The organism is Nocardia canadensis (genome assembly GCF_032656385.1).
Taxonomy (GTDB): domain Bacteria; phylum Actinomycetota; class Actinomycetes; order Mycobacteriales; family Mycobacteriaceae; genus Nocardia; species Nocardia canadensis.
Map to the genome: position 1 here is coordinate 1 of NZ_JAVCWB010000010.1, position 57,083 is coordinate 57,083.

Annotated in this window: 56 protein-coding genes and 1 pseudogene (1 of these 57 running past the window's edge); 8 read left to right on the plus strand and 49 right to left on the minus strand. The window is 70.5% G+C overall.

The genetic code is table 11. The annotated features are described in order from the left end of the window. From Q7X29_RS23685 to Q7X29_RS23750, 14 genes are all read right to left on the minus strand, one after another. A partial coding sequence (locus tag Q7X29_RS23685) for a hypothetical protein (RefSeq protein WP_316575425.1) occupies positions 1–1,228 on the minus strand: 1,228 nt, incomplete at its 3' end. Positions 1,229–1,317: 89 nt separating this feature from the next. Continuing rightward, the gene (locus Q7X29_RS23690; RefSeq protein ID WP_316575426.1) at positions 1,318–2,133 is read right to left on the minus strand and encodes a hypothetical protein; all 816 of its coding nucleotides are present in this window, start codon (positions 2,131–2,133) and stop codon (positions 1,318–1,320) included. Continuing rightward, positions 2,130–2,726, minus strand: coding sequence for a hypothetical protein (locus Q7X29_RS23695; protein ID WP_218716424.1), 597 nt, complete (start codon positions 2,724–2,726; stop codon positions 2,130–2,132). The genes Q7X29_RS23690 and Q7X29_RS23695 overlap by 4 nt, the downstream gene beginning before the upstream one ends. Before the next feature lie 11 nt (positions 2,727–2,737). Next, a complete protein-coding gene (locus Q7X29_RS23700) occupies positions 2,738–2,992 on the minus strand; it encodes a hypothetical protein (protein WP_218716423.1) in 255 nt (84 codons plus the stop codon). Further along, positions 2,989–3,285, minus strand: a complete 297-nt coding sequence (locus tag Q7X29_RS23705; RefSeq protein ID WP_022566424.1) for a hypothetical protein — start codon at positions 3,283–3,285, stop codon at positions 2,989–2,991. The genes Q7X29_RS23700 and Q7X29_RS23705 overlap by 4 nt, the downstream gene beginning before the upstream one ends. A gap of 94 nt (positions 3,286–3,379) precedes the next feature. Continuing rightward, a complete protein-coding gene (locus Q7X29_RS23710; RefSeq protein ID WP_218716422.1) occupies positions 3,380–4,024 on the minus strand; it encodes a hypothetical protein in 645 nt (214 codons plus the stop codon). Next, positions 4,021–4,875: a MinD/ParA family ATP-binding protein gene (locus tag Q7X29_RS23715; RefSeq protein WP_218716421.1), complete on the minus strand. Its 855-nt coding sequence runs from the start codon at positions 4,873–4,875 to the stop codon at positions 4,021–4,023. Before Q7X29_RS23715 ends, Q7X29_RS23710 begins: the two co-directional genes overlap by 4 nt. Positions 4,876–4,887: 12 nt before the next feature. Next, entirely contained in the window at positions 4,888–5,943 is a 1,056-nt protein-coding gene (locus Q7X29_RS23720; RefSeq protein ID WP_255586869.1) for a hypothetical protein, read from the minus strand. A gap of 55 nt (positions 5,944–5,998) precedes the next feature. Continuing rightward, complete coding sequence (locus Q7X29_RS23725) at positions 5,999–7,579, minus strand: cutinase family protein (protein WP_316575427.1); 1,581 nt, start codon at positions 7,577–7,579, stop codon at positions 5,999–6,001. 278 nt (positions 7,580–7,857) lie between these two features. After that, positions 7,858–10,227 carry a RelA/SpoT family protein gene (locus Q7X29_RS23730; protein WP_218716420.1) on the minus strand — a complete coding sequence of 790 codons (2,370 nt, stop codon included), beginning with the start codon at positions 10,225–10,227 and terminating at the stop codon, positions 7,858–7,860. Positions 10,228–10,389: 162 nt separating this feature from the next. Next, on the minus strand, positions 10,390–11,400 hold the full coding sequence (locus tag Q7X29_RS23735; protein WP_316575428.1) for an alkaline phosphatase family protein: 1,011 nt from the start codon (positions 11,398–11,400) through the stop codon (positions 10,390–10,392). A gap of 128 nt (positions 11,401–11,528) precedes the next feature. Next, a complete protein-coding gene (locus Q7X29_RS23740; RefSeq protein WP_316575429.1) occupies positions 11,529–15,749 on the minus strand; it encodes a type I polyketide synthase in 4,221 nt (1,406 codons plus the stop codon). Beyond that, positions 15,746–16,012, minus strand: coding sequence for an acyl carrier protein (locus Q7X29_RS23745; protein ID WP_218716417.1), 267 nt, complete (start codon positions 16,010–16,012; stop codon positions 15,746–15,748). The genes Q7X29_RS23740 and Q7X29_RS23745 overlap by 4 nt, the downstream gene beginning before the upstream one ends. A gap of 28 nt (positions 16,013–16,040) precedes the next feature. Continuing rightward, positions 16,041–17,717: a fatty acyl-AMP ligase gene (locus Q7X29_RS23750; RefSeq protein WP_316575430.1), complete on the minus strand. Its 1,677-nt coding sequence runs from the start codon at positions 17,715–17,717 to the stop codon at positions 16,041–16,043. 174 nt (positions 17,718–17,891) lie between these two features. On the opposite strand from Q7X29_RS23750, the gene Q7X29_RS23755 reads away from it, so the two are divergent. Beyond that, the gene (locus Q7X29_RS23755) at positions 17,892–18,635 is read left to right on the plus strand and encodes a metallophosphoesterase family protein (RefSeq protein WP_316575431.1); all 744 of its coding nucleotides are present in this window, start codon (positions 17,892–17,894) and stop codon (positions 18,633–18,635) included. A 48-nt stretch (positions 18,636–18,683) separates the two neighbouring features. Here the strand turns inward: Q7X29_RS23755 and Q7X29_RS23760 are convergent, their stop codons facing one another. The 4 genes from Q7X29_RS23760 to Q7X29_RS23775 form a co-directional block, all read right to left on the minus strand. Then, on the minus strand, positions 18,684–19,310 hold the full coding sequence (locus tag Q7X29_RS23760) for an NUDIX domain-containing protein (protein ID WP_218716414.1): 627 nt from the start codon (positions 19,308–19,310) through the stop codon (positions 18,684–18,686). A gap of 116 nt (positions 19,311–19,426) precedes the next feature. Next, positions 19,427–20,731, minus strand: a complete 1,305-nt coding sequence (locus Q7X29_RS23765) for an adenylosuccinate synthetase (protein ID WP_316575432.1) — start codon at positions 20,729–20,731, stop codon at positions 19,427–19,429. Between the two features lie 26 nt (positions 20,732–20,757). Then, positions 20,758–21,705 (minus strand): hypothetical protein, encoded by a 948-nt coding sequence (locus tag Q7X29_RS23770; protein WP_316575433.1) that lies wholly within the window; start codon positions 21,703–21,705, stop codon positions 20,758–20,760. Between the two features lie 258 nt (positions 21,706–21,963). Then, a complete protein-coding gene (locus Q7X29_RS23775) occupies positions 21,964–23,541 on the minus strand; it encodes an ABC-F family ATP-binding cassette domain-containing protein (protein ID WP_316575434.1) in 1,578 nt (525 codons plus the stop codon). A gap of 251 nt (positions 23,542–23,792) precedes the next feature. Here Q7X29_RS23775 and Q7X29_RS23780 point away from each other — a divergent pair, with 251 nt between their 5' ends. After that, on the plus strand, positions 23,793–24,404 hold the full coding sequence (locus Q7X29_RS23780; RefSeq protein WP_218716411.1) for a GNAT family N-acetyltransferase: 612 nt from the start codon (positions 23,793–23,795) through the stop codon (positions 24,402–24,404). Here the strand turns inward: Q7X29_RS23780 and Q7X29_RS23785 are convergent. The 6 genes from Q7X29_RS23785 to Q7X29_RS23810 form a co-directional block, all read right to left on the minus strand. Continuing rightward, positions 24,394–24,966: an adenine phosphoribosyltransferase gene (locus tag Q7X29_RS23785; protein WP_218716410.1), complete on the minus strand. Its 573-nt coding sequence runs from the start codon at positions 24,964–24,966 to the stop codon at positions 24,394–24,396. The two genes, Q7X29_RS23780 and Q7X29_RS23785, sit on opposite strands and share 11 nt — an antisense overlap. 47 nt (positions 24,967–25,013) lie before the next feature. Further along, entirely contained in the window at positions 25,014–26,726 is a 1,713-nt protein-coding gene (locus Q7X29_RS23790) for an ABC transporter substrate-binding protein (protein ID WP_218716427.1), read from the minus strand. A 23-nt stretch (positions 26,727–26,749) separates the two neighbouring features. Further along, positions 26,750–27,931 (minus strand): protein translocase subunit SecF, encoded by a 1,182-nt coding sequence (secF, locus tag Q7X29_RS23795; RefSeq protein WP_316575435.1) that lies wholly within the window; start codon positions 27,929–27,931, stop codon positions 26,750–26,752. Continuing rightward, complete coding sequence (secD, locus tag Q7X29_RS23800) at positions 27,928–29,631, minus strand: protein translocase subunit SecD (protein WP_316575436.1); 1,704 nt, start codon at positions 29,629–29,631, stop codon at positions 27,928–27,930. Before secD ends, secF begins: the two co-directional genes overlap by 4 nt. A 105-nt stretch (positions 29,632–29,736) precedes the next feature. Beyond that, complete coding sequence (yajC, locus tag Q7X29_RS23805) at positions 29,737–30,078, minus strand: preprotein translocase subunit YajC (RefSeq protein WP_218721110.1); 342 nt, start codon at positions 30,076–30,078, stop codon at positions 29,737–29,739. A gap of 108 nt (positions 30,079–30,186) precedes the next feature. Beyond that, on the minus strand, positions 30,187–31,677 hold the full coding sequence (locus Q7X29_RS23810; protein ID WP_316575437.1) for a flavin-containing monooxygenase: 1,491 nt from the start codon (positions 31,675–31,677) through the stop codon (positions 30,187–30,189). Between the two features lie 77 nt (positions 31,678–31,754). On the opposite strand from Q7X29_RS23810, the gene Q7X29_RS23815 reads away from it, so the two are divergent. Both Q7X29_RS23815 and Q7X29_RS23820 read left to right on the plus strand, forming a co-directional pair. Then, positions 31,755–32,384, plus strand: coding sequence for a TetR/AcrR family transcriptional regulator (locus tag Q7X29_RS23815; protein ID WP_316575438.1), 630 nt, complete (start codon positions 31,755–31,757; stop codon positions 32,382–32,384). Positions 32,385–32,420: 36 nt separating this feature from the next. Further along, complete coding sequence (locus tag Q7X29_RS23820; RefSeq protein ID WP_218721113.1) at positions 32,421–32,999, plus strand: DivIVA domain-containing protein; 579 nt, start codon at positions 32,421–32,423, stop codon at positions 32,997–32,999. Positions 33,000–33,012: 13 nt separating this feature from the next. Here Q7X29_RS23820 and Q7X29_RS23825 read toward each other — a convergent pair whose 3' ends face one another. The 6 genes from Q7X29_RS23825 to Q7X29_RS23850 all read right to left on the minus strand — a co-directional run bounded on the left by Q7X29_RS23825 (position 33,013) and on the right by Q7X29_RS23850 (position 37,018). Then, complete coding sequence (locus Q7X29_RS23825; RefSeq protein ID WP_308248646.1) at positions 33,013–33,525, minus strand: GtrA family protein; 513 nt, start codon at positions 33,523–33,525, stop codon at positions 33,013–33,015. A gap of 43 nt (positions 33,526–33,568) precedes the next feature. After that, complete coding sequence (gene ruvB, locus Q7X29_RS23830) at positions 33,569–34,666, minus strand: Holliday junction branch migration DNA helicase RuvB (RefSeq protein WP_316575439.1); 1,098 nt, start codon at positions 34,664–34,666, stop codon at positions 33,569–33,571. 3 nt (positions 34,667–34,669) lie between these two features. Next, positions 34,670–35,269 carry a Holliday junction branch migration protein RuvA gene (gene ruvA, locus Q7X29_RS23835; protein WP_218721115.1) on the minus strand — a complete coding sequence of 200 codons (600 nt, stop codon included), beginning with the start codon at positions 35,267–35,269 and terminating at the stop codon, positions 34,670–34,672. Continuing rightward, positions 35,266–35,835, minus strand: a complete 570-nt coding sequence (gene ruvC, locus Q7X29_RS23840; RefSeq protein ID WP_189024891.1) for a crossover junction endodeoxyribonuclease RuvC — start codon at positions 35,833–35,835, stop codon at positions 35,266–35,268. The genes ruvA and ruvC overlap by 4 nt, the downstream gene beginning before the upstream one ends. Positions 35,836–35,945: 110 nt before the next feature. Beyond that, complete coding sequence (locus Q7X29_RS23845) at positions 35,946–36,458, minus strand: MmpS family transport accessory protein (RefSeq protein WP_316575440.1); 513 nt, start codon at positions 36,456–36,458, stop codon at positions 35,946–35,948. 50 nt (positions 36,459–36,508) lie between these two features. Then, the gene (locus Q7X29_RS23850) at positions 36,509–37,018 is read right to left on the minus strand and encodes an O-acetyl-ADP-ribose deacetylase (RefSeq protein ID WP_316575441.1); all 510 of its coding nucleotides are present in this window, start codon (positions 37,016–37,018) and stop codon (positions 36,509–36,511) included. Between the two features lie 105 nt (positions 37,019–37,123). On the opposite strand from Q7X29_RS23850, the gene Q7X29_RS23855 reads away from it, so the two are divergent. Continuing rightward, a complete protein-coding gene (locus Q7X29_RS23855; protein WP_218721118.1) occupies positions 37,124–37,624 on the plus strand; it encodes an SRPBCC domain-containing protein in 501 nt (166 codons plus the stop codon). Positions 37,625–37,688: 64 nt separating this feature from the next. Here the strand turns inward: Q7X29_RS23855 and Q7X29_RS23860 are convergent, their stop codons facing one another. Together Q7X29_RS23860 and pdxT are read right to left on the minus strand one after the other, a co-directional pair. After that, complete coding sequence (locus Q7X29_RS23860; RefSeq protein WP_218721119.1) at positions 37,689–38,444, minus strand: YebC/PmpR family DNA-binding transcriptional regulator; 756 nt, start codon at positions 38,442–38,444, stop codon at positions 37,689–37,691. Positions 38,445–38,536: 92 nt separating this feature from the next. Further along, complete coding sequence (pdxT, locus tag Q7X29_RS23865; protein WP_316575442.1) at positions 38,537–39,157, minus strand: pyridoxal 5'-phosphate synthase glutaminase subunit PdxT; 621 nt, start codon at positions 39,155–39,157, stop codon at positions 38,537–38,539. Positions 39,158–39,264: 107 nt separating this feature from the next. Here pdxT and Q7X29_RS23870 point away from each other — a divergent pair, with 107 nt between their 5' ends. After that, positions 39,265–41,064, plus strand: coding sequence for an APC family permease (locus Q7X29_RS23870; protein ID WP_449411951.1), 1,800 nt, complete (start codon positions 39,265–39,267; stop codon positions 41,062–41,064). A 9-nt stretch (positions 41,065–41,073) separates the two neighbouring features. Here Q7X29_RS23870 and Q7X29_RS23875 read toward each other — a convergent pair whose 3' ends face one another. Next, complete coding sequence (locus Q7X29_RS23875) at positions 41,074–41,895, minus strand: acyl-CoA thioesterase (RefSeq protein WP_218721121.1); 822 nt, start codon at positions 41,893–41,895, stop codon at positions 41,074–41,076. Positions 41,896–41,974: 79 nt separating this feature from the next. Between Q7X29_RS23875 and Q7X29_RS23880 the strand changes: the two genes are divergently transcribed. Then, positions 41,975–42,589 carry a nucleoside/nucleotide kinase family protein gene (locus Q7X29_RS23880; RefSeq protein WP_218721122.1) on the plus strand — a complete coding sequence of 205 codons (615 nt, stop codon included), beginning with the start codon at positions 41,975–41,977 and terminating at the stop codon, positions 42,587–42,589. A 79-nt stretch (positions 42,590–42,668) separates the two neighbouring features. Here the strand turns inward: Q7X29_RS23880 and Q7X29_RS23885 are convergent, their stop codons facing one another. The 6 genes and pseudogenes from Q7X29_RS23885 to Q7X29_RS23910 all read right to left on the minus strand — a co-directional run. Next, positions 42,669–43,166, minus strand: coding sequence for a hypothetical protein (locus Q7X29_RS23885; RefSeq protein WP_316575443.1), 498 nt, complete (start codon positions 43,164–43,166; stop codon positions 42,669–42,671). Between the two features lie 157 nt (positions 43,167–43,323). Next, the gene (locus Q7X29_RS23890; RefSeq protein ID WP_316575444.1) at positions 43,324–44,043 is read right to left on the minus strand and encodes an SDR family oxidoreductase; all 720 of its coding nucleotides are present in this window, start codon (positions 44,041–44,043) and stop codon (positions 43,324–43,326) included. A gap of 151 nt (positions 44,044–44,194) precedes the next feature. After that, positions 44,195–45,007 carry an inositol monophosphatase family protein gene (locus tag Q7X29_RS23895; RefSeq protein ID WP_308248647.1) on the minus strand — a complete coding sequence of 271 codons (813 nt, stop codon included), beginning with the start codon at positions 45,005–45,007 and terminating at the stop codon, positions 44,195–44,197. A 24-nt stretch (positions 45,008–45,031) separates the two neighbouring features. Then, positions 45,032–45,916, minus strand: a complete 885-nt coding sequence (locus Q7X29_RS23900) for a LysR family transcriptional regulator (RefSeq protein WP_218721124.1) — start codon at positions 45,914–45,916, stop codon at positions 45,032–45,034. 19 nt (positions 45,917–45,935) lie between these two features. Continuing rightward, a complete protein-coding gene (locus Q7X29_RS23905) occupies positions 45,936–46,670 on the minus strand; it encodes a sulfite exporter TauE/SafE family protein (protein ID WP_218721125.1) in 735 nt (244 codons plus the stop codon). Positions 46,671–46,730: 60 nt separating this feature from the next. After that, a pseudogene (locus Q7X29_RS23910) lies at positions 46,731–46,970 on the minus strand (TetR/AcrR family transcriptional regulator); the annotation flags it as partial. Between the two features lie 182 nt (positions 46,971–47,152). Between Q7X29_RS23910 and Q7X29_RS23915 the strand changes: the two are divergent. Continuing rightward, a complete protein-coding gene (locus Q7X29_RS23915; RefSeq protein WP_316575445.1) occupies positions 47,153–47,398 on the plus strand; it encodes a hypothetical protein in 246 nt (81 codons plus the stop codon). 69 nt (positions 47,399–47,467) lie between these two features. On the opposite strand, the gene pdxS is transcribed toward Q7X29_RS23915, so the two are convergent. The 10 genes from pdxS to Q7X29_RS23965 form a co-directional block, all read right to left on the minus strand. Beyond that, complete coding sequence (gene pdxS / locus Q7X29_RS23920) at positions 47,468–48,388, minus strand: pyridoxal 5'-phosphate synthase lyase subunit PdxS (RefSeq protein ID WP_218721129.1); 921 nt, start codon at positions 48,386–48,388, stop codon at positions 47,468–47,470. Positions 48,389–48,615: 227 nt separating this feature from the next. Next, entirely contained in the window at positions 48,616–49,821 is a 1,206-nt protein-coding gene (locus tag Q7X29_RS23925; protein WP_316575446.1) for a winged helix DNA-binding domain-containing protein, read from the minus strand. 46 nt (positions 49,822–49,867) lie between these two features. After that, positions 49,868–50,914 (minus strand): NUDIX hydrolase, encoded by a 1,047-nt coding sequence (locus Q7X29_RS23930; protein WP_316576331.1) that lies wholly within the window; start codon positions 50,912–50,914, stop codon positions 49,868–49,870. Then, positions 50,914–52,038: a glycosyltransferase family 4 protein gene (locus Q7X29_RS23935; RefSeq protein ID WP_316575447.1), complete on the minus strand. Its 1,125-nt coding sequence runs from the start codon at positions 52,036–52,038 to the stop codon at positions 50,914–50,916. The genes Q7X29_RS23930 and Q7X29_RS23935 overlap by 1 nt, the downstream gene beginning before the upstream one ends. After that, positions 52,035–52,958, minus strand: a complete 924-nt coding sequence (locus tag Q7X29_RS23940; RefSeq protein WP_218721132.1) for a phosphatidylinositol mannoside acyltransferase — start codon at positions 52,956–52,958, stop codon at positions 52,035–52,037. Before Q7X29_RS23940 ends, Q7X29_RS23935 begins: the two co-directional genes overlap by 4 nt. Then, complete coding sequence (pgsA, locus tag Q7X29_RS23945; protein ID WP_218721175.1) at positions 52,955–53,632, minus strand: phosphatidylinositol phosphate synthase; 678 nt, start codon at positions 53,630–53,632, stop codon at positions 52,955–52,957. The genes Q7X29_RS23940 and pgsA overlap by 4 nt, the downstream gene beginning before the upstream one ends. Before the next feature lie 5 nt (positions 53,633–53,637). Then, positions 53,638–54,192, minus strand: a complete 555-nt coding sequence (locus Q7X29_RS23950; RefSeq protein ID WP_316575448.1) for an HIT family protein — start codon at positions 54,190–54,192, stop codon at positions 53,638–53,640. After that, positions 54,189–56,255, minus strand: a complete 2,067-nt coding sequence (thrS, locus tag Q7X29_RS23955; protein WP_316575449.1) for a threonine--tRNA ligase — start codon at positions 56,253–56,255, stop codon at positions 54,189–54,191. Before thrS ends, Q7X29_RS23950 begins: the two co-directional genes overlap by 4 nt. Before the next feature lie 142 nt (positions 56,256–56,397). Beyond that, positions 56,398–57,033 carry a (2Fe-2S)-binding protein gene (locus Q7X29_RS23960; RefSeq protein ID WP_218721135.1) on the minus strand — a complete coding sequence of 212 codons (636 nt, stop codon included), beginning with the start codon at positions 57,031–57,033 and terminating at the stop codon, positions 56,398–56,400. Beyond that, positions 57,030–57,083, minus strand: the final stretch of a protein-coding gene (locus Q7X29_RS23965) for a TIGR02611 family protein (RefSeq protein WP_218721136.1). Its footprint extends 438 nt past the window's final position; only the last 54 of its 492 coding nucleotides appear in the window; the start codon falls outside the window, past its right edge; it ends in the stop codon at positions 57,030–57,032. Before Q7X29_RS23965 ends, Q7X29_RS23960 begins: the two co-directional genes overlap by 4 nt.

Genomic DNA, 57,083 nt, shown 5'->3' on the forward strand with positions numbered 1-57,083 from the left:
GTGGTGGCGGTGTCGGCGCGGGGCCGCGCGGGGCCCCGCCGCCGGGGCCCGCCCCGCCGGGCCGCGGACCCGAGCCCGCGCTGCCGAAGTAGCCCGCCGAGCCGGGGGCGGCGGCGGGCCGGGTGGCGACCGCCTTGGTGCCGATCGCGCCGAGCGCCATCGCGCCCACCGCGGTACCACCGGCCACCATCAGACCGGAACCACCGGTGCCGACCGTGGCGACGGCGGGCGCCACCAGGCGCATCAGCGCGGGCAGCACGAACGCGACGCTGCACAGCAGCACCAGCGCGACCAGCATCCGCTGGGCCTGTTCACCTTCCGGCAAACCGCCCGAGGTCGTGGTCTCGTCGACATGTCCCGCGGTGGTGAACGCGATCATGTACACGATCGCCGCCACCGGCTTGAACAGCATGAACGCGATGATCCAGCCGACCAGCTTCTGATACGACTGCTTGCCGGTCCCGGTCGCCGACGCCGCCGCGGCCAGCGGCAGCACGCCGGCGGCGACCACCAGCAGACCCTGCCGCACGATGGCCAGCACGATCTGGGCGAGCGCGCCGAGCAGGCCGACGATCGCGATGATCAGCACCAGACCTGGCGAGAACGCCTGCAACTTCGACGTCTTCACCATCAGCTCGGCCATGTTCTTGGCATTGCCGCCGGTGGCGTCCTGAATGATCCACTCCGAGAACTTGTCCGAGGCCCGGGTGCCCGCGACGATCACCGCGCCGAGCATCCACGAGCTGAACACGACCCGGGCGAACAACCGGAACGACTCGGCGGCCTCGCTCACGGCCGCCCCGCGTCTGGCCTCGGCCAATCGGCCGCCGGTGATGATCACCGACGCGATCAGCAAGAGCATCTGTATCTGATAGGTGTAGTCGTTGATCTTGGTGAACAGCGCGCCGGAGTCGCTCACCGCCTCGTTGGGCACCTTCATCCAGAAGGTCAGCGCCAGGATCAGCGCCTCACCGAGACCCTTCATCAGCGAGTCGACCACCTTGCCGAAGGTGGAGTCCCAGGCCTTGTCCTTGACCGCGGTCGCCGCGTCGCCCGGATGCGAGGCGGCGTTGCCCGCCTTGCACACCGCCGAGGCCGCGTCACCCAGGGAGATCCCGGGGATGGCGACACCGTCGAGCGTGTCGTGCAGTTCGTTACAGGCCTGGTCGAAGCCGTAGGTCTGGCCGTAGGCCACGGTCGGCGTCGCGATCATCACGGTGAAGATCACCGCGAAGATTGTGAGTATTCGCCTCAGCATTGTTGGCACCCCTCGATGGTCCGCAGGGAATCGATCCGGGCTGTGCTGTACACCGATGCTCACCATTTCGTCCACCCCGCCAGCGATTCCACGTATTCCGTCTGGGTGTTGGTCGTCGACGACGGCTTGAGCCGCCAGTCGCCCGCGTCCCACACCACGATCATCCGCATGGCGGCATACAACTGTTTCCCGTCGATCACCGGCCCGCGCGAGGCGAGCCGAACGATCGCCATGTCGTCGGCGTAGTCGTCGATCTTGAACGCGTCCGACGCCACGAAATAGCGGGTCACCTTCTCCGGCTGCTGTTTCGGCAGCCGGTCGCTCGACAGCGCCGAGTCGTAGGCGGCCAGCTGCGCGGTGCTGACCCGCACCTGTGTCACGTACAGCGAACGGTCGGCCGGCCTGGCGTTGAGCCGGTAGGTGATCTGCGCGGCGGCCAGCGCGGCGCCCTGCGGGGTGCGCGCGTAGCCGACGGCCAGACCGTCCTCGATCCGGGCCGGACCGTCGGAGGTGGAGAACGGCACCGACGCGCCGTAGACCCGTTGCCAGCCGTGCGGTTTCGTCGTGCCCTCGGGCGCGGCGGTCAGCCAGTCCGAATCCACCGGCGAACGTTGCGTCGAGGGGTCCTGCGCGAGCGGCTGGCCTGCCGGATTGTTCGGAACGTCGACCCGCCTGCCGAACAGATCGACCTCGGGATCGGCGAAACCCGTTCCGCCCGCGGCCTGCGCAGGCGGCGGTGCGACGTCGTCCTCGGTCCCGCCACTGCTGGTGAAGTACACGACCGCGCCGACGACCAGGATCAGGGCGAGCAGCGCACCCGAGGCGATCATGCCGAAAGAAGCGCGGTCGCGCGCGCCCGGCTCCTTCACGCTCACTTCGGTGCCTCCAATGTCACGATGTCGGTGGGTAGTTCGTCGATCGCGTCGACGGGTCGGTCGGTGGACTGCGGGTCGGGCAATTGCAGCCGCCAGTCTCCGCCGTACCAGCCGACCGTGGTGTGGTTCACGGCACGTGAGCTGTCCGAATATTCGGTGTAGACATCGACTCGGGACTGTTCGTCACGGTATTCGGTAATTTTGTAGCCCAACAATCTCGGCGCGTACTCCGGCGCGGCGGGTCCGGTGATCGACAACTGCACCCGGTTGATCGCCCACTCGTCGCGGGCCGGACCCGGCACCAGTTCCTGATTCACCACGGTGGCCCACTGGTTGTCGGGCGCCACCGACAACCGGATGGTGTGCGTCAGCGCCGCCAGTCCGGCGCCGCGCGGGGAATGCTCGAAACCCGTGGCGGCGCCCTGGGTCACCGAGCTCGGCCCCTGATCGGACAAGGGCAGGGCGATGCCCTGGTAGTCCTGCCAGCGCACCCCGGTCGGGGCGGCGGACAGATCGGGGCCGGTATCACCGCCGCGGCCGCAGCCCACCGCCGCGGTCAGCAGCGCGATACCGACCGCGACCGGCCGTGTCATGGTGCTCCCCCTCACGCCGGCAGGAACGCCAGCGCGATCGCGGAGGCGGTACTGGCGACCGCGGCACCGAGCAGGCTCATCAGGACACCGTGCGAGGCGTCGTTGACGGCCAGGTCGGAGCGGAACGCGATCCACAGCCGACCTGCCGACAGGATCATCCAGGCCAGGCACGAGAGCAGGACGAACCAGAGCAGCCAGTTGAGCAGCTGCATCATCGGCGCCAGCACGTCGGCCGGGATCTGCTTGTAGGCGAACACGGTGATCACGTACCGATGACCGCGTTCATGATGGTGCCCGCGCTGGTCGCGACGACACCGCCGATCATGGCGCCCGCCACCATCTTCGGCGACTCGAGGCCGCCGCCGGTCCAGCGCTCCCAGGCGAACTTGCCGCCGGCGTAGGTGATACCGCAGATGCCCGACAGCAGCACGAACCAGGTGAGATACCGCACCAGCTGCAGGATCTTCTCCGAGCCGGGAGGAGCTTCCGGTGTCGGATTACCCACCTGGGCCAGGACGGTGCCGTACGTGTCCTGCACGGCGAGGAGGATCATGCTCATCGGGTGCCTTTCTCCCACTGTAAAGGTGTTGTGCCACAAACACTTCGACGCCGACACACGTTTGTACACCACCGGCGGCCGGCTTGCCCGGCGATCATGATCGACGCTCCCCCGGTGTGGGATCGTCGATGCTCGCCCGGATCGCGGCGATCAGATCGGTCCCGAGCTCACCGATCTCGGCCGGTACCTCGTCGAGCGGATCGGCCCGGCGTTTCCTGGGCGCGATCTCGTCCCCGGGCGACCACACCGGCAGCGCCTCGGACTCGACGAGCGTCCATTCCTCGATCCACGGCACCTGCCAGACGTGCCCGGCCAGCGAGCCGACCACGTCGCGGTAGCGCCGGATCTCCGGCGGCACCCGGCCGGGGCGGGCCGCGACCGTGATCAGGCCGAGCACCAGCGCCGGACCGGCCAGCAACGCGTGGTGCTGGCGCAGCAGGTCGTGCGCGCGGGTGAGGCCGGAGATGGTCTCACGCGCGACGAGGACGACGTAGGGGGATTCGCGCTCGAACACACCGGGCCACTTGCCCCGGGCATCGGCGGCGGGCGCGAGCACATGCGCGAGCGTGGTGGCACCGGAGCCACCGTGGACGCCGAGCAGCCACACCAGTGGCGCGCGGCCGACCCCGGGTACCGGACGCTCCCAGATCGGCGCGCGCAGCGATTCGGGCGGTGCGACGACGCCGACGCCGGCGGGCGTCGGTTCACGACGACGACGAAGATTCATAGCGGCCGTCATGATGCCACCCCGGCGAGCAACCGCCCATATGCCGCACGCGTCGGCTCGGCCAGCTCGCTGTGCCGAACCAGCTCACCGCGGGCCAGATGCGGGTCGTACGGAATCTCGACGACCTCGCGTACCCAGCCGGACAGATGCTCGCGCAAATGCTCGGCTACGCGCGAGTCGTCGTGCGAATACTGGTGGGAGACAACGATGGTCGTGTCCGCCACGACTCCGGCGCCGTCGTCGCCGTAGTGGTCGTCGAGCCATTCCAGCGTCACCCGCAGGCGGTTGGCCGCGTCGACGCGGGCCGGAATGGTCAGGACCAGTGCGATATCGGCGTCGTCGAGCAGCGGGCGCAGTTGCCGACCGGCAATCGGGCTGCCGCCGTCGTAGACCGCGGTGTACCCGCCGGTGGTCAAAGCCCTGGCGACAGTGAGATATGTCGCGCGCCGGCGCAGCGGCGTCGCGTCGCGCCAGAGCAGCCCGAAGCCGGAGGTGGAGCGGGACAGGCAGTCCTCGATCGGGGCGGGTTCGTCGTCGCCGCGGCCGTACACCCACGACTGCAGATTCACCGGGTGCAGGTGCTTGTCGGCGCCGCGCAAGGCGAGATCGCTGCCCGCGGCGGTCGCGTCGACCGCCACCGTGGCCGCGCCCTCGGTGACCAGTTCGGCGGCCAGGCCGAGCGTGGTCGTGGTGGTGCCCGCGCCGCCGCAGCCGCCCACGACGAGGATCGGTCTGCGAGCGCCCTCGGAACGTTCGCCGGTCTTGCGCCGCAACCGCACCACCGGAGCCGGGTCACGCGCCGCGTCACCCGACGGCTCCCCCTCGGGGGCGTCGTCGAGCCATCGGCTCCAGTCGTCTGTCATCGCCTCTGCTCCTTACCCTGCCGCGATGCCCGTGATGAGCGTGCGATCGCCGACCAGCGCTGTGCGCACCGACTGCTTGGTGTAGGTGGCCGGTGCGCCCGCGGGCCGGAACTCGGTGACCTCCACCGTGTACCGGTCGGCGGCGACGGTGGTGATCCGCACACAGTGGGTGGTCCCCACCGGGATGGAGTCGATGCCGCGCTGGATCACGGCGGCCGGCGAGACATCGGCGTCCGGGGTCACGACCGCGCGGGCCTGCTCCCCCGATCGGTTGACGTAGTAGGCGTATTGGAAGGCCAGCACGGCGTCGGGGCCGGAGTCGGTGCCCCCGGCCTCGGCACTGCGCACCACGGCGCCGGTGCGTTCGGTCGGGCACGGACCCGGCGCCTCGGCGGTCAGGTTGCCCGCCGTGAAGTGCAGCGGCGGCGCGGCGTGCTTGGCGGTGTCGCCCCCGCGGCCGAACAGCAGGAAGAACACACCGGTGGCGGCGAGGACGAGCACCAGCACCGAGACGGCGAGCACGATCCAGGTGCGATTGCGGTTGCGGGCGCGCAGCGCGCCGGAGGGCTCGAGTACGCGCGCCTCGTCGTACTCGTCGTCGGCGGCGTCGGTCCAGGGGAACTGGACCAGTTCCGCGTCGTACTCGTCGTCGGGGCCCGGTGCGGGTTCGGCGACCCAGTCCGACCAGCCGCCGGTGAATTCGCTGCGCCGCGCGGCCAGTTCGGCGGGCGGTGCGGGCGCGGGCTCCGGTGCGACGTCGACCGGGTACGGCGGCGCCGGATGGACCGGGCGGTCGTAGTCTCCGGCGACACCGTAGTAGGCGTCGCGGTGTTCGTCCCCGGGTGTCCGGTTCGGCGCGTCCGCCGCCGTGGTGGCCGGCACGGGCCCGGTGGGCTCGGCTGCCGGTGCGGCGGACGGGGCGCGCTCGGGGCGCTGCGAATATCGGGCGGGACCGTCGTCCTCGCCCGCCGCCGGGTCGGCGGTGTCCTGGCGCGCAGGGTCGGCTGCCTCGGTCTCCGGTTCGAGCGCCGAGTACCAGCGCGACAGTTCGTTGTACGACTTCAACATTCCCCCCTTTCCGCGGCGCCGGGCACAAGGATTCGCATTGCAGACCTCTCGGTGATCAGTTCACAGAGAACGGACGGGTGGTGGGAGCGGTGGTTCCGGGTAACGCGGCAGGCGGAGTCGTCGCGCCGCCGGATGAGGCGCCATCGGCTCCTGTCCCGAACGGAAATTGTCCCCCACCGGAAGGTGTGGGTGTCGTAGACGCGCCGGTCGGGCTGGTGAAGATTCCGGCACTGCGTTTGTCCGATCCGCCGACCGGGATCGCACCCTGTCCCGAGGCGCTCGCCGCGTCCCGCGCGACGGCGGCGAACCAGTCCGCGACGTACTGGGTCGGGGTCGCGCCCTGCGCGCCGACGCCCATGCGCGAGTACGCGTCGTGGCGCTGGGTGGTGTCCCAGTAGCGCACCCAGGTGGTCACGTCGAGCAGCTCGGCGTTGTCGGTGATGTTCTGCTGGACGGCCGTATAAGCCTCGTTGACCAGCCGGATCCCGGTGGTCGGGGGCACGAGCTGGGGCACCGCGCCGACGAGCTTGGTGCCGAGCAGGGTGAGCCCGGCCAGCGGATTGGACAGTGTCGCGGTGGCCAATTCGGCGATGCTCGCCGGATTGAGCACGGTCTTCACCACGGTGACGACGGCGTTGAGCCCGATCATCCCGACCTTCAGCAGCGCCTGGTAGGCGGCGTTCACGTCGAGCTGACCGCGCGGGTCGGAGGCGTCGGCGATGCGCTGGGAGATCGTCTTCTTCGGCGAGAGCGAGACATCCGCGAGCGTGCTGCCGGAAATATCCTCGTCGACCACCGTCGAGGCCGTCTTGATGGAGGTGAAGGCCAGCGCCTGCGCGATCGAGACCAGCGAGCCGATCGGGTCGCCACCGGACAGTTTCACCTGGCTGACCAGATTGGCCACCGCCCGCAGCAGCGGGGCGCCCTGCGGCGCGTCGCAGGCGAGATCACCTGTCGCGCAGAAGCTCGCGACGCGCCCGGTGAGCTTACCGAAATCGGCGGGCTGGGTGTCGCTCGCGCCGAGCCCACCGCCGGGCGCGGGGGCCTGGCGTACGGCGGCCACGGCGTCGAGGGATTCCCCGGAGGTACCGGGTGCCGCGATCGGCGTCGCGCGGTCGGGCGCGCCGGGAAACACCGGGGCGTTCGCGCCGCGGGTCGGGTCGGCGAACAACGCGACCGCGGCGACCTTGTCGGCGGATATCTTCCCGGTGCCCGCGCCCACTTCCTGGGCGAACAACGAGGCCACGTGGGCGCCTTGCGAATACCCGACCACCGCGATGCGCGAGTCCGGGCAGCGCTGCACGACCTGGGCGGCCATCGATCGCAGCCGCTCGAGTCCACCGTCGACCGATTGCGTGTAGGGCACCGCCCCACCCGGTACCGCGCCGCCGAATCCGGCCTCGTACGGGACGTACGCGCGATCGACCAGCCCCGGCTCAGCAGCCTTGGCGAACATCGGCCGGAAGACCGTCGACAGCATGCCGGTGTCGGTACTCGGGGCGGCGTCCGGTGACGATTCTCCTGTGCCCTGAATCCCCAAGGCGTACAGTGCCGGACACGCCGAGATCGACACCTGGGTGGACGGAGCACCGGGCGCGGCCTCGTCCGCGGTGGCCGCGCCTGCCGATACCGTCACCGAAGCGACGGTGAACGCGATGATCGTCCCCGTGAGTCGTGTCGTGCACCGAGCCATATCGATCCGCATCACAGTCCGTTTCGGCTGACCAGTGGAGCGTTGAAACGCAGTAAACCGTAACAGATTCCGGGACCCCGAACCCCTGCCCAAAATGGCCCTTTCACTGCCCCCGGCAAACCCCGTTGTCCCAGCAATCTTCTGGCGATCTACCAGCTGTGTTCCCGCAGACAGCGGCCCGGGCACCCTCGCGAACGAGAGTGCCCGGGCCGGGGTTCGGGTCAGGCCGCGGAGGTCACCCGGTAGACGTCGTAGACCCCTTCGACATTGCGCACGACATTGAGCAGATGACCCAGGTGCTTCGGGTCGCCCATCTCGAAGGTGAACTTGCTGATCGCGACGCGGTCGCCGTGCGTGGCCACCGAGGCGGACAGGATGTTGACCTTCTCGTCGGCCAGCACCTTGGTGACGTCGGAGAGCAGCCGGGTGCGATCGAGCGCCTCGATCTGGATGGCGACGAGGAACACCGACGACGGCGACGGCGCCCACTCGACCTCGATGATGCGCTCCGACTGTTCCTGCAACGATCCGGCATTGGTGCAGTCGGTCCGGTGCACGCTCACCGCGCCACCGCGGGTCACGAAGCCCATGATCTCGTCGCCCGGCACCGGCGTGCAGCACTTGGCCAGCTTGGCCACCGTGCCCGGCGCGCCGGGGATGAGCACGCCGGCGTCTCCGGTGACCCGCTGACGGCTGGGCGTCGTCGACGGCGTCGACCGTTCGGCCAGCTCGTTCTCGACGTCACCGATGCCGCCGAGCTGGGCCATCAGCCGCTGCACGACGTGGTGCGCCGAGACCTGGTGCTCGCCGACGGCGGTGTAGAGCGCGGAGATGTCGGAGTAGTGCAGTTCGTGGGCGACCGCGGTCATCGCGTCCACGCTCATCAGCCGCTGCAGCGGCAGCCCGACCCGGCGGACCTCCTTGGAGATCTGTTCCTTGCCGCTGTCGAGGGCTTCCTCGCGACGTTCCTTGGCAAACCATTGGCGAATCTTGGCCTTCGCGCGTGGCGAGACGACGAAGTTCTGCCAGTCCCGGCTCGGGCCCGCGTTCTGCGCCTTGGAGGTGAACACCTCCACGACCTCACCGTTCTCGAGCTGGCGTTCCAGCGCGACGAGGCGCCCGTTGACCCTGGCGCCGATGCACTTGTGCCCGACCTCGGTGTGCACGGCGTAGGCGAAGTCGACCGGGGTCGACTTCTGCGGCAGCGTGATCACATCGCCCTTGGGGGTGAACACGAAGATCTCCGGCGACTTCAGGTCGAAGCGCAGGGATTCGAGGAACTCGGCGGGGTCGGCGGCCTCTCGCTGCCAGTCCAGCAGCTGGCGCATCCACGCCATGTCGTCGACCTCGGCGGCGTCACCGGAGTGCTTGCCCTTGGTCTCCTTGTAGCGCCAGTGCGCGGCGATGCCGAACTCGGCCGTGCGGTGCATGTCGTGGGTGCGGATCTGCACTTCCAGCGGCTTGCCGTCGGGGCCGACGACGGTGGTGTGCAGCGACTGGTAGACGCCGTAGCGCGGCTGGGCGATGTAGTCCTTGAACCGGCCCGCCATGGGCTGCCACAGCGAGTGCACCACGCCGACCGCGGCGTAGCAGTCACGGACCTCGTCGCACAGGATGCGCATGCCGACCAGGTCGTGGATGTCGTCGAAGTCCTTCCCCTTGACGATCATCTTCTGATAGATCGACCAGTAGTGCTTGGGGCGGCCTTCCACGACGGCGTTGATCCGCGACGCGGCCAGGGTGTTGATGATCTCGGCGCGTACCTTCTGCAGGTAGGTGTCGCGCGAGGGCGCGCGGTCGGCGACCAGGCGCACGATCTCGTCGTACTTCTTGGGGTGCAGGATCGCGAAAGCGAGGTCCTCGAGCTCCCATTTGACGGTGGCCATGCCGAGGCGGTGCGCCAGCGGCGCGATCACCTCGAGGGTCTCCTTGGCCTTCTTGGCCTGCTTCTCCGGCGGCAGGAAGCGCATGGTGCGCATGTTGTGCAGCCGGTCGGCGACCTTGATCACCAGCACGCGAGGGTCGCGGGCCATGGCGATGATCATCTTGCGGATGGTCTCGGCCTCGGCCGCCGCGCCCAGGTTGACCTTGTCGAGCTTGGTGACGCCGTCGACGAGGTGGGCGACCTCCTGCCCGAACTCCTCCTTGAGCTGCTCGAGCGAGTAGCCGGTGTCCTCGACGGTGTCGTGCAGCAGCGCCGCGACCAGCGTCGTGGTGTCCATGCCGAGTTCGGCGAGGATGTTGGCGACCGCCAGCGGGTGGGTGATGTAGGGATCACCGGACTTGCGGAACTGCTTGGCATGCCGCTCGTCGGCGACGTCGAAGGCGCGCTGCAGCAGCGCGAGGTTGGCCTTCGGGTACAGCTCCCGGTGGACGGTGGCCAGCGGTTCCAGCACCGGCTTGACCGCCGCGATGCCGCGCTGGCCGGTCATCCGGCGCGCGAGCCTGGCCCGCACCCGCCGTGAGGCCGAGCTGGGCACGGAGGCGGTCGGTGACTGTTTGGCCGGTTCGGGGGTCGCCGGGGCACCGTCGTTCCGCGGGGCGCCGGTGGACTCCTGCCCAACCTTCGCCTCGCCGAGTTGTCGAGTCATGCCACCGCCTCTCACGCTGCATTCGGACCTGTCGGCCGAGTGCTGCAACCGCCCGGACCACCAACTTTAGTCCCCACACCGACCTGGTGTTCGATTCCCTGCGGTCACAGGCGTGCGACGGTCGCGACTCGGCCCGAAAACCCGCCTCGACCTGCGGATCGTTCAGCGTTCGTCGACCGGGGGCCGCGGGGTCCGCACACTGCGGCCGTCGAGCCTGCCCGGCGGGGCGCCGAGCAGGTCGAGCACGGTCGGGGTGACGTCGACCAGGGTGTACGCGCTGGTCGCGGTGCCCGCGGCGAAGTCGGGGCCGCGCGCGATGACGAAGTTGGCGGTCTCGTCCGGGGTCTGGCCGCCGTGTCCACCGGCCGGGCGGTGCCCGTGATCGGTCGTCACCAGGACGGTCCACCGCTCGCGCGGGTGGCCGGCGGCGCGGCGGTCGACGGCGGCGACGATCTGCCCGATCAGGACGTCGACCCGCCGGATCGCCGCCAGATAGGCGCGGGAGGCGCCGCCGTGCCGATGGCCTGCCAGGTCGATCTGGTCGAGATGGGTGACGACCAGATCGGGCCCGGTGCGCTCGATCGTGTGCGCCGCCTCGGTGGCGGTGCCCGCGTCGGTGGCCGACTCGTCGACGTCGCGCGGATCGGGGGCGGTGGTCAGCGCGAGGTCGGCGCGCCGGTCGCCGCTGCGCGCGATGGTGGCGATCTGGTCCCAGGTGCCGATCGAGACGGTGTGCCGAGCGGGGTCGGCCCGTTCGATCCGGGTGAACACGCTGGGATGGGCCAGGAACGGGCCCGTGCCGAAGCCGTTGTCGGTGATGCCGTGCTCGGTGTCCCACACGCCGGTCAGCGCACTCGCCCACGACGGCCCGGAGACGGTGATGTGCCCGGCGATGCTGCCGCGCGAGAGCAGTCCCTGGGCGGCGAGGTGGCGCAGGCGTGGCGCCTGCACGTGGTCGGCCTTGTCGAACAGCAGCCCGTCGATCCCGATCACCACGACCTTCGCGACGGGTCCGCCGGGGCGCGGAACACCGAACGCGGCCGTCGCGTCGACGGCGGGGACGGGCCTGTCGAAGTCGGTGTCGGAGCCCGCGGCCGAGCACAGCACCGGAAGGGTCAGCAGGGCGGTGGCCAGCGCGACGAACACCCGCGCCGGCGCCGACATCTCGCGCATGTCCTCACGATGCGGCAGCGCGGACGGCCCGGCGAGGGCGGCACGGCGGTGTTCATCGACGTTTCACCGCCGCCGCGCGTCCCGGTCGCCCCGCTGAACGAGAGGCCAACAGTGCCTTGCCGCTTCACCTAGGCCGACGCGGCGAGCTCCTCGGTGAGCACGGCGACGGTCTCGCGGATCTGGTCCTCGGTATGACAGGCGGTGACGAAGAACCGCAGCCGCGCGAGGTCCTCGGGGACCGCCGGGTAGATGATCGGATTGACGTTGATCCCCCGGCGCAGCAGCGTGTTCGACAGCCGCAGCGTCCGGAGGGAATCGCCCACGATGCACGGGATGATAGGGGTGTCGGCGCTGTCACCGGTGTCGATCCCGGCCGCGCGGGCCAGCTCCAGGAACAGCCGCGCGTTGTGCCGCAACCGCGCCAGCGGGGCGGGGTCGGCGCGCAGTTGCCGGATCGCCTCGGCCGAGGCGGCGGCGTTCATCGGCGTCATGCCGACGCTGTAGACGAACCCGGGTGTCGTGTACTTGAGGAAGCGGATCAGCTCGGCGCTGCCCGCCACATATCCCCCGCATCCGGCGAGCGCCTTGGACATGGTCCCGGACCACAGTTCGACATCGCTCCGATCGACGCCGAAGTGTTCGCCGATGCCGCCGCCGTGCGCGCCGAGCACACCGATGCTGTGCGCCTCGTCGATCATCAGCAGCGCCCGGTGCCGCTTCTTGATCTCGATGATCGCGGGCAGGTCGGGGATGTCGCCGTCCTGGCTGTAGACGCCCTCGATCAGGATCAGCACCCGGCGGTAGCGGGGCCGCAGTTCGCCGAGCAGCCGGTCCAGGGCCGCGTGGTCGTTGTGCGGGAACGGCCGTCGCGTCGCGCCCGACAGCACGCACCCCTGCAGGATGCTGTCGTGGGCGAGGCTGTCGTGGATCACCAGGTCCTCGGGCCCGACCAGGTGCCCGATGATGGTGACATTGGTGGAGTGGCCGCCGACCAGCGCGATCGCGTCCTCGGTGCCGAGCAGCCCCGCGAGTTCGGCCTCCAGTTCCCGGTGCACCGGCTTCTCGCCGGAGAGCACCCGGCTGGCCGAGCAAGAGCTGCCGTACCGGGCGACGGCGTCCTGGACGGCCGCGACCACCGCCGGATGACCGGAGAGCCCGAGGTAGTTGTAGCTGGAGAAGTTGAGCACCGGGACACCGTCGATCACCGAGGTGTCGCGGGTGACACCGTCGTTGACCAGGAAATACGGATTGTCCAGGCCCAGCGCCGCCGCCCCGGTCATCCGGTCCTCGATCGCCCGCACCTCCGGGAAGTCCGCGATCCGGTACTCCGCGTCGACCGTCACCGGCGCCGGTTCAGGCAGCACCGGGGTGGGCGCGGGCCCACCGGCCACCTGACCGGTGACGTACCCGACCACATCACCGACGGTGGTGGCGGCGCTCGGCCACGACGGGTCCACCTGGAGCCCCGGCAGCTTGCGCATCAATCCACCGAACAGGTCCGACAGCATCATCGAGTCGAATCCGAGTTCGCCGGTGAGGGTTTCGCTGTCGCGCAGCCGGTCGACCGCGAATCCGCTGACCCGCCCGCACTCGGCCCGCACGACGTCGGCGACCGCGTTCGGATCGACCGCGGCCGCGCCGGGCCCCGCCGACGGCGGCGCGACGGTCGCCGTGGCGCCCGGCGCCATCCGCGCGAGCAGCGCGTTCTGTTCGCGGAAGAGCGCGATCATCTGGTCCATGGTGGTGTCCTCCGCCGACGGGGCAGGTGGGGTGAGGGTGGTCGGTTCGATCCAGAAGCGGTGCTCGGTGGAGAAGTCGTAGACCGGCAGCCGACGACGGACGCGCTGCGCGGGCTCGTAGAGGTGGTCCCAGTCGGGTTCGAGGCCGTCGCGATACAGCGCGGCGACGGTCTCGGCGAGTTCGCGCCCGGTCGCGCCGGGGCCGGGACTCGGCGCCAGGCACCGCGGCAGCAGGTCGGGCCGCGCCCGGCCGACCAGTGGACTCAGCATGCGGCGCGGGCCGATCTCGACGACGTGGGTGGGATCGGTGTCGAGCGCCGCCGTCAGCGCGTCGCCGAAAAGGACGGTGGCGCCGATGTGTTCGGTCCAGTAGTCGGCGTCCATCGTCTCGGTCGGCGCGAGCAGCCTGCCGCGCACGGTCGAATAGATCGGCAGGGTCGGCACCCGATAGGCGCAGTCGCGGGCGACGGCCGCGAACTCCGCGTACATCGGTGCCATGAGCGGACTGTGGAAGGCGTGCGACACGGTCAGCAGCTTGGCGACGATCCCCCGCTCGGCGAGGACGGCCCGGATCCGGCCCAGCGCGGTGGCGTCGCCGGAGAGCACCAGATCGCTGGGCCCGTTGACCGCGCCAACGGCGACCGCGGGTGCGGCCGCGAGCAGCTCGGCGACCTGCTCGCGCGTCGCCCGGACCGCGAGCATCGCACCGCCCTCGGGCAGTCGCTGCATCAGCCTGCCGCGCGCGACGACGAGCCGACAGGCGTCCTCGAGGTTCATCACCCCCGCTACCGCGGCGGCCGTGAACTCCCCGATGCTGTGTCCGAGCGCCCAGGCCGGGCGGACGCCGGCGTCGGCGAGTGCTTGCGCCAGTGCGTATTCCATGGCGAAGATGGCCGGTTGCGCGAGCTCGGTGCGATCGATGTCGACGGTGTCGTCGAGCAGCAGTTCCCGGACCGAGACGCCCAGGTGCGCGGCCATCGCGGCGTCGACGGTCCCCAGTGCCCGCCGCAGCGACGGGCTCGCCGCCGCGGCGGCCCTGGCCATTCCGGCGAATTGCGACCCCTGCCCGGTGAACAGCCAGCCGACCCGCACCGGTCCCGCGACCCCGGATTCCGCTCCGGCGCGCAGGCGGGCGATCGCTTCGGCCGGATCGTCCGCCACGATCGCGAGCCGGTGCCGCCCCGACGATTTCACGCGATTACTCGTCCAGCACACCTGCGCGAACCGGTCCGCGGGCACCGCCGCCAGCGCATCCGCCAGCCGAGACGCGTTGCGTTCCAGCCCTGTCGCGTTGTCCGCCGACACCGTGAGCACACCGCCGCCGCTCGCGGGCACGGACTCCTCGACCGGCGCACCGGCCAGCACGAGGTGGGCGTTGGTGCCACCGATGCCGAAGCCGCTGACCCCGGCCAGCGCCGGTCCGGTCAGCGGCATCGGTTCGGCGAGCAGGCGCAACCCGTGCCGTTCCAGCTGCAGTCGCGGATTCTCCTGCTCGGCGAACCGGGTCGGCGCGACGACACCGTGGTGCAGGCTCAGCGCGACCTTGATGAGCCCGGCGACTCCGGCCGCGCCCTCGGTATGGCCGAGATTGCCTTTGATGGACCCGATTCCGCAGGGCCGCGCGCGGTCGCGCCCGTGCAGCCCGCCCAGCGCCTTGACCTCGATCATGTCGCCGAGCACCGTCCCGGTGCCGTGCGCCTCGATGAAGTCGACCGCCCCGGCCTCGATCCCGGCCCGGCGGCAGGCCTCGGCGATCACGTGCTGCTGGGCCCACCGGTTCGGCGCGCTGATGCCGTTGCTGCGCCCGTCGGAGTTCACCGCGCTGCCCTTGATCACCGCGTAGATCGGCAGTCCCGCGGCCTGCGCGTCGGCGAGGCGGCGCAGCACGAGCACCGCGACGCCCTCGCCGCGGACGATCCCGTCGGCGTTGCCGCTGAACGGTTTACAGCGCGCGTCGGGTGCCGAGAGCCCCGCCTGGGTGTAGAACACCCCGACCGCCGGCGTGAGGACCAGGTTCACACCACCGGCGACGGCCTGCTCGCAGTCACCGGAAGTCAGTGCGGCACAGGCGAGATGAACCGCGACCAGTGAGGACGAGCACGCGGTGTCGACCGCCAGGCTCGGGCCGCGCAGGTCGAGCTGGTAGGACAGCCGGTTGGCGGTCATGAAGTAGCCGTTGCCCGAGCCGTGCTGCGGAGTGATCGCGGCGTAGTCCGACATCTGCAGATTGGCCCATTCGTTGGCCATCACCCCGATGTACACGCCCGTGCGCGACCCGGCCTGTTCCCGGGGATCGACGGTCGCGTCCTCGAAGGCGCGCCAGGTGGCCTGCAACAGCAGCCGCTGCTGCGGGTCCATCGTCTCCGCCTCGTGCGGGGTGATCCCGAAGAACTCGTGGTCGAAGGCGTCGGCGTCGTCGATGAATCCGCCGCTGTGGGTGTTGATGGTGCCGGGTCCGCCCGCCGGGTCGTGGAAGTCCTCGGCGTGCCAGCGATTCGCCGGGACCGCCGAGATGGCGTCGCGACCGTCGAGCAGCAGCTGCCACAGTGCCGCCGGATCAGCCGCCTGCGGAAAGCGGCAATCCAGCCCGACGATCGCGATGTCGCTCATGCCGCGTCAGCGAACTCGTCGGCGAGGTAGCCCGCGATCGCGGCGATGGTCGGGTAGTCGAAGACCAGCGTCGGATCGATCTCGAGGTTCCAGCGGTCCTCGATCTCCCCGCACAGCGAGACGGCGGAGACGGAGTCCATGCCGAGTTCGGCCAGCGGGATCGACGGATCCACCTGGTGCGTGGCGCGATCGGTGTAGTCGGCGACGCGCTCGACGAGCCAGTCCTGGATACCGGTCGACGGGTGGGCGGTGGTGGTGAACATGGTCGGCTCCTGGCTGTGGTCGGGTCGATCAGGCGGTCAGCGCGCGGTCGAGCGCCGGTTCGAGGTCCTCGTGCAGTACCCGTTCGAGGCGATCGGCGAGAAACGCCTCGCGCATCGAGCCGCGCTGGATCTTGCCGCTGGTGGTGCGATGCACCGACCGCGCGGAGCGGGCCGCGACGAGCACCACATTCGGCGCGGGCACCTCGAATCCGCGCGCCACCGCGATCTTCATCGCGGAGGTCAGCCCGGCCAGGGTGTCGTCACCGAGCAGTTCCGGCCGCACACCCTGGATCACCACCAGTCGTTCCCGGCCGAGGACATCGACCGAGACGACCGCCCCCGCGTTGCCCGCGAGCGCGGGGTGCAGCTGCTGCACGAGCTCCTCGACGTCGGCCGGGTGGACGTTGCGGCCGTTGACGATCAGCAGGTCCTTGAGCCGGCCCGCGACGAACAGGTCACCGTCGTGGAGCAAGCCCAGATCGCCGGTCCGCAGGAACGGTCCCTCGGTGCCGAGATGGGCGTCGAAGACCTCGCGGGTCTCGGCGGGCCGGTTCCAGTACCCGGCCGCGACGCTGTCGCCGCGCACCCAGATCTCCCCGGTGGCCCCGTCGGGCAGCTCCGTGCGGGTCGCGGGGTCGACGATGCGGATCTCGAGGCCGTCGGCCGCGCGACCGCAGCCGACCAGCGGGGCATCGCCCGGCCGGTCGTAGTACACCGGTGCCGCGTCCATCGCCGCGGCGCTGGCCAGCAGGGTCACCTCGGCCAGCCCGTAGGCGGGCAGGAACGCGGTGGGGCGCAGTCCGGCGGGCGCGAACCGTTCCAGCACCGCCTCGATGGTGCGGGCCCGCACCGGCTCGGCGCCGCTGAGGGCGGCACGGAGGCTGCTCAGGTCGAGCTCGGCGAGCTGTTCGTCGGTGACCCGGCGCAGGATCAGGTCGTAGGCGAAATTGGGGGCGGCGGTGTAGCTCGCCCGGTACCGGTCGATGGCCTGCAGCCAGCGCACCGGACGCTTGATGAACGTCGTCGGCGCCATGAACACCAGGTTCGAGCCCACGTAGGCGGCGCCGAGCAACATGCCGATCAGACCCATGTCGTGGAACTGCGGGATCCAGCTCACCCCGGTCGACCCCTCGGTCATCCCGCCCGCGACGATCGCGGCCTCGTTGTGCAGCAGATTGCGGTGGGTGACGACGACGCCCTTGGGCGTGCCCGTCGAGCCCGAGGTGTACTGCAGGAAGGCGATCGTGCCCAGGTCGATGTCGGGCAGCTGCCAGGCGTCGGCGTCGCCGAGCGGCTGGTCGGTCGCGACGACGGTCGCGGTGGTGGTGGACGCGACGAGCGCGGCGAAGTCGGCGGTGGTGAGCACGAGCTGGGCGCCGGAGTCGGCGACGACGCCGCGCACCCGCTGCGCGGCCCGGTCCTCGTGCGGCAGCGGCGCCGGGACGGCGACGACACCGGCGTACAGGCAGCCGAGGAACGCGCGCAGGAACGCCATCCCGTCGAGGTAGAGCAACACCACCGGCCGCGCCGACTCCGGCTGCTCGGACAACCACTGGGCAAACGCGCGGGCATCGCGGTCGAGCTCGCGGAAGGTCACGACCTCCTCGACCAGGTCCCGACCGGATTCCCGCAGGTAGATGTAGGAACGGGTGTCCGCGTACCGGGAGAACTGCTGCCTGACGTGGTGCACGTAGCTCGACTGCATGTCGTGGTTCCTTCGGGAGGGTCGGGGGCGTAGTTACTACTCTGCGCTCCTGCACCCGCGCACCGGAAGAGACCTCAGGGGCCACCCGCCGAACCCTCAGGGTGGGCACTCCCGCCCCCTTGGTGGACCGGGAATCGCGTTGACAGCCGCATCTCGCTGTGGCCTCCTTGGCGGGTGGGGAACATCGCGCCGATCCGTCTCGCCGCCACCGCCGACCTGCACCTGAGACCCGCCGTGGCCGGCAAGTTCCGGCCCGGCTTCCTCCGCCTCGACCGCCATGCCGACCTGTTGGTCCTGGGTGGTGATCTCACCGAGGGCGGCACCCGGGCGAATACCGCGTTGCTGTGCGCGGAACTGGCCGGTCTCCCGGTCCCGGTGGTCGCCGTCCTGGGCAATCACGACCACGACGAGAACCGTGGCGAGTTCATCGCGCGGCGGCTCACCGAGACCGGTGTGGTTGTCCTGGACGGTGATTCGACCACGCTGACGATCCGCGGGCAGCGGGTCGGGATCGCCGGGGTGATGGGCGGCTCCGGCGGCTTCCCCGGCCACCCTGGTGATCCCGGCTCCGGTTCGGCCGAGCATCGGGCCAGGATGCGCCGCGGACCCGTCGACGCCCAGCGCCTGCGCGAGGCGCTCGACGGCCTCGACTGTGCCCTCCGGATCGCCCTCACCCACTTCGCCCCCGTCGTCGACACGCTCGTCGGCGAACCCACGCCCATCTATCCCGGACTGGGGTGCCACGCCTTGGGCGAGGCGATCGATGCGGGCCGCGCCACCCTCGCTCTCCACGGCCATGCGCACGCCGGCACCGAATACGGGACGACCACGGGAGGCGTTCCCGTGCGCAATGTGTCCTACCCGGTGCTGCGCCGGACGTATGCGGTCTACGACCTACCGGTCGCCGCCACCGCATAGCCACGCGGCGTCACCACCCTCAGCACGCCGGTGCGCCTCGGCGACCTGCTACGCCGTCTCGCCGAAGGCCCACACGACCGCGGGCCGACCGGTGGCCTTCACCCGCCGCCGTTCGCCGGTGCGGTCCAGCCCCGGGATCGCGGCCAGCGTGCGATTGAGATTGGCCGGGTCGGGACGCGTGCCGTGCAGCGAGGTGCTGAGGTCGACCGCGCGGGTGGCGGGGAACTCCTCGCCCGCCAGCGCCCTGGTCAGGGTCGGGTCCTTCCACAGCAGGCCGGCCAGCAGAGTCCGGCTGGTCTCGACGATCCGATTGTGGTCGAAGGCCAGCGGCGGCACGGCGTCGAACTCGACCCACTCGGCCGGTCCCTCGTGCTCGGCGACGACGGCCCACATGGCGATCGACAGGGTGGGCCCGCGCGGATCGCGGTGCGGTTCGTCGAAAGTGACCAGCTGACCGACCGCGCCGATCGCCTCGACCGGAACACCCAGCTTGGTGTGCACCGCCCGCCGGGCGGCCTCGGCCAGCCGCTCGCCCCGGCCCAGCAGCACACCGGGCAGCGCGAGTTCGCCGGTGAACGGCTCGAACTCGCGAGCGGCGATCCCGATGCGCACCGCGCTGTCGGCCTCCCAGCACCGCAACGTGACGACATCGATCGATACGACGGATTGCTCCACGTCGTCCCATCCTGCCGCAAGCGCGCGCCGAATGGGAACCCGCGCCGCCCTCGCGTTCTCGCTGCGCGCGCCGCCGCCGAGCCCGCCGCGGGCACGGCCCCGCCGACCGGCTTCGTTCACGCCGACCGGGCCGCGGTCGCGGCGAGACGGGCCCCGACGCCCGCCGAATCCGCGCCGAGCACCGGTCGACGCAGGATGCGGTCGTGCCGATCCGGTCCGTGGCCGGTCAACACCACCGGCACCCCGAGGCGGTGGGCGAGCCAGTCCGCCGGGTCCCCGACGACAGGCTCGAGGACCGGTGTCGCCGCCGACAGCAGGTCGGTGAGCCGTCGCTGGTGCTCGAGATCACGCCATCGGCCGGGCACCAGCTCGGCGACCGGGCCCGCCGCGGTCTCGTATGCCGCTGCGGCGCAGGCGGTTCCGGTGACATCGAGATGATTGACCACCAGCCCGTCGATCCCGCCACAGATGTCGACGGCGTAGCGCAACAGGATCGGATCGAGGTGCCCCTGCCGGAACGCACCCTGATAGGGGCCGGTGCCGTTGTGCGGCTCCGGGTTTCCCAGCCGCGCTTCGGTCGGCAGCGGGCCCGCGCCGTGCCTGGTCATGTAGGTCCGGGTGACACCCAGCACGGTGGCGGTGCCGCCGATCCCGGCGATCATCGCGCGGGCGTGGCGCGGTTCCACCGTCGACCACGTGGTGTGCGGGTGCAGACCGCGCCATTCGTCGAGCAGCACCCCCTGCGCGCCTTCGAACACGAGCCTGCCGCGCGCCGCCGCCCGCGCGAGTTCGCCGTCGCCGGTGAGACGCACCGCCCCGGCGAAATCGCGGTACATCGCCACCAGCGCGTCGATCGATTCGTAGCCGTGCGCGCTGGGCCCGATCAACGCGTCGTAGTGCGCGGCCAGCCGGTCCAGCTTGCCCCGCAGGATCGCAGGCGTGCGGCAGTCGGCGACCGTCGGAGCCTCGTGTTCCAGTGCGTACCACGCCGTTTCACCGATGCCACGACCGCAGGAACCGTGCCGCGAGGAACCCCTCGCGTCCTCGCGTGCACGGTTGGCCGCGATGTGGATCGGCGTGGTGAGCAGGGCCCGGCCGTCGACGGCGAGCAGGCCCAGCGGATCGGGCACCCCCAGTGCCGCGAGCTGCTCGGACTCGGCGGCGAGCGCGATCGGTTCCACGAGCATGTGCCGCGAGAGCACGGTCGGCACCCCGTGGAAGGTTCCCGCACCGAACTGGGCGAAGGTGTGGTGACGGCCGTCGGCGACGACATTGTGCGCGGCCTGCGCACCGCCGTTGAACCGCACGACCGCCGCCACCCCGAGGCCGGCCTCCGGTGCGCACAGCCAGTCGACCGTCGCGCCCTTGCCCGCGTCACCGAAGCCCAGATCGACGACGACGAGATGTTCCGTACCGACCATGGCCGCGCTCCTTCCCTTCTCGCGTGTCACTTGCCGGGCGGCAGCGCGCGGATCCGCCTGGACGGTCTCGCCCCGAGGGCCCGGCCCACCGCGTCGGCCTCGTCCACCGACCCGACATCGCGCAGGTCGGCCAGCCCGGTGTCGACGTCGACCCGGTCCTCGCCCAGCCCGATGGTCAGCGCGATCAGTTCGCACACCGCGCCGGGATCGTCGAGCTTCAGGAAGTTCTGGCCGAGCAGGCCCCGCCAGTGGTCGGCGATCTCCGGATCCCGGTAGTAGGACGACTGATTCGGCAGGATGTAGTAGACGTGCCAGCGCTCGGCGAGTTCACGATAGATCGACTCCACCGACACGTCGCGGCGCACGTGATCGCCGATGACCGCCCTGATGTGGCGGGCGGCCAGGCGCGGCTTGTTCAGCTCGTCGCCGATGATGAACAGGTAGCCCCGCTTCCCGCGCTTGTCCCAGGCGTCGGTCGCGACGTGCTCGGCCAGGAAATAGGCTGCCAGCTCGTAGCTTTCGGACTTCTGCCCGCCACCGCCGCCCTCGAGCAGGATGGCCCGCAACTGCTCGTCCATCCGGTTGTCGGATTCGAACTGCCCGATCTGCAGCGGCACCCGGTCGGTGTCGGCGTCCCCGATCGCCCCGAACAGGATCTGCGGATCCTGCGCGTACCCCTTGCTCTTCAGCAGCCCGTGCAGCTTCCCGAGCTTGTCCTGCATGATCCGCGGCACCCGACCCATCGACCCGGTGACATCGAACAGCACCGCGACCGGCAGCGAATTCCCGTGCTCGGCCGAATCCCGGCACTCCCGCACACCCACGCCGAACGGATCGAGCAGCGGATGCGCGCACCAGGTGTCGTACGGCTGCTCCCGCATCTGCGCGGTGTAGCCGAAGTCGTCCTCCCCCGCGCGCGCCCGGAACGTCTTGCCCGCCCGGTACGCACTGTCATCCCAATGCCCATACCCCATCAGAACCACTCCCTCTCGGTATCGTTGTTTTAGTCTATGCAACCAAAACGGTGATCGTCAAGAGACCCGGGCGCATCCCCACTGCCGACGATGATCCATCGCGTGCTCGGCGACCTGCGCCGGACCGACACCGTCGGCTCGGACAACACCCGGATCCCGTTGGGCGAGGCCAGGTTCGGCCCGCTGTCGCGCTCCGGCTGGGACCACCATGTGCGGCGATCCCGGGGTCATCCGCCGGGCCGCCGCACGGTAGCCGCGCTACTCGACCAGTCCCTCGGGCGTGAGCTCGAGAGTGCGGGTCACCCCGATGTCGTCGAGGAACCGCGCGTCGTGGCTGACCACGATGAGCGCGCCCTCGAAACTCGCCAGTGCCTGGGTCAGATGCGCCAGGCTGGGCAGATCGAGGTTGTTGGTCGGCTCGTCGAGCATCAGCAGTTTCGGCGCCGGTTCGGCGAGCAGCAGGGTCGCCAGGGCGGCCCGCAGCCGTTCGCCGCCCGACAGCGCCGAGGCCGCGATATCGGCGTCGGCCCCGCGGAACAGGAAGCGCGCCAGCTGTCCCCGGATCTGCTCGGCGCTCGCGTGCGGCGCGGCGTCGGCGACGTTGTCGAACACGCTGCGGGTCTCGTCGAACACGTCGAGCCGCTGGGGCAGCAGCCGCCACGGCACCTTGGGCCGCTCGTCGACGATCCGGCGCAGCAGGGTGGACTTGCCCGCCCCGTTGCGCCCGGTCAGCGCGATCCGCTCCGGCCCGCTCACCCGCAGATCGACCACCGGGCCGTTGGCCAGGCGCGCCTGCTCGAGGGTGACGACATCCTGGCCCGGATACAACCGGGTACCGGGCAGGTCGATCCGGATCTCCCGGTCGGCCCGCACCAATTCCTCGGCCTGATCGAGGGTTTCGCGCGCGGAGTCGAGCTTCTCCAGATGCGAGGTACGCAACTTGCCCGCCGACACCTCGGCGGCGTTCTTGCGCAGCCCCGCCACGATCTTCGGCACCCGCTTGTTGTCCTGCATCTTCTGCGCGAACCGCTGTCTGCGGTCCAGTTTGGTCCGCGCCTCGACCAGTTCGCGGGCCTGCTTGCGGACATCGCTGCGGGCGTCGCGCACCGCCGCGCGCGCCGCCTCCTGTTCCTGCTCGACGATGCGTTCGTAATCGCTGAAATTGCCGCCGAAGGACCGGATCTCGCCTGCGCGCAGCTCGGCGATGCCGTCCATCCGGTCCAGCAGGTCCCGGTCGTGGCTGACCACCAGAACCGTGCCGGGGAACTGCCGGATCACCTCGTAGAGACGGGTGCGCGCGACCGCGTCGAGGTTGTTGGTCGGCTCGTCGAGCAGCAGCACGTCGGGCTCGCGCAGCAGTTCGGCGACCAGCCCGAGCAGCACGGTCTCACCGCCGGAGAGCGTGTCGAGGGTGCGGTCCAGGTCGTCGACCGACCCGGCGACGTAGTCCAGGCCCAGCTTGCCGAGCAGCGCGATCGCCTCGTCCTCGATCTGCCAGTGCACCCCGACGGTGTCGAAGTCCTCGGGTTCGCCCTCGCCGCGTTCGATGCGGTGCAATGCGGCCCTGACCTCGGCGATGCCCAGCACGGTCTCCACCCGCTGCCCGGTCTGCATCCCGAGGTCTTGGCGCAGGTAGCCGATCCGCCCCGGCGCCGTGATCGAGCCACGATTCGGGCGCAACGCGCCGGTGATCAGCCGCATCAGGGTGGACTTGCCCGCGCCGTTGCTGCCGACCAGCCCGATCTGGCCGGGGCCGACGACGGCGTCGAGCCCGTCGAACACGACGGTGCCGTCCGGCCAGTGGAAGGAGAGATCGGAAAAAGAAAGAGAGGTCATGCGGATCCCCTATGAGGTGCGACGGATACACGGTGCGCAGAATGCGGACCGTCCGGGAGCGCTACCTCAAGAAATCAACGCACGACTCCGATCGCCGGGAACAAGACCACTCATTGATAACACTCCGCCGCGCCCCCGCGCCACCCCTTTTTCCGGCACCGTGAGCTCGATCACCGGGTCCCACGGGACGCTAGCCTGGACGCCAGGGCGATCCTCAGCCACCGGAGGCTGGATCAGGGACCGGAGGACCGATGACGGAGCCGAGACGAGTACGCGCCGCCGCACCGGCGGACGTGCGAGCCGCCGCCGACGCGCTCGGCGCGGCGTTCCAGCACGACCCGGTCATGGGCTGGATCCTGCCCGACGAGCACCGGCGCGCCGTCGGCCTGCCGCGGTTCTTCGCCACCATGGCCCGCCACATCTTCTTCCCCGCCGACGCCTCCGACCTCGCGGTGCGCCCGGACGGTTCCGTCGCGGGCGCCGCGCTGTGGACGCCGCCGGACCGCCAGCCCGCCGCAAGCGCCGAACTGCGCGTGGTGCCCGGCCTGATCCACGCGTTCGGGCGCCGCGTCGGCGCCGGCAAAACGGTCGGCGACCTGCTCAAGCAGCACCATCCCTCGACTCCGCACTGGTACCTGGCGATGATCGGCACCCGCCCCGAGGATCGTGGGGCCGGATACGGCCACACGCTGCTGCGCTCGCGGCTGGACCGGATCGACGCCGAGGGCGCGGCCGCCTATCTCGAATCCAGCAACCCCGACAATGTGCCGTACTACGAACGCTTCGGCTTCACGGTGACCGACGAGATCCGCATCCCCGGCGGCCCGCCGCTGTGGCTGATGTGGCGCGCGGCTACAGCTTGACGATCGAGGTCACCGGGTAGTCGCCCTGGTGCTCGCGGCCCTGCAGGAACTCGAGTTCCAGGACCACGGCGGCGGCGACCACCTCGGCGCCGACCTCCCGGAACAGCGCGGCCGCGGCGGCGAGCGTGCCGCCGGTGGCGAGGACATCGTCGAGCAGCAGGATGCGCTTGCCCGCGAGCTCCACCCCGTCGGCCGGGATTTCCAGTGCGGCGGAACCGTATTCGAGCTGGTACTCGCGCGACACGACCGGCGGCGGCAGCTTGCCGCCCTTGCGGATGGCGAGCACGCCGGTGCCGAGGGTGGCCGCGACGCCTGCGCCGAGCAGGAAGCCACGCGCGTCCACGCCGGCGACGATGTCGGCGTCGGGGACCACGGCGGCGAAGCAGTCGATGACCGCGCGGAAGCCCTCGGCGTCGGCGAACACCGGGGTCAGATCGGCGAAACGCACACCCGGCGTGGGGAAGTCGTCGTGCCAGCGGGTCAGCCGCGACACCGCGTCGGCGGCCTTGCTGGTCCGCGCGCTGACCTGGTCGTCGGACTCGACCACCGCGTGCTTGCTCATCGACACCTCTCCCTCACGGTCACGCCCCGCGTGACTGTCACCACTGCTCATCGCTGCAACACCCAGCGATCCATGTTCCATCCGGTTCCGGCCTGGGTCGGCCCGGCGATCCCGTTCTGCATGCCGGTGCCGAAGGCGATCAGGCGCGGGGTCGCGAACAACGGGATGCTCGGCAGCTGCGCCCACAGCAGGTTCTCGGCCTCGGTCAGCAGATTCAGCGTCACGGTCGAGTTCGTCTCGCCCGCAAGCTGATCGGTGATCGCATCGTAGCGACCGTTGGCGAAACCACCGACATCGAGGCCGCTACCGGCCCGCAACGCCGCGAACGCGGCCACCCCGGTGGTCGAGCCTGCCGGACCGGGGACCGCAGCGGTGCCGCCGAGCACGGCGTCGACCGCACCCTCGGCCAGTCTGGCCGGTGTGAAATCCGGTGCGCCCGCGTCGACCACGGTGATGCCCGCGCCGCGGCACGACTCGGCGATCATGGCCACGGTCTTCGCCCGGCGCGCGTCCGGCGCCTGGTAGCCGATCCGGACAGTCGGCTGCGCGGCGCGCGCCGAGGCCAACGTCGCCGTCGCGGCGGGGATGTCGGCACCCTTGTAGCGGTCGGCCGCGCCGATCACGGCCGGGTAGTACAGCGAATCCTGCTGCACGACATGGGCGTTCAGCGGACCCGCGCCGAGTCCGCTCTTCGGCACCTCGCCCGCCTTGCCCAGCGTGTCGAACAGCGCCTGGCGCGGCACACACTGGGCGAATGCGCGGCGCACCTCGACGGGGCCGAACACCCCGCCGGTGGCGAGCACGAGCTGCTCGGCGCTGCGACTGGCGACCGTCTGCTCGTCGAAGCCGGCCAGCGCCAGGTCGGCGACCGACCCGGCGCCCAGGTCGACCACGCCGAACGCGTTCTCCTTCGCCTTGGCCGCGTAGTCGGTGCCCTTGGGCCACACCACGATCCGGCTGGTCGCCGGCGGGCTGCCCCACCACTTCTCGTTCGCGACCAGGACCAGACCGTCCTTCGCGGTGAAGGATTCGATCCGGTACGGCCCCGACGACGGGAACCTGGTCAGGTCGAGCGAGCCCGCCTTCATGGTCCAGCCCGCGTTCCAGAAGTCGGCGATCCGGCCGAGCACGGCCCCGTCCCCGGTCTGCAAGGCGCTCACCACGCTCGGCACGCCGACCGCCTGCGCCACCACGTGCGCGGGCATCAGCTCGGCGGCGGTGAACAGGGTCCGCCACGGCAGGTAGTGCCTGCCGGGTCGGAACACCACGGTGGCGTCCTTGGAGCCCGGCTGGCAGTCGACCCGCTCGATGTCGGCGTAGCCCGCGGTGCTCGCGGCGTCGAACAGCGGAACCGGGCCGCGGTCACCCGGGCGGGTGAACCGGCCCGAGCGCGCCGACCAGGCCAGCACCAGATCGTCACAGGAGGTCTTCACCCCGTCGGAGTACACCCCGTCCGGGTTGAGCCGGTACTGCACGGTCTGCGTCTCGCCCGGCACTTCCTTCGCGGTACCCGCGTCGGTGTCGGCGACCTGCTGACCGTCCGGTCCGGTGTAGAAGAACCCGGTCAGCACCCGGCCGAACACCGCGGCCGCGCCGCTGCTCGCCCCGAGCGTGCTGCCGCCGTTGTAGCTGGCGACCGCCGCGTCGACGGCGTACCCGATGGAGGGCACCTGGTTCTTGCTCGAGCACCCCGCCACCAGGCCGGTGCTCACGGCCGCCGTGGCCAGCACGGTGATCAGTCGAATCGTGCCGCGTCGCATGATGAGACCCCCTGCTGTCGCCGTCAGTTCCTTCTCTTGTGCCGCTTCCCGCTGGGCCGGGCGCCCGGCCGCGGGGCTCCGGCGTCGCTCGGACGCGGACCGCGCGGCACGCCCGCGGCGGCGCCGACCGGCACCCGGGCACCGGCCGGGCCCGCGGCGCGCTTGGCCAGCACCTTCTTGGTGTGCGCGGCCACCGGGCCCCAGCGCTCCTTGATCGACACCAGCACCGGGACGGCGAGGAAGATCGACGAGTAGGCACCGACGATCATGCCGACCAGCTGCACCAGCGCGAGGTCCTTGAGCGTGCCGACACCGAGCAGCCAGACCGCGATCACCAGCATGCCGATGATCGGCAGGATGCCGATGACGGTGGTGCTGATCGAGCGCATCAACGTCTGGTTGGCGGCGAGGTTCGCCTGCTCGGCGTAGGTGCGCTTGTTCAGGTGCAGCACGCCACGGGTGTTCTCCTCGACCTTGTCGAAGACCACGACGTTGTCGTAGAGCACGTAGCCCAGGATGGTGAGCAGACCGATCACCGCGGCCGGGGTGACCTCGAACCCGACCAGCGAATAGATGCCCGCGGTGACGATCAGGTTGAAGAACAGCGACACGATCGCCGCGATCGACATGTCCCGCTCGAAGCGGATCGCGATATAGATCATCGTGAGCGCGACGAACACCCCCAGCGCGATCAGCGCCTTGTTGGTGATCTGCCCGCCCCAGGTTTCGCTGATCTCGGCGATGCTGATCGCGTTGCGGCTGACCTGGCCGTCGGAGTCCTTGGGCTGGAACGCGTCGAACAGCGCGCTCTGCACCTGCTCGGTCTGGGCCGCGTCCAGGGTCTCCGAGCGCACCTGGATGGTGGCCGAGGCCCCGGAACCGACCTTCTGCACCGACACCGGGCCGTGGCCCAGGGTCTGCGCGTAGACGTCCTCCACCTGCTGGGTGGAGATGTCGGCGGCCGGGATCTGGATGCGCGAACCGCCGGCGAAGTCGATGCCGAGGGTGAAGCCGCGCACCGCGATGCTCAGCACCGAGATCAGCAACAGGGCCGCCGCGATGCCGTAGAACAGCTTGCGGCGGCTGACGATCGGGAAACCGCCGGTGCCGGTGTAGAGCCGCTCGAAGAACCCGTGCTTCGGGGTCTGCGACGCCTCGGCCTGGTCCAGGTACACCGACTCGTCGGTGGGATGGGCGTTGGTCATCGTGACATCTCCTTCGGCCTGGCCTGGCCCGCGGCGCGTTCCCTGGCGATCTGCTGCACCGAGCCGAGACCGTTCACCGACGGCTTCGCCCAGAACGGCGAACGCGAGACGATCATCATCAGCGGCGCGGTGACCAGGTAGAGCACGATCACGTCGAGGACGGTGGTGATACCGAGGGTGAAGGCGAAGCCCTTCACCTGACCGGCGGCGAGCAGGTACAGCACGACCGAGGCGATCAGGCTGACCGTCTTACCGGACAGGTTGGTGCGCTGCGCCCTGGCCCAGCCGCGCGGCACGGCCGAGCGGAAACTGCGACCCTCGCGCATCTCGTCCTTGATGCGTTCGAAGAACACGACGAACGAGTCCGCGGTGAGACCGATACCGATGATCAGACCGGCGATGCCGGCCAGGTCGAGGGTGAACCCGATCCAGCGGCCGAGCAGCACGATGATGCCGTAGACGGCGACACCGGCCGCGATCAGCGAGAACCCGGCCAGCAGGCCGAGCATGCGGTAGACGAACAGGCAGTACAGCAGCACCGCGATCAGGCCGATCGCGCCGGCCAGCAGACCAGCCTTCAGCGAGGACAGGCCCAGCGTCGCCGAGACCGTCTCCGCCTCCGAGGTCTGGAACGACAGCGGCAGCGAGCCGTACTTGAGCGTGTTGGCCAGCTCCGCGGCGCTGTCGGCGGTGAAGCTGCCCGAGATCGAGGTGCGGCCGCCGAGCTGCGGACCCTGCTGCACCTGCGGCGCGCTGACGACCTTCGAGTCCAGCACGAACGCGACCCGCTTGTAGACGTACTCGCCGGTCAGCGCGGACCAGGCGTCCGCACCCGAGGACTTGAACTCGAGGTTCACCTCGTGGCGGGCCTGCTGGGAGTTCAGGCCGGAGGTCGCGTCGGCGATCTCCTGGCCGTCGATGCGGCTCGGGCCGAGCAGGAACACCTCGGTGCCGTCCTGCGAGCAGGTGACCAACGGCAGCGCCGGGTCGTCGTTGCCCGCCAGCGGGTCGGGCTTGGTGCAGTCCATGCTCGCCACGGCGACTTGCTGTACGGACTGGTCGGTGCTCTGCCGCAGCGCCTTGGCGTCGGCGATCTCCTTGGCCTGCTGCTGCTGGGTGGAGGTGCCACCGGGAGCCGGGGTCGGCGTCGGCGGTGCCTGCGCCGGGAACACCCGCGACTGCGGGGCCGGGGTGGTCGGCTCGCCCGCCGCCGGAGCGGTGGTCTCGCCGGGCGCGGGCGTCTCACCGGGCGCGGGCGCGCTCGTGGTCGGCGTCCCGCCCTGGGCCGGCGGCACCTGCGGCGCGGCGCCACCGGCCTGTGGCTGCGTCGCGGCCAGCACCGGCCGGATGTACAGCTTGGCGGTGGTGGCCAGCGCGCGGGCCTGCTGGCTGTCCTCACCGGGCACCGTGATGACGAGGTTGTCGCCGTCGATGACCACTTCGGAGCCGGAGACGCCGAGACCGTTGACGCGGTTCTCGATGATCTCCTGGGCCTTCTTCAGGCTGTCCTGGCTGGGCCTGCTGCCGTCGGGGGTGCGCGCGGTCAGGGTGACGCGGGTACCGCCCTGCAGGTCGATGCCGAGCTTGGGCGTGGGGGAATGGTCACCGGTGAAGAACACCAGCGCGTAGATCACGGCCAGCAGCGCGGCGTAGACGCCGAGCAACCGGTACGGATGCGCCGATCCCTGGGAAGGTGGCACAGCAGGTCATCTCCTAGGCGGAAGTCGAGGTCGGAACGGGTGGGCACGACGATGCCCGCGCCGGTGCGTTCCGCAGCGCGGGGCACCGGCGACGAGGGAACGCGATCAGTCCTTGGTCAGCCGGGTCTCGGTCTGCTCCGCGGACTCCTCGACGGTGGCGTCGGTCGCGGGGGTGGTCTCCTCGACCGCCTGCTCGTCGGCCCGGACCTCGCGGATCGCCTGACGCAGCCAGGTGGTGACGACGTCCTCGGCGATCTCCAGGTCGACGGTGGTGTCGTCGAGGTCGACGACGGTGCCGTACAGGCCCGACGTGGTGACGACCTGGTCACCCACCTTCAGACCCTCCTGCATCGACGAGACCTTCTCGGCCTCCCGCTTCTGTTTGCGGATACCGAAGAACATCGGCACGAGCAGGGCGAGGATCAGCAGCGGAAACAGGAAGTCCATCGTCGAAGTCAGTCCCTAGTCAGTGGTGGACGGGCAAGTACGCCTGACAGTCTGCCAGTTCTCCGCCGTGGCGACACACCGGACACCGTCACGACCTCCGCGCGCCGCTCAGGCGGTGCGGCCGTAGGTGTAGTCGTCGAGCGGGAAGCTGACCGCCTCACGGTGCGCGTCGGCGGTGCTGGTCGGGCGCAGCAGCGCCGCCTCACCGTGCTGATTGAAGTAGTAGCTGCGCGCGCCGGCGCAGTCACCCCCGTAGAACACCGAGGAGCCCAGCTTGTCGGTGACCCGGTCCAGGAACTCGGCGTTGGCCCGCTCGGTGACCTCGAAGGTCTGTTCGCCGCGCCGGAACAGCTCGGTGAACAGCCTGCCCATGTGCTTCATCTGGGCCTCGATGGTGGTGAAGTACGACAGCCCGCTGTAGGAGTAGGGGCTGTTGAGGCTGAGGAAGTTGGGGAACTTGGGCACGGTGATGCCCTCGTAGGCCTGGAAGCGGTTGTCGCGCCAGAACTTGCCGAGGTTCACCCCGTCCCGGCCGACGATCTCGATGGCCGGGAAGTTCACGTCCCACAGATTGAAGCCGGTGGCCAGCAGCAACGTGTCGATCTCGGTCTTGTGCCCGTCGGCGGTGACGATGCCGTCGGGTTCGACATGGTCGATCGAGTTCGTCTCCAGTCGCACGTGCGGCTTGTTGAACGTCTTGAAGTAGGTGTTGGAAAACGTCGGGCGCTTGCAGCCGAAGTCGTAGTGCGGGGTCAGCTGGGCCCGGGTCTTCGGGTCGCGGACCTGCGCGAACAGGTGCGCCTTGGCCAGGGCGGCGGCCGCCTTGTTCAGCGGTTTGGCCTGCGCGTAGTGCAGCACGCCGACGACCATCAGGGCCTCGAGCATGCTCGTGTTGGCCAGCCGTGCCACCTTCTGGGTGAGCGGCACCTTGGCGAACAGTTCCTGGACGGCGCCGGGAATCGGGGCGTCGATCTTGGGCACCACCCAGATGGGCGTGCGCTGGAACACGGTCAGCGCGTCGACCCGCTCGGCCACCTCGGGCACCAGCTGGACCGCGGTGGCGCCGGTGCCGATCACGGCGGCCCTGCGTCCGGTCAGGTCGTAGCTGTCGTCCCAGTCGGTGGTGTGGATGATCTTGCCCGCGAAGGACTCGATGCCGGGGAACGGCGGGGTGTAGGGCTGGGACAGGAACCCGGTGGCCGCGAGCAGGTAGCGCGCGGTGACCGTCTCGCCGCCGGCGATCGAGACCACCCACTGCTGGTTGTCCTCGTCCCAGCGGGCACCGTCGACGGTGGTCCCGAACCGCATCCGCCTGCGCAGGTCGTATTTGTCGGCCACGTGCTCGGCGTACTTCTTGAGCTCGGCGCCGGGGGCGAACAGCCGGGTCCAGTGCGGATTCGGCTCGAAGGAATAGGAGTAGGTCACCGAGGCGATGTCGACCGCCAGGCCGGGATACCGGTTCACATGCCAGGTGCCGCCCAGGTCGTCCTCACGCTCGAGGATCACGAAATCGCGCAGTCCGAGCCGGTCGAGCTCGATGCCGGCGCCGATGCCGCCGAAACCCGCCCCGACCACGACCGCGTCCCATTGAGGTGCCACGCCGAACCTCCACATCATCAGGTTTCTGTTACAGAATGACACATCATTCCGCCGGCGGCGACAGTAACATCGGCCCGGTGACGAAGCCATCCGCCCGCGTCGAACAGCGCAAAGCCGAATTGCGCAGGGAGATCATCGACACCGCGTTCGACTGCTTCTCCGAGAAGGGCTATCACGCCACCGGCATCGCCGATATCGCCGTACGCCTCGGCATCGGGCACGGCACCTTCTACCGCTACTTCGCCAACAAGCGCGACATCATCGACCACGTCATCGACGACGTGACCGGTCGCGTGTTCACCGCGCTGGCCACCGATCTCAGCCCCGAGACCGCGACCACCCTCGACGAGTACACCGCGCTGCTGGACCGGATCGGCGATTCGCTCAATCGTGTGCTGCTCGACGATCCCCGGGTGCCGCAGTTGCTGCTGGTCCACGCGACCGGCATCGACGACGAGCTGACCGCGCGGGTGTTCGGTCTGCTCGACTCCACCGAGGTCGTCATCGCCGGCTATCTGGACCACGGCGTGCAGTGCGGTTACCTGCGCCCGGATCTGGATACTCCCACCACAGCGAAAGCGGCGCTGGGGATGGTGGTCGCGGGCATCGTGCACGGCATGCGAACCCCTGATCCGGCGCTGCTTGCGGTGTACAGTCACGCGGTACGGCGGCTGTTCATCGAAGGCGTCCGAGTTGCTGCGCGATGACGAAAACCCGTGGGATAGAAGGGCAATCCTGACACAATGACCGCTGTGACGCCCGACGATGTGAGCCGCACCCACTTCGCCATGCCGACCCTGGGCCATCGTGGCTACCACGCCGACGAGGTCGACGCGTTCCTCGAGCTGGTCTCGGCCACCCTGGACGGGCAGGGCGTCCTCACCGCCGACGACATCCGGCACGTGCACTTCGGCGCACCGCGTTTCGGTGGTCGCGGCTATCAGGCCGATCAGGTCGACGACTTCCTCGACCGGGTCCGCACCGAACTCGAATACCGCCAGAAGGGCGGCGCGCCGGTCCCGGCGGCCCGGCCCGGCGACGGTGTGGCCGAGATGCTCACCCCGGACGACGTGCACCGCATGCGGTTCAGTCAGTCGGCGGTCGGCAGGCGCGGCTACCACGAGGAGGAGGTCGACGCCTTCCTCGACCTGGTCGCCGCGACCCTGGCGCACAACGGCCCGGGCAGCCTGACCGCCGCCGATGTGCGCGGCGTGCGGTTCACCGACACCCGCCTGGGCACCCGCGGCTACTCCCGCGAGGAGGTCGACGCCTTCGTCGATCTGGTCATCACCGCGCTAGAGCACGTCGAACGCAGGCAGTGACCACCGGGGCGGATCAGCCCTGGATGCTGTGCAGTTCGGCCTCGCGCAGGTCGTCGGGGAAGACGTAGCGACGGAACGCCCAGAACCGGAACGCCATCGCCAGCAGCACGCCCAGGATCTGCCCCGACACGAAGTTGGCCACCGCCTGCACCACCGGATCCACGTGCGGCACCCGCAGATTCAGCACGTACAGCGAGATCGCCTGCGGGATCATCGTGACGCCGATGCCCAGCGCGCTGACGGTGAAGAACAACGCCGCCTCGTGGCTGCGCTGCCTGCCGCCGCGGGTGCGGAAGGACCACTCCCGATTGAGGATGTAGGAGGCGATGGTCGCGATCAGCGCGCCGAGCAGGCGCGCGGTCAGCGGCTTGTCGCCGAGCACGGTCAGCTTCACCGCGTACACGACCCCGGTGTCGATGAACCAGGTGATCGCGCCGACGACCGCGAACTTCAGGAGCTCCCGATGCTTCAGGAGCAGGGAACGCAACGGCTCGGGGAATCGCTGCACCACCGCATGGACTGCCACCCGGCCGACAGTAGACGACGATCGGGTGCCTCGCCCAGCGGGCTCAGTCGAGCAGGTCCATGCTCGGGTGCGGTTCGCGCCCCCGTACTTCGATGGCGCCGATGACCAGATCCGGCGGCGGCACCAGCCCGAGATGCTCCCACGCCCCCGCGGTCGCGACCCGGCCGCGCGGGGTGCGGGCGACGAGTCCGGCACGCACCAGGAACGGCTCGCACACCTCCTCGACGGTGGCCGCTTCCTCGCCGACGGCGACCGCGAGCGTGGACACACCCACCGGTCCCCCGCCGAACCCGCGCACCAGCGCGCCGAGCACGGCGCGGTCGAGCCGGTCCAGACCGAGCGCGTCGACGTCGTAGACCTCGAGCGCGGCCATCGCGATCGGGTGGGTGATCACGCCGTCGGCCCTGACCTCGGCGAAGTCGCGGACGCGGCGCAGCAGGCGGTTGGCGATGCGCGGGGTGCCCCGGGAGCGGCCCGCCACCTCGGCGGCGGCGTCGTGGTCGATCCGCACACCGAGGATGCGCGCCGAGCGCTGCAGGATCCGCAGCAGTTCGGCGGGCTCGTAGAAGTCCATGTGGCCGGTGAAGCCGAAACGATCGCGCAGCGGACCGGTCAGCGCGCCGGAGCGGGTGGTGGCGCCGACGAGGGTGAACGGGGCGATGTCGAGCGGAATCGAGGTCGCGCCGGGGCCCTTGCCGACCACCACGTCGACCCGGAAGTCCTCCATCGCCAGGTACAGCATCTCCTCGGCGGGGCGGGCCATCCGGTGGATCTCGTCGATGAACAGCACATCGCCTTCGACCAGGTTGGACAGCATCGCGGCGAGGTCGCCCGCGCGTTCCAGGGCGGGGCCGGAGGTGATGCGCAGCGCGGTGCCGAGTTCGGCGGCGATGATCATCGCCATGCTGGTCTTGCCCAGGCCGGGCGGTCCCGAGAGCAGGACGTGATCGGGTGTGGCGCCACGCTGCCGGGCGCCGCGCAGCACCAGGGCGAGCTGCTCGCGCACACGCGGCTGACCGATGAAGTCGTCGAGCGAGGTGGGGCGCAGACCGGTCTCGGCTTCGCCGTCGGAGTGCAGATACCGCGCGGTGAGGGCGGAATCGTCGGGGTCGCCTGCCGCGAGCTCGACATCGTCGTCCATGGCCTACCTGTTCTTGCCGAGCAGGCCGAGAGCGGCGCGCAGGGCGACGGAGGTGGTCGCGGTGGGCTGGTCGGCCAAGACGGCGTCGACGGCCGGTTCGGCCTGCTTCACGGGGAATCCGAGCCCGACGAGCGCTTCGGTGACCTGTTCACGCACCGGGGTGACCGGGACCTGCGCGCCGGGCGGGCCGGCGGGCACCGGCACCAGGTTCACCTTGTCGCGCAGTTCGACGACCATCCGTTCGGCACCGCGCTTGCCGATACCGGGCACCCGGGTGAGCGCGGCGACATTGCTCTCGGCCAGCGCCTTGCGCAGCGCCTCCGGTTCGAGCACGGCCAGCACCGCCATCGCCAGCCGGGGGCCGACGCCGGACACCGTCTGCAACAGGCCGAACAGGTCGCGAGCCTCGGTGTCGGCGAAGCCGAACAGGGTCATCGAGTCCTCGCGCACGATCATCGCCGTGTAGAGGCGGGTCTCCTCGCCGCGGCTGAGCCCGGCCAACGTCGCGGGGGTGGCGTTGAGCCGGTAGCCGACGCCGGCGGCCTCGATCACCACATGATCGAGCGCGATCTCGAGTACCTCGCCGCGTACCGACGCGATCACCCGCGCACCACCTTTCGTTGTTCGGCCAGCCGTTGTTCGTAGCGGCGGCGGACCTCGTCCGCCTGCGCCTGCGCGGCCGCCATCCGGTCCATCAGCGGCGCCCGCCAACAATGACAGATCGCCAGGGCGAGCGCGTCGGCGGCGTCGGCGGGTTTCGGGGCGACCTGCAGCCCGAGGATCCGGGTCACCATGGCGGTGACCTGCGCCTTGTCGGCGGTGCCGTTGCCGGTGACCGCGGCCTTGACCTCACTGGGCGTATGGAAGGCGACCTTGATCCCGCGCCGGGCCGCGGCCAGCGCGATCACCCCGCCCGCCTGCGCGGTCCCCATCGCGGTACGCACGTTGTGCTGGGCGAAGACTCGCTCGATCGCGACGGCCTCGGGCCGATGCGTGTCCATCCATTCCTCGGCCGCGTCGGCCACGGCCATCAGCCGCAGCGCCAGCTCCGCCTCCGGCGGCGTCCGCACCACCCCGACATCGAGCGCGACGACCTTGCGCCCCGGCCCACTGTCCACCATGCTGAGCCCGCACCGGGTGAGCCCGGGATCGACGCCCATCACCCGCACCGGCAGCCCCTTCGAAGACACGAACAGTTGTTCGAAAGTCTAGAGCATTCTCCTGCCCCACCCGACCAGCGACACGGGCGGCGGCCCGCCGCCACCCGTGCGCCGCGCGGTCAGTCGATGGTGACGCTGCAGGTGACGAAGCCGAAGGAGCCGGTGGAGGTGTCCTCGTCGAGAACCTTGCCGTCACGCAGGATCCGGCAGCTGACGGTGCCCTCCTCCGTGCCCGTCGTCGTCACGGTGATGCTGCCCATCTTGGCGAAGCCGGAGACGGTGACGTTCTTGCGCCAGGGCACCATCGACCCGTTCGCGGTGTTCTGGTCGAAATCGCCGCTGTAGTAGGTGATGTCGACCTGCGAGGCGGTGCCGTTCACCTCGTAGACCAGGTCGGCGCTGCTGTTGACCTCTTTGTCGACCTGCCAGGCCGCCACGCCGATGATCGCCGCGCACCCACCCCCGAGCAGGACGAGCACCAGCACGACACCGCCGACAATCCACGGCCAGACCGGCTTCTTCTTCGGCGGCTGCGGATACCCGTAGTTCGGCGGATACCCACCCTGCGGATATCCGCCCTGGCCCTGCGGATATCCACCCTGATACGGCGGCGGTGGCGGCTGATAGGTCATCGGTCCCCCTCGGGCACAAGCGGATAGAGCCAGGACACTACCCGACGGGACTAATCCAGCGCGGCAACAAAGACCGCGAGCGCGCGATCGTCGAACAGGACGAAGCGCACCTCGTCGACGGCCGGGCCTGCCGCGCGCACGGTCTCGACGGCGATGCGGGCGCCGTCGTCCATCGGCCAGCCGAAGATGCCGGTGGAGATGGCCGGGAACGCCACCGTGCGCGCGCCCAGTTCGGTGGCCACGCGCAGGGATTGGCGGTAGCAGGAGGCCAGCAGGGCCGAGCGGTCCTCGGTGGCCGACCAGACCGGGCCGACGGTGTGGATCACCCAGCGCGCGGGCAGCCGACCCGCGGTCGTCGCCACCGCCTGCCCGGTGGCCAGGCCCTTCCCGTAGTGCGAGGCGCGCAGGTCACGACACGCGGACAGGATCTCGGGTCCGCCCTTGCGGTGGATCGCGCCGTCGACGCCGCCACCGCCGAGCAGCGAGGAGTTGGCGGCGTTGACCACCGCGTCGACGCGCTGTTCGGTGATGTCGCCGCGTACCGCCTCGATCCGGGTCATGGGTCCATTGTGCTGGCCGCGCCGAGCGCGACACCAGCGGATATCGCGGCGTACCGTCGACACCGTCGCCGATCGTCGCTCCACCCGAGCCGAGGAGAACCGCGCATGCCCACACCCACCGGCGAGATCCAGCCGACGCCCGACGGTCGTGATCTGGTGATCACGCGGTCGCTGGGCCTGCCGATCGAGGAGGTGTGGGCGCGGCTGACCGACCCGCACCTGACCGCGGGCTGGTACGGCACCTGGGAGGGGCAGGCGGGCACCGGCAACACCATCAGGGTGCAGATGCGGTTCGAGGAGGGCGAACCGTGGACGGGCATGAACATCGACGAGTGCACCCCGCCGATCCACCTGGGCCTGTCCTCGACCGACCAGATCGGCGTGTGGCGGCTGGAAGTGACGCTGCTCGACACCGGGGCGGCCACCGACGTGCGCCTGGTCCATCACCTCACCTCGGAGTACCAGCTGGCCGAGATCCCGCAGATCGGTCCCGGATGGGAGTACTACGCGGACATGTTCGTGGCCGCCTGCACCCAGACCGAGCGACCGAGCTTCGCCGACTACTACCCGGCGATGGCGGCCTACTACACCGAGCGCGCGTCCTAGCCGGAACACGCACCGCCCCGGCCGAAGTCCCGGCCGGGGCGGTGCGTGAGCGATGCGCGAGTTTCTACTCGTCGTCGAGCTGGGCGGCGACCTCGTCGGAGATATCGACGTTGGTGTAGACGTTCTGCACGTCGTCGCTGTCCTCGAGCGCGTCGACCAGCTTGAGCACCTTGCGGGCGCCTTCGGCGTCGACCGCGACCGAGACCGAAGCCTGGAAGCCGGACTCGGCGGAGTCGTAGTCGATGCCCGCGGCCTGCAGGGCGCTGCGCACGGCGATCAGATCGCCGGGCTCGCTGATGATCTCGAAGGCCTCACCGTGGTCGTTGACCTCTTCGGCGCCCGCGTCGAGCACGACCTCGAGGATGTCGTCCTCGGTCAGGCCGTTCTTCTCGAGGGTCACCACGCCCTTGCGGCCGAACAGGTAGGCCACCGAACCCGGATCGGCCATGTTGCCGCCGTTGCGGGTCATCGCGACGCGGACCTCGCCTGCGGCGCGGTTGCGGTTGTCGGTGAGGCACTCGATCAGCACGGCGACACCGTTGGGGCCATAGCCCTCGTACATGATCGTCTGCCAGTCGGCGCCGCCGGCTTCCTCGCCGCCGCCACGCTTGCGGGCGCGCTCGATGTTGTCGTTGGGGACCGACGACTTCTTCGCCTTCTGGATGGCGTCGTACAGCGTCGGGTTACCCGCAGGGTCACTACCACCAGTGCGGGCCGCCACCTCGATGTTCTTGATCAGCTTGGCGAAGAGTTTGCCGCGCTTGGCGTCGATTCCCGCCTTCTTGTGCTTGGTGGTGGCCCATTTGGAGTGGCCGCTCATGCCCTACTTCCTTCAGGTCGGTTGCGCGTCTGCCCGGGCGGACAAGCTCGATCCAGCCTACTCGGGCCGCGGGCGCGCAGTGGCCGCGGGCGTTACCGTGCCGAACGAACCAGGTCGACGAACAGCTCGTGCACCCGCAGATCGCCGGTCACCTCGGGATGGAACGAGGTCGCCACGACGTTGCCCTGCCGGGCGGCGACGATGCGGCCCCGGGCCGGACCGTGCGGCACCCGGGCCAGTACCTCCACGCCCTCACCGACCCGTTCGACCCACGGGGCGCGGATGAACACGGCTCGTACCGGCGTGTCGAGGCCGGTGAAATCGAGATCGGTCTCGAACGAGTCGACCTGGCGGCCGAAGGCGTTGCGGCGCACCGTCATATCGATGCCGGACAAGTGCTGGGCGTCGGGCCTGGTGTCGAGCACCTCCGAGGCCAGCAGGATCATGCCCGCGCAGGAGCCGAAGGCGGGCAACCCGTCGCGCAGCCGGGCGCGCAGCGGCTCGAGCAGGTCGAAGGCCTGCAGCAGCTTGGAGATCGCGGTCGACTCGCCGCCGGGCAGCACCAGCCCGTCGACGGCGGCCAGCTCCGATTCGCGCCGCACCAGCACCGCGTCGGCGCCACAGTGCTCCAGCGCGGCAACGTGTTCGCGCACGTCACCCTGGAGCGCGAGGACGCCGATGGTCGGCCGGGCGGCAGCGGAGGATGCGTTCACAGGCGCTGAGCTTACGAGCCGGTCCGATGTGCGCCCGCTCACGGTCGCCGTCAAGGTTGTGTCAACGCCGGGGTAGGTTCCGGCGGTTCGGCCCGACACTCACAAGGGTGATCGCACTACTGCCGCGCGGGAGCTCCGGACCTGCGCCGTTCGTCTCGCGCCGACGCGGGCTCACCGTCTCCACCGGCCTGGCCGGGCTGTCCCTGGACGCGATGGCGTCGGTCTCCTACGGTCCCGAGGCGATCGTGCTGGTGCTGGCGACCGCGGGTGGCCTCGGCCTCGGCATGACCCTGCCGGTCACGCTGGCCATCGCGGCGCTGCTCGCGGTCCTCATCGCGTCCTACCGCCAGGTCATCGCGGCGTTCCCCGACGGCGGCGGCGCCTATGCGGTGGCCGAACGCCACCTCGGGCATCGCGCCGGCCTGCTGGCGGCGGCCGCGCTGATCGTCGACTACGTGCTGAATGTCGCCGTCTCCCTCGCTGCCGGCGTCGCCGCGCTGACCTCGGCGTTTCCCGCGCTGCACGGGTACGCGGTGTGGATCTGCCTGGCGGTGCTGGTCGGTATCACCGCACTGAATCTGCTCGGTATCACCGAGAGTGCCCGCGCGTTCATGGTGCCGACGGCGGTGTTCGTCGCCGGCATCTTCGCGGTGATCATCGGCGGGCTGCTGCGCTCCGAACCCGCCGCCGTCACCGCCGGGACGGCGGCGGTGAGCGATATCCACACCGTCGGCGTGCTGCTGTTGCTCAAGGCGTTCTCCAGCGGGTGCGCGGCGCTGACCGGTGTGGAGGCGATCGCCAATGCGGTGCCGAGCTTCCAGGAACCCCGGGTGCGGCGCGCTCAGCGGGCCGAGGTCGCGCTGGGCCTGCTGCTCGGGACGATGCTGATCGGTCTGGCTGTCCTGATCGAGAAGTTCTCGCTGCGGCCGATCGCGGGCACCACCGTGCTCTCGCAGCTCACGGAGGCGGCGCTGGGACACGGCGTCGGCTACTACGTCGTGCAGTTCGCGACGGTGGTACTGCTGGCGCTGGCGGCCAACACCTCCTACGGCGGCCTGCCGACGCTGACCCGGCTGCTCGCCGACGACAACTGCCTGCCACACCGTTTCGCCGTCGCCACCCCGCGTCAGGTGTATCGCTACGGCGTGCTGACCCTCGGCGTGAGCGCCGCGGTGCTGCTGGTGGCCGCCGGGGGCGAGATGAACGCGCTGGTGCCGCTGTTCGCGATCGGCGTGTTCGTCGGCTTCACCATCGCCCAGACCGGCATGGTCCGGCACTGGTGGCAGATCAGGTCCGACGGCTGGCGATGGCGGCTCGCGCTCAACGGCTTCGGCGCGCTGCTGACCTTCGTCGCCGCTGTGGTCACCACCGCGATGAAGCTCACCGAGGGCGCCTGGCTGATCGTGCTGGTCCTGCCCGCGCTGATGCTCGGCATGGAGCGAATCCGACACACCTACACCAAGATCGAGCACTCTCGGGGCGTGGTCGGCGTCCTGCCCGCGCGGCCGCGCCGCACGGGCACCGCGATCATCGTGCCGATCGCCGAGGTGTGTGAGCTCAGCCGGGAGGCGCTGTCGGCGGCCCTGTCGATCGGTGACGACGTGACCGCGGTGCATGTCTGTCTACCGGGTGAGTCGACGGCCGCGTTCGCCGCGGCGTGGGAGGCGTGGCATCCCGAGGTGCGCCTGGTCCTGCTCGAGGACAGCGACGCGACCGTCGGCGGACCCGTCGCCGCCTACGTGCGCGCGCATTTCGCGGGCAGGCGCAAGGTCGTCGTCATCGCCGAGGTCGATCCGCCCTCGGGCTGGGACCGTGTCGTGCCCAGCCACCGCAGCGACGAGCTCGAGCGGGTCCTGCGCAGGATGACCGACACCGTGGTGTGTCACCTGCGTGTGCAGGTGCGCTGAGACCCCGGGCTACTTGTGGCGCGGGGTCCGGATCAGACCCTCCTGGACGACCGCGGCGACGAGGTTGCCCTCGCGGTCCCAGATCTTGCCGCCGGTCAGCGCGCGTCCGAAGCCCGCCGAGGGCGAGGACTGGTCGTAGAGCAGCCATTCGTCGGCGCGGAACGGGCGCAGGAACCACATGGCGTGGTCGAGCGAGGCGTCCTGGGTGGGTTCGCCGGGATGGGCCACCTTGGACGAGCCGAGCAGCGTCATATCGCTCATGTAGGCGAGGGTGCAGACGTGGAACAGCGGGTCGTCGGGCAGCTTGTGGCGGTACCGGAACCACACCTGCTGCTGGGAGACGTAGCCCTCGCGCTGGGCGACCTGCTCGGACGGGACCGTGCGGATGTCCCAGTGCTCCCACTCCCGCATCGCCCACAGCCGCTCGGGACTCATGGTGACGCTGGCATCGGGCAGCTCGTCGGGGCCCTCCACCGTCGGCATCACGTCCTGGTGCTCGGGCCCCTCGTCACCGCGGTGGAACGAGGCCGACATCGTGAAGATCGCCTGCCCGTCCTGCACGCCGGTGACCCGGCGGGTGCAGAAGGACCGTCCGTCACGGATGCGTTCGACCAGGTAGACGGTGGGTTCCTCCGGATTGCCCGGTCGCAGGAAGTAGCCGTGCAACGAGTGCACCTGGAAGGCGGGGTCGACGGTGCGCACCGCCGAGACCAGCGCCCGGCCCGCGACCTGACCGCCGAAGGTGCGCGTCAGCTGGGATTCGGTGGCCGCACCACGGAAGATGTCCCGTTCCAGCTGCTCGATCTCGAGCGCCTCTTCGATAGTCGCCATGCGCTCGAGATTATCCCGTCGCCGACCGTCTGGTCTGTCCGGCTCGGCACCGGGCCCCGGAATTTGCTGTGATAGTGCCGTGCCGTCGTTCACGCCCACCTCCCCCACCGCCGTGGCGGAACTCGTCGCCGACCGGGTGGCCACGCTGCCGGGGCGGCGCGTGCTCGCCGTCGACGGCGCCGACGCGGCGGCACCGGTCGAGCTGGCCCGCCGGATCGCCGCCACGCTCACCGAACGGGGACGCTCGGCCGAGGTGGTCGCGCTGCACGATTTCGTCCGCCCGGCCTCGCTGCGCATGGAATACGGCCGCGACGACGCATGGTCTTATCGCACAGCCTGGTTCGACTACGACGCGGTCCGCCGCGAGCTCCTCGACGCGCTCCGGGCGAACGGTCGCTGGCTGCCCGCGCTCTGGGACGAGGCCCGCGATCGGTCGGCCAGGGCCGCCCTGCGCCCGGCGCAGGCCGATCTGGTGCTGGTGCTGGCCGGGCCGATGCTGCTGGGCCGCGGCCTGGAATTCGATCTCACCGTGCGGCTGGAGCTGAGCGAGCAGGCGGCGCTGCGCCGCACGCCGCCCGCGGAGCAGTGGACACTGCCCGCCCTGCGCGATCACGCCGCCGAACAGCCCGAGACCGCCACCTGGACGGTGCGCTGGGACCACCCCGACCGGGCGGCGCTGCGGGTCGGCCCGTAACACGCTGTCGCCCTGCGACTTTCCCCAGAAAGCGCAAAGCCCCGGCCGGTAGTCCGGCCGGGGCTCTCGGTTCCCGCGCTCAGGCGCAGGCGACCGACTGCTGCCCCAGATTGGTCAGCATCCCGCACGCCCAGGTCTTCTGGACCTTCCACTTACCGTCCTCGGCCACGAACGGCACATCCACCACATTGGTCTGACCGTTGAGCGTGAAATTCGCCTTCGCGTTCACACTGTCACCGAACGAGGTCACCTCCGTGACCTGCACCTGCACATTGGCATCCTTGGCCGCCTGCGCCAACCGGTTCGGCAACTCCGGATCCGCCGAACCACCCTGCACGAAATCCAGCTTCTGCTCGTTCGGGATCGACGGATCCAACGCCGTGGTCAGCTGCTCGTTGAGCTGCTCGACAGACGGCACCGGCGGCAGGCTCGCGGTGTTCGTGGCCGCGGCCTTGGCGCTGGTGGTGGTCTTCGCGGCGGGCTTGTCACCCTTGTCGTCGCTGCACGCGCTCAGGCCAAGGGCCGCGACCACGGCCAGGCCCGCGATAGCGACACGTCCGGTCTTGCCAAACTTCATCCACTCGTCCTTACGTCGGGTCAGGAATCTTCGCCCTGCGGGCGACGGCACGAACCCGCGCCACACGACGCAGGCCTCGATGCCACGGCCCGGACGCTACCCAGCGATGGTGAGGAAACTCTGAGAACCCGGCAACGGTGGTCTGTGAGAGGCGTCCTCACACCAGGCGATGGCCGCCGTCGACATGCAGGACGGTGCCGGTGATGAAGGGGTTGCGCTGGACCGCGAGGAAGGCTTCGGCGATGTCGTCGGGGGTGCCCAACCGGCCCGCGGGGAGCCGGGCCGCCATCGCGCGGTGGCGCTCGACTTTGTCGCTGGGGGCGAAGGCATCCCAGATCGGGGTGTCCACCCAGCCGGGCGAGACCGCGTTGACACGCAGCGGGGCGAGTTCCAGGGCGAGCGCGGCGACCAGGCCTGCCAGCGCGGCGTTGACCATGGCGACCAGCGATCCGCCCGGTGCGGGGCGATAGGCGGCGATGCCGGAGGTCACCGTGATCGAGCCGTGGTCGGCGACCCTGGCGTGCTTGGCGACGAGCGCGGGTCCGATCATCTTGGCCGCCACCACCTTCGCCGCGACCGCGGTGTCGAAGGCGGTGATCGGCTGGTAGGCGCCGGTCATGTCGGCGGCGGTGACGACGACGTGGTCGACGGTGCCGGTCCCGGCGAACAGCCGGGCGAGATCGGCTTCGACGGTGATGTCGGCGACGACGGTGCGCAGGGTGCCGGGGTGTGGGCCGAGTTCCTTCGCGGCCGCGGCGAGTCGATCGGCCGACCGGCCCGCGATGGTCACCTCGGCGCCGTCGGCGAGCAATCGGGCCGCCAGGGCCAGACCCATCCCCGAGCCGCCGCCGATGATCACTGTGCTGTTCTCACTCATACGGCCAGCTCAGCACCGGATCCGGGGAAACTCCATGTCCGACGGCCTAACCGGTGTTCGCCGATCTCTAACAGTCCTGGCCACACCAGGATTCGCCCCGGACGCGAGCGCACCGAGGTCCCCACGGTCCGCTCGTGTCCGGGCGCACCGATCAGCGCAGTGCGGCGACCGCGGCGACGAGCTGGGCCCCTGTCCGCGCGTCGGCGGCGGCGATCAGCCCGTGCGGGCCGGTGTGCAGCGGCCCGCCCGCCAGGTTGGTGACCGTGCAGCCCGCGGCCTCGCACACGGCGATGGCGGCGGCGAAGTGCACGCTGTCGCGCAGGTCTCCCCCGGTGACGTAGGCGGCCCGGCGGCCCGCCGCCACCCAGGCCAGCGCCAGCGAGGTCGACAGCACCCGCGCGTGGAACTCCCCCGCGAAGCCGGGCGCGTCGAACAGGCGCGAGGGGCTCGACCAGGGGAATTCGTGATCCAGATCGACATCGACGAGCCGGCTGTCGGCCCGGGGTAGCAGCGGCTGATCCGCGCCGTCGCTGCGTAGATAGGCGCCCTGTCCCGCCGTCCAGAACACCTCGTCGGTGAACGGATCGGCGACGGCGGCGACCCCGATGGCGGCGCCGGTGCGCAGCGCGACATTCACCGCGACGAACTCCGTGCCGACCGCGAAATTCCTGGTGCCACAAAGGGGGTCGACCAGCCAGGTGCGGTCACTGCGCGCCGCACCGGTGACTCCGGATTCCTCGGCGAGAAAGCGATCACCCGGACAGGCGGTCGCGAGAACATCGAGAATGGCCTGTTCGGCCGCGAGGTCTGCCTGGGTGGCGAAATCGTCACCCTCCTTGGCGTACCGGGTGAGCGGCGCGTGGAACGCGGACCGGATCACTCCCGAAGCGACTTGTGTTGCGTGAACTGCGATTTCAACATCCGAGTGGTGCACCGTCTCCAGGCTACGCACCCGCGAGATCACCTGTGGGCGAACGCGAACCGGCGGTCACATCGGTGCGCGCCACGGGCCTGTCGCGGTCGTGTCGGCCAGTGCGGCGTGAATCGGATGGCTGCTCGTTGCCCGCCACACCGCCACGTAGTCGACGGTGATCGGTCCGTCCCGCAGCGGGCGCCAGGCGAGGCCGGGATGGTCGCGGACCCGCTCGGAGCTCAGGCCGATCAGGTCGGTGCGATGCGGGAGCACCGCGAGCTGCTGGGCGTGCCCCATCGCGTGGTCGCTGAGCCGGATTCGCGCGCCGCGCGCGGCCAGCTCGGCGAGCAGCGCGCGGTGCAGACCGGGGGCGGCGTCGCGGGCGAAGAGCACCAGCTCCTGATCCGCGAGCAGCTCGGGCGTGATCTCGCTGGGCCGGGCGAGCGGATGCCGGGCGGACACCACGATGCCGAGCCCCTCGCGGGCGACCGGCCGGGCGAGGTACTGCTCGCCGAGCTCGATCGGCCCACGCACCAGCGCCAGGTCCACCTCGTCGGCGGCGAGCATGCGCAACTGGTCGGCGGTGGTGCCGCCGGTGAGGACCAGGCGCGCGCCGATCGCCTGGGCGAGCGCGTCGAACCGCGCGGGCAGCCACGGCGGCGCACCGTTGAGCAGCCCGAAGCGCGCCACCTGAGCGCCGTCGGTGCTCGCGCGCCGGGTCTCGCGCACGGCCGTCTCCGCGGCGGACAGGACGGCGCGGCCGGTGCGCAGCAGAGTCTGGCCCGCCGCGGTGAGCTCCACCCGCGGTTCCCGCGTCAGCAGTGGACCGCCGAGTTCGCGTTCGAGCACCCGGATCTGCTGGCTCAGCGTGGGTGTCGTGATGAACAGCCGCTCGGCCGCGCGCCGGAAGTGCAGTTCCTCGGCGAGCACGACGAAATACCGCAACTGCCGAAGCTCCACGCGTGCGACCCTACCGGCATCAGCGGGCCAGGTAGACGGCCAGACCGAGACCGAGCACACCAACGGTCACCCGCAGCAGCGTCGGCGGGATCACCTTGACCACCGGCGGCCCGCACCAGCCGCCGGCCAGCGCCCCCAGCGCCAGCGCCAGCGCCGCACCCCAGTGCACCGGACCGAAGGCCGCGAAGCCGACGGCGGCGACCAGATTGGCGATGCCGAGCAGGAAACTCTTCAGCACCGAAGCGCTCCACAGCGATTCGGAGGTACACAGCAGCATCATCGACAGATAGATGACACCGGCGCCCGCCCCGAAGTAGCCGCCGTAGGTGGAGATCAGCAGGATCCCCAGCGGCACGATCCACGGCGCGCTCAGCTCACCGACGTGGCGGCGCACCAACGGCTGCACCAGCAGGGCGATCGAGGCGATCGCGACCAGGAACGGCACCACCACCTCGAAAGCGCCGTCGGGGGCCACCAGCAACGCCAGCGCACCCAGTAGCCCGCCGATCGCCGAGAGCACCGCCCAGCGCACCAGCGTCCGCCCCCGCCCGACGAGTTCGCGCCCCGAATTGGCCGTCGCGCCCACCCCGACGGCCACCATCGCGACCGTGTTGGTGACATTGGCGGCCACCGGCGGCAACCCGGCCGCCAGCAGCGCCGGATAGGAAACGATCGAGGCCATCCCGGTGACGAACCCCACCAGACCGGTGAAGAATCCCGCGACGACCAGCAAGAAGAAGTCGAGCGCGGTCACGGACCGACTGTACGGTACGCCCACACGGCAGTAACTCGGGCCTCGGACCAGCGCGTTCACCCTCCGGGCCACCAGCGCTCGGGTGCGATCGGCGGGCGCGGCGGCCAGCGCCGGGGTGCCGATCGCCGACCGCAGGACGCCCAGACCCACCAGCAGCGCCCCGAGCAGTTCGGCCCGCAACTCCGGATCGGGGCCGTCGAGGCGGTCGGCAAACTCCGGGAGACAGCCGTCGCAGCGCTGGGCGCGCGCCTGATCGCGCACCGCGTCGTGGCCCGTGGAGCGCTCCCGCCCCCCGGTCATCCTCGACGTCTGTGGTCCCGGTGGGATGCCGGGCCGAATCCACTGGGACGACCCGCACCTGCGCGAGCGCTATTCGGGCACCGCGCGGCCATGCAGGCCTCGCGCGGCAACGATCTGCTCGGCGTGGCGTTCCCGCGCCGCTACCCCGCCGCCCGCACCCGCTATGCGCTCTACAACCCCTGTTGGCGCGCACCGCCATGGCGCGGCCGCTGCCACTCCCGCAGCGGCTGCTGACCAACGCCGCTGCTGCCGTGTTCGGGCACTCGGTGCGCACCGCGGTCCCACCGCTGGCCCGCTTCCTCGACGCACCGCCCGCCGAGCCGGTGAGCGCGTTCCGGCGGCGGACCCGGCTCCCCTTGACGGGCAAGGACTTCGACCCGGTGAACGCCGATCGCCTCGACGCCGTCACCCGGGCGCTCGTGGACTGAGCGTACGACGGCGGGCGCCGTGCTCACGCACGACGCCCGCCGAATACCTGTGGCGCTGATGGCCTCAGCTCACCAGCCGCGCTCGGCGAGACGGTGGGGCTGCGGGATCTCCTCGACGTTGATGCCGACCATGGCCTCGCCCAGGCCGCGCGAGACCTTGGCCAGCACGTCCGGGTCGTCGTAGAAGGTGGTGGCCTTCACGATGGCGGCGGCGCGCTGCTCGGGGTTGCCCGACTTGAAGATGCCGGAGCCGACGAACACGCCCTCGGCGCCGAGCTGCATCATCATCGCGGCGTCGGCGGGGGTGGCGATGCCACCGGCGGTGAACATGACAACCGGCAGCTTGCCGGTCTGGGCGACCTCGCGGACCAGCTCGTACGGGGCCTGCAGTTCCTTGGCGGCCACGAACAGCTCGTCCTCCGACAGCGAGGTCAGGCGGCGGATCTCGGCGCGGATGGTGCGCATGTGGGTGGTCGCGTTGGACACGTCACCGGTGCCGGCCTCACCCTTGGAGCGGATCATGGCCGCGCCCTCGGTGATGCGGCGCAGGGCCTCACCCAGGTTGGTGGCGCCACAGACGAAGGGGACGGTGAAGTTCCACTTGTCGATGTGGTTGGCGTAGTCGGCGGGGGTGAGCACCTCGGACTCGTCGATGTAGTCGACACCGAGGCTCTGCAGGATCTGCGCCTCCACGAAGTGGCCGATGCGGGCCTTGGCCATCACCGGGATGGAGACCGCGGAGATGATGCCGTCGATCATGTCCGGGTCGCTCATCCGGGAGACGCCGCCCTGGGCGCGGATGTCGGCCGGAACCCGCTCGAGCGCCATGACGGCCACCGCGCCGGCGTCCTCGGCGATCTTGGCCTGGTCCGGGGTGACCACGTCCATGATCACGCCGCCCTTGAGCATCTCGGCCATGCCGCGCTTCACGCGGGCGGTGCCGACGGTGTTGGTGGTCTCAGGCGTAGTCACGGCTGTCTCCTGTGTCATGTGCGCCAATCAGGTCGCTCGTTATGGACACCGTCGATTCTAGAACCGTCCGAAATCGGTCTTCATAGCCAGTTGAGGTCCACTGGCCTTGCCACGACCAGCGACGATGCCGCCACCACCTGCCGCTGGCCTGCTCCGGTGGCCCGCCGGACAGCACGCGTCGTCCCTACCACGGTCGGTGCCGGTGACGAACGTCATGACCGCGACGCCCGGCGTGGTGGGTCGGATCAGGGTGCGGCGCCGAACTCGACGTGGACGTCCGAGGCACCGCGCAAGGTCGCCACGGCGGCCGCTTCCGCGCGCACCTGCGCGCGCGACCGGGTGCTCATCGACCGGAACGCGGTGACGGTCAGCGTCAGCGTGCGCCCCTTCTTGCGGGGCCGCCAGATGCCGGCGACGTCCCCCTCGGCCAGCACCACGCCGGGCGCCCCGGCCGTCTTCCATACCGCGCGGTGGTGTGCCGGGTCGACGATGGTCGCCCGATCACGCAGCTGGAGGTAGGGGTCGCTCGGCGGGAGCAGGCGCACTCCGTGCGCGGTGACCGGGGATCGCAGATCGTCCAGGTCGTCGGTGTGGATCCACGCACGCCGCCCCTCGACCTCGACCGGCGTGAGTTCGTCCCGCGCCGCGGCCCACCACGGGTCCACCTGACCGGCGTCGATCCCCAGCCAGGTGGCGAAGTCCTTGCGCGTGGACGGCCCGTAACACCGCAGGTAGCGGCGCAGGAGCGCGGACCGCGCCGCGTCGGGTTCGGTCCGTGGCGGCGACGCTCCCAGCCATTCGCCGAGCAGGACGAACGGCGCGGTGTTGTCGCTCCGCGGTGCCAGGCACACGAGACCACGCAGCGTCAGAATCCGGACGCAGAAGTGCACGACGGCCTCCCCCAGCGGCTGGTTCGCGCCGTACGGGCCCGGCGCCCGCCAATCCGCGCGCCGGGCGGGGGACAGCGTGCGCGCGAGGCGCCCGGCGATGTCGCGGCCGAGATCGTCGATCGGCAGCGCACGGTGGGCGAGCACCGGCACGAGTTGGTCGGCGACGCGCTCGACGATGTCGTCCAGGCCGAGATCCAGGGTGCGCAGGGCCGGTTCGACACCACCGATCAGCCGCAGTCGCGCCGCCTCCGTGGTCGGCAGGACACCGGTGGTGAAGACGGGCAGGTCGGCGGTCGGGAAGAAATACGGCGCACCGCGCATACACCACGTCTGCACCAGCGACTTCTCCGTGCCGACCAGGTGCTCGAACCGTGCGACGGTGACGTCCTCGGCGCGGGCGTGCAGGGCGAGCAGCGCCGATCCCGGCGGACTGTTCTGCACGGCGCACGCGCCGGCCACCGCGAGCAGATCCCGGCTCCGGGTCAGCAGGTGATGGGCGCGGAGCCGGAAACCGACCACATCGCCGAGCGCGACACCGACCGAACCCCGACCAGTCGCCACCGATCGCCTCCCGCCGCGTTCCAGGACGACCGGCCGCCCGATCGTGTCAGCGGATCGAGCGTACGACGTGCTCGGTGTCGTCCGCGGCAGCCGCGGCGGCCTCGGCCAGCAGTTCGTCGAGGTGATACGGATAGACCGCCTCGCCCTGATCGTCGAGGGCACGGATGTCGGCCGGGGTGCACCAGCGATGGTCGGTGATGGTGCGGCGCTCGAGCGCGTTCAGGGCCGCCGGGCGCCATTCGAAGCTCGGGGCGCGCAGGGTGAAGAACAGTTCCTCGGACCGGATGAGCTCGCCGTTGAACGGGAACACCGCCACTCGGCGCCACAGCGGGCCACGCAGCGCCGCCGGATCGACCCGCTGACCGGTTTCCTCGTACAACTCACGCACCGCGGCATCGCGCAGGCTCTCCCCCGGCTCGACGCCGCCGCCGACGGTGAACCAGAACGCCACCTCGGGCAGCATCGGATCGTGGCCGCGCAGCAACAGCACCCGGTCCTGCTCGTCGAGCAGCACCACGCGGGCGGAGGTGCGGGTGGTGTTCACCTCGAGGCCGGTCGCCGCGGCGGGCGTGGCCCGCTCGGTGATCTCGAAGTAGTGCGGCAGCGGCGCGGTACCGCCCAAATGCAGCACCCGCACCGGACGACGGGTGCGCAGCGCGAGGGTGTCGCGGACGGCGTCGTTGTGGAAGCGTCGCGCGATCAGCACCCTGGCCTCGGCGTCGGCGAGTTCGGCGACCAGCTGGGGACGCAGCTGGTCGATGTCGACCAGGCTCAGCGCGGTGGAGAGCTGGTTCTCGACGGTCTCCCGGTCACCGCGATCGGCCCGCTCGGCGCGATCGGCCAGGGCGGCGAGCTGGGCGGCCCGTTCGCCGCGGCGCGAGTCGGTGCTCACCGGCCCGGCCATGGCCATCGCCACCGCCCGCGCCACCACCGCGCGCCGGGCCAGCGCCGCGTCGAGCGCCTGCCAGGATTGATCCGAGCGCACGTGCAGCCGGTCGAGCCGGTTGGCCGTGGAATACGCCCAGACACCGAGCGCGAGGACGAGCAGGGCGATCAGCCCGAGAACGAGGACCGAGGTCGCGGAAAAGGTGATCATCCGGCGGCCCGCACCCGGAGATCGCCGACGGTGACGGTCTCGTAGACCCGCAGGATCTGCTCGGCCACCACGGGCCAGTCGTAGGCGGCGACCACCTGGGTCGCGGTGCGCACCAGCCGCTGCCTGGTCTCGTCGTCGGTGAGGACGGTGTCGATCGCGGTGGCCAGGGCGGCGGAATCGCCGACGGGGGTGAGCAGGCCCGCGGTTCCGTCGCGCAGCACCCGGCGGAACGCGTCGAGCTCGCTGGCCACCACCGGGGTGCCCGCGGCCATCGCCTCGATCAGGATGATGCCGAAACTCTCGCCGCCCAGATTCGGCGCGACGTAGACATCGGCACTGCGCATCGCGGCGGCCTTCTCCGCGTCGGAGACCTGCCCGAGGAAGCGCAGATGCTCCGCATGCGGGCCCGCCTCGCGGCGCAGCCGGTCTTCGTCACCGCGCCCGACGATGAGGATCTGCACGTCGGGGTGCCGGCCGATGAGGGTGGGCAGCGCGCCGAGCAGCACGTCCATGCCCTTGCGGGGCTCGTCGAAGCGACCGAGGAACAGCACCGTCCTGCCCGCGCGCGGATAGCCGTCGAGCAGCGGACCCCGGGCGAACGCCGAGACGTCGACCCCGTTGGGGATCTCCACCGCGTCCGAGCCGAGTGCTTCCACCTGCCAGCGACGGGCCAGCTCCGAGACGGCGATGCGGCCGTTGATCTTCTCGTGGTAAGGCCGCAGCACCCCCTGAAAAGTGCTCAGCACCAACGATTTCGTGGTCGAGGTGTGGAAGGTCGCGACGATCGGGCCCTCGGCGATCTTGAGCGCGAGCATCGACAGGCTCGGGGCGTTGGGCTCGTGGATGTGCAGCACGTCGAAATCGTTGCTGTCGATCCAGCGCCGGATGCGGGTGTAGGCCATCGGGCCGAACGACAGCCGCGCCACCGACCCGTTGTACGGAATCGCCACCGCGCGGCCCGCCGACACCACGAAGTCGGGCAGCGGCGTGTCGTCGGAGGCCGGCGCGAGCACGCTCACCTTGTGTCCGCGTTCGAGGAAGACCCGGGCCAGCTCGACCACATGGGCCTGCACACCGCCGGGAACGTCGAACGAGTACGGGCAGACCATGCCGATCTTCACCGCGGGCCCCCTGTCTGCGCGGCGGAGATCCGCGCCCGCCGCTCGGGCGACAGATCGGCCTCCCACAGCGGTTGCAGCATGTGCCAGTCGGCCGGATGCTCGGCGATATTGGCGGCGAACCGGTCGGCCAGCGCCTGGGTGGCGGCCGCGACCCCACCGGAGACATCCAGCGGCGCTTCGGTTTTCAGCCCCCAGCCCTCGGTGCCGTCGGCTTCGACGGTGAACCAGCCGTGCACCGGCATCAGCGCGGCGCCGGTCTCGATGGCCAGCTTGGCCGCGCCGGCGGGCATCCAGGTGCGCTCGCCGAAGAAGTCGACCGGCACCCCCTTGCCGGTCAGGTCACGCTCGCCCATCAGGCACACGATCCGGTTCTGCCGCAACCGGTGCGCGAGCTGCCCGAACGGCGGCTGCTCGCCACCGGTCAGCGGGAACACCTCGAAGCCCAGGCTCTCCCGGTAGGCGACGAACCGCTCGAACAGCGATTCCGGCTTCAGCCGTTCGGCCACCGTGGTGAAGGTGTCGTAGTGCTGCACCAGCCACACCCCGGCCATATCCCAGTTGCCCGAGTGCGGCAGCACGAAGATGACGCCGCGGCCCCGTTCCAGGGCCGCGTCGAGGTGTTCCAGGCCGTCGACGTAATAGTCGATGGTGCTGTGGTCCATGCTGGGCAGGCGGAACGCCTCGCGCCAGTACCGGGCGTAGGAGCGCATACTCGCGCGCATCAGCTCGGCCGGGACCGCCTCGGGTCCCACCCCGAGCACCCGGGCGAGGTTGCGGCGCAACTGCTCCGGTCCCCCGCCCTTGACCGCTCGGTCGGCGCCGAGATCGAACACCTTGCGCACCAGCGGTTCCGGTGCCGACCGCACCAACCGCCAGCCCGCGGCGTAACCCAGATCGCTCATCCGCTCGGTGAGGCTCACGACGCCGCACCTCCGGCCGCGTCGGGCTGCGGCGTGGGCGGGATGACGGTCCGCGCGCCCGGCGAGTTGCGCACCGCGAGCACCCGCTGGAAGACGGTGACGACGCTGGCCACGACCAGGATCCACATGGCGACGTAGACGGCCCAGGTGAGCCACTCGATGCCCCAGTGCCCGCCGATGCCGGTGAGCCCGGCGCCGACCAGCACGATGACCAGTCGATCGGGCCGCTCGATCAGCCCGCCGTCGGCGGACAGGCCGCTCGCCTCGGCGCGCGCCTTCGCGTACGAGATCACCTGCGAGGTGACCAGCACGACCAGCGTCGCCGCGAACAGCTCCTTGCTCTGCTCGTGGTAGACCGCCCACCACGCCAGGCCGCCGAAGATCGCGCCGTCGGCGACCCGGTCGCAGGTGGCGTCGAGGACGGCGCCGTACTTCGTGCCGCCCCCGCGGGCCCGCGCCATCGCCCCGTCCAGCATGTCGAACATGACGAACAGCCAGATGACCATGGTTCCCCAGAACAGGTGCCCGGTGGGGAACAGCGTGACCGCGGCGGCGATCGTCGCGGTGGTACCGATCAGTGTCATCGCGTCCGGGGTGAGCCCGGTACCGACGAGCGCTTTGCCCAGCGGCGCAGTCGCTTTCGCAAACGTCTGGCGGCCGAAGAAGCTGAGCACGGTTGTTATTCCTCCCACGCCTCCGCCAGCAGCTGCCGCGTCTCGCGCAACAGCTGAGGCATCACCTTCACCCCACCGACCACGGTGATGAAGTTCGCATCCCCACCCCAGCGCGGCACAATGTGCTGGTGCAGGTGGTCGGCCAGCGAACCACCGGCCACACCGCCGAGGTTGAGCCCGACGTTGAATCCGGCGGGTCGCGAGACCCGCTTCATCACCCGGATGGCCCGCTGCGTGAAGGCCATCAGCTCCGCGCTCTCGGCGGGCGTCAGATCCTCCAGGTCGGCGACCCGGCGGTACGGCACCACCATCATGTGCCCTGGGTTGTACGGGTACAAGTTGAGCACCGCGTAGACCTGCTCGCCGCGGGCGATGATCAAGCCGTCCTCGTCGGACATCTTCGGGATGTCGGTGAACGGGTGACCGGTGGCGTCCTTGGGCTTGACCTCACCGGTGATGTAGGACATCCGGTACGGCGTCCACAGCCGCTGCAGCCGGTCCGGCTGACCGGCGCCCGCGTCGATGATCGCCCCGGCCTCCGAGGCGATGCTCTCACTCATGAGGACGCCTTCGCCGCGCCGACGACCTCGAACCCGTCCGCGGTGGGCGAGACGTTCGCCCGGTTGGCGATCCAGCTCAGAACGGTGGCCACCGCGTCGTCGACCGGCACGCCGTTGACCTGGGTGCCGTCGCGGAAGCGGAAGCTCACCGCGCCCGCCTCCACGTCGCGCGCGCCGGCCAGCAGCATGAACGGCACCTTCTGCGCGGTCTGGTTGAAGATCTTCTTCTGCATCCGGTCGTCGCTGCGGTCGACCTGGGCGCGCACGCCCGCGTCCTGCAGCCGCTCGATCACCGCGTCCAGGTGCGGGGCGAAGTTCTCCGCGACCGGGATGCCGACGACCTGCACCGGCGCGAGCCAGGCCGGGAACGCACCGGCGTAGTGCTCGGTGAGCACACCGAAGAACCGCTCGATCGAGCCGAACAGGGCGCGGTGGATCATCACCGGACGCTGCTTGGTGCCATCGGAGGAGGTGTATTCCAGGTTGAACCGCTCGGGCAGGTTGAAGTCGAGCTGGATGGTCGACATCTGCCAGGTGCGGCCCAGCGCGTCCTTGGCCTGCACGGAGATCTTCGGGCCGTAGAACGCGGCGCCGCCCGGGTCGGGCACCAGGTCCAGGCCGGAGTCGGTGGCCACCTTGCGCAGGGTCTCGGTGGCTTCCTCCCACAGTTCGTCGGAGCCGACGAACTTCTTCGGGTCCTTGGTGGACAGCTCGAGGTAGAAGTCGTCGAGGCCGTAGTCGCGCAGCAGCGAGAGCACGAACTGCAGTGTGGTGGTCAGCTCCGCGTGCATCTGCTCCTTGGTGCAGTAGATGTGCGCGTCGTCCTGGGTCATGCCACGCACCCGGGTCAGGCCGTGGACCACACCGGACTTCTCGTAGCGGTACACCGAACCGAACTCGAACAGCCGCAGCGGCAGTTCACGGTAGGAGCGGCCCCGCGCGCGGAAGATCAGGTTGTGCATCGGGCAGTTCATCGGCTTGACGTAGTAGTCCTGGCCGGGCTTGCGCACGGTGCCGTCCTCGTTGAGTTCGGCGTCGAGGTGCATGGCCGGGAACATGCCGTCGCGGTACCAGTCGAGGTGACCGGAGACCTCGAACAGATGCCCCTTGGTGATGTGCGGGGTGTTGACGAACTCGTAGCCGGCGTCGATGTGGCGCTGGCGCGAGTACTCCTCCATCTCCTTGCGGATGATGCCGCCCTTGGGGTGGAACACCGGCAGGCCGGAGCCGAGCTCGTCGGGGAAGCTGAACAGGTCCAGCTCGAGGCCCAGCTTGCGGTGGTCGCGGCGCTCGGCCTCGGCCAGCAGGTGCAGGTACTCGTCCATCGCCTCGGTCGATTCCCAGGCGGTGCCGTAGATGCGCTGCAGGTCCTCGCGGTCCTGGTCACCGCGCCAGTAGGCGGCCGAGCTGCGGGTCAGCTTGAAGGCGGGGATGAACTTGGTGGTGGGGATGTGCGGGCCGCGGCACAGGTCGCCCCAGAGCTTCTCGCCGGTGCGCGGGTCCAGGTTGTCGTAGATGGTCAGCTCGTTGCCGCCGACCTCCATGATCTCCGGATCATCGATACCGGACTTGTCGCTGATCAGCTCGAGCTTGAACGGCTCCTTCGCCAGTTCTTCCCGCGCCTCGTCGATCTCGACCACGCGACGCGAAAAGCGCTGCGCGCCTTTGATGATCTTCTTCATCCGCGATTCCAGCTTGGCCAGATCCTCGGGGGTGAAGGGCCGGTCGACCCGGAAGTCGTAGTAGAAGCCGTCCTTGATCGGCGGGCCGATGCCCAGCTTGGCGTCGGGGAACTCCTGCTGCACCGCCTGGGCCAGCACGTGCGCGGCCGAGTGCCGGATCACGCTGCGGCCGTCCTCGGTGTCGGCGGCGACGGCCTCGACCTCGACGTCTTCGTCCGGGATCCAGGACAGATCCTTGAGCGCGCCCTCGGCGTCGCGGACCACCACGATCGTGTTCGGTCCCTTGGTGGGCAAGCCCGCCTCACGCACCGCCGCGCCCGCGGTAGTCCCGGCCGGCACCCGGACGAGGGCGACAGGGCTGATCGGTGCAGAGGTGGTCACGGGGATGCTCTCCTTGACGTCACGTCCGGCGGGGATGTCCCGCGCGGCGCAGGCTGAATACCTGCGAACGCGACCATGCTATCGGGGCCGCCGACAGCGCGTGTCGATGGACCTGTGACCGCGTGTTGTTCGCTCCGTGCGACTACCCCGCGGCCTCGGCCAGCAGGGCCGCGCGTTCGGCGGCCGGGCGTTTCGGGCAACTGGTGCACATCTGGCACCCCGGTACCTCGTAGACGAGACAGCAGGACAGTCGTTTGACGAAGGTGCGCTCGCCGACGGTGACGAAACGAGGGGCGAGCAGGCGCGAGCCCACCTCGCCGGCCAGCCGGGTCGCGGCCGCCGGTGCGCCCGCGTCCAGCGCGCGGTTGCCGATCGCGTCGGTGACCACGGCCCACAGTGCGGGGACTCCGGCGCCGGACACGGCGGCGACCTGCGCGATGACCGCGGTCAGGGTGTCGCGCAGGGCGGTGCCGACCGCCTCGGCGGCGGCCGCGCGGTCGGCGGCCGAGGCGAGCGCGACCGTCGAACGGAAGCGCACGTGCTCGACGCCCCCGTCGGGCCGGATCTCGCAGTCGAGTTCGTCGAGCGCCGCGATCGGGGCCGCGACGCCCGCGGCGTAGGCGGCGGTGATCTGGTCGACGAGCGCGGAGGCGACCATGCACCACCACAGCGTGCCGCCGACGCGCGGCGTCTCGGTGCCCCAGGCGCGGCTCATCTCGCCGACCCGGGCCGCGACCCACGCGGGATCGGTGAGCAGGCGTCCGGGAACGGTGCTCACGACATCAGGGGACTGCGCAACCATGGCCAATCGACTCCGATCCACCCTGC

Bases quoted from the DNA above. Each gene is read 5' to 3' on its own strand.
- Q7X29_RS23950 (WP_316575448.1), bottom strand. From the start codon at position 54,192: ATGAGTGAGAGCATCGCCTCGGAGGCCGGGGCGATCATCGACGCGGGC.
- Q7X29_RS23695 (WP_218716424.1), bottom strand. From the start codon at position 2,726: ATGACACGGCCGGTCGCGGTCGGTATCGCGCTGCTGACCGCGGCGGTG.
- Q7X29_RS23875 (WP_218721121.1), bottom strand. From the start codon at position 41,895: ATGGCGACTATCGAAGAGGCGCTCGAGATCGAGCAGCTGGAACGGGAC.
- Q7X29_RS23710 (WP_218716422.1), bottom strand. From the start codon at position 4,024: ATGACGGCCGCTATGAATCTTCGTCGTCGTCGTGAACCGACGCCCGCC.
- Q7X29_RS23780 (WP_218716411.1), top strand. From the start codon at position 23,793: ATGACGGAGCCGAGACGAGTACGCGCCGCCGCACCGGCGGACGTGCGA.
- Q7X29_RS23730 (WP_218716420.1), bottom strand. From the start codon at position 10,227: ATGACTCGACAACTCGGCGAGGCGAAGGTTGGGCAGGAGTCCACCGGC.
- Q7X29_RS23745 (WP_218716417.1), bottom strand. From the start codon at position 16,012: ATGTTCACCACCACCGCCCACCCGTCGACCGGTATCCAGGACTGGCTC.
- Q7X29_RS23845 (WP_316575440.1), bottom strand. From the start codon at position 36,458: ATGACCTATCAGCCGCCACCGCCGCCGTATCAGGGTGGATATCCGCAG.
- Q7X29_RS23715 (WP_218716421.1), bottom strand. From the start codon at position 4,875: ATGACAGACGACTGGAGCCGATGGCTCGACGACGCCCCCGAGGGGGAG.
- Q7X29_RS23785 (WP_218716410.1), bottom strand. From the start codon at position 24,966: ATGAGCAAGCACGCGGTGGTCGAGTCCGACGACCAGGTCAGCGCGCGG.
- Q7X29_RS23850 (WP_316575441.1), bottom strand. From the start codon at position 37,018: ATGACCCGGATCGAGGCGGTACGCGGCGACATCACCGAACAGCGCGTC.
- Q7X29_RS23705 (WP_022566424.1), bottom strand. From the start codon at position 3,285: ATGAGCATGATCCTCCTCGCCGTGCAGGACACGTACGGCACCGTCCTG.
- Q7X29_RS23720 (WP_255586869.1), bottom strand. From the start codon at position 5,943: ATGTTGAAGTCGTACAACGAACTGTCGCGCTGGTACTCGGCGCTCGAA.
- Q7X29_RS23860 (WP_218721119.1), bottom strand. From the start codon at position 38,444: ATGAGCGGCCACTCCAAATGGGCCACCACCAAGCACAAGAAGGCGGGA.
- Q7X29_RS23740 (WP_316575429.1), bottom strand. From the start codon at position 15,749: ATGAGCGACATCGCGATCGTCGGGCTGGATTGCCGCTTTCCGCAGGCG.
- secF (WP_316575435.1), bottom strand. From the start codon at position 27,931: ATGACCAACGCCCATCCCACCGACGAGTCGGTGTACCTGGACCAGGCC.
- Q7X29_RS23885 (WP_316575443.1), bottom strand. From the start codon at position 43,166: ATGAAGTTTGGCAAGACCGGACGTGTCGCTATCGCGGGCCTGGCCGTG.
- Q7X29_RS23765 (WP_316575432.1), bottom strand. From the start codon at position 20,731: ATGGTCGGTACGGAACATCTCGTCGTCGTCGATCTGGGCTTCGGTGAC.
- ruvB (WP_316575439.1), bottom strand. From the start codon at position 34,666: ATGGACGACGATGTCGAGCTCGCGGCAGGCGACCCCGACGATTCCGCC.
- Q7X29_RS23790 (WP_218716427.1), bottom strand. From the start codon at position 26,726: ATGCGACGCGGCACGATTCGACTGATCACCGTGCTGGCCACGGCGGCC.
- Q7X29_RS23820 (WP_218721113.1), top strand. From the start codon at position 32,421: ATGACCGCTGTGACGCCCGACGATGTGAGCCGCACCCACTTCGCCATG.
- Q7X29_RS23890 (WP_316575444.1), bottom strand. From the start codon at position 44,043: ATGAGTGAGAACAGCACAGTGATCATCGGCGGCGGCTCGGGGATGGGT.
- Q7X29_RS23750 (WP_316575430.1), bottom strand. From the start codon at position 17,717: ATGCAGTCGAGCTACGTGCACCACGTCAGGCAGCAGTTCTCCCGGTAC.
- Q7X29_RS23855 (WP_218721118.1), top strand. From the start codon at position 37,124: ATGCCCACACCCACCGGCGAGATCCAGCCGACGCCCGACGGTCGTGAT.
- Q7X29_RS23735 (WP_316575428.1), bottom strand. From the start codon at position 11,400: ATGCGCGAGATGTCGGCGCCGGCGCGGGTGTTCGTCGCGCTGGCCACC.
- Q7X29_RS23770 (WP_316575433.1), bottom strand. From the start codon at position 21,705: ATGGGGTATGGGCATTGGGATGACAGTGCGTACCGGGCGGGCAAGACG.
- yajC (WP_218721110.1), bottom strand. From the start codon at position 30,078: ATGGACTTCCTGTTTCCGCTGCTGATCCTCGCCCTGCTCGTGCCGATG.
- pdxS (WP_218721129.1), bottom strand. From the start codon at position 48,388: ATGACACAGGAGACAGCCGTGACTACGCCTGAGACCACCAACACCGTC.
- Q7X29_RS23775 (WP_316575434.1), bottom strand. From the start codon at position 23,541: ATGACCTCTCTTTCTTTTTCCGATCTCTCCTTCCACTGGCCGGACGGC.